The organism is Citrobacter sp. Awk 4, assembly GCF_028069725.1.
Lineage (GTDB): Bacteria > Pseudomonadota > Gammaproteobacteria > Enterobacterales > Enterobacteriaceae > Citrobacter_D.
On sequence record NZ_JANEWG010000026.1, the window covers coordinates 1 to 57,671 of the forward strand.

General features: G+C 53.0%; 48 protein-coding genes, 1 tRNA gene and 1 pseudogene (1 of these 50 running past the window's edge). 28 read left to right on the forward strand and 22 right to left on the reverse strand.

Going from position 1 to position 57,671, the window contains the following annotated elements; genetic code table 11:
- Window positions 1–253 precede the first annotated feature (253 nt).
- The 4 genes from focA to NNO04_RS12620 all read left to right on the forward strand — a co-directional run bounded on the left by focA (window position 254) and on the right by NNO04_RS12620 (window position 5,255).
- Window positions 254–1,111 carry a formate transporter FocA gene (gene focA / locus NNO04_RS12605; protein ID WP_271444942.1) on the forward strand — a complete coding sequence of 286 codons (858 nt, stop codon included), beginning with the start codon at window positions 254–256 and terminating at the stop codon, window positions 1,109–1,111.
- Window positions 1,112–1,169: 58 nt separating this feature from the next.
- On the forward strand, window positions 1,170–3,452 hold the full coding sequence (gene pflB / locus NNO04_RS12610; RefSeq protein WP_271444943.1) for a formate C-acetyltransferase: 2,283 nt from the start codon (window positions 1,170–1,172) through the stop codon (window positions 3,450–3,452).
- A gap of 203 nt (window positions 3,453–3,655) precedes the next feature.
- Window positions 3,656–4,396, forward strand: coding sequence for a pyruvate formate lyase 1-activating protein (gene pflA, locus NNO04_RS12615; protein WP_271444944.1), 741 nt, complete (start codon window positions 3,656–3,658; stop codon window positions 4,394–4,396).
- Between the two features lie 64 nt (window positions 4,397–4,460).
- Window positions 4,461–5,255, forward strand: coding sequence for a hypothetical protein (locus tag NNO04_RS12620; RefSeq protein ID WP_271444945.1), 795 nt, complete (start codon window positions 4,461–4,463; stop codon window positions 5,253–5,255).
- A gap of 160 nt (window positions 5,256–5,415) precedes the next feature.
- Here the strand turns inward: NNO04_RS12620 and NNO04_RS12625 are convergent, their stop codons facing one another.
- The 10 genes from NNO04_RS12625 to lrp all read right to left on the reverse strand — a co-directional run bounded on the left by NNO04_RS12625 (window position 5,416) and on the right by lrp (window position 19,674).
- A complete protein-coding gene (locus tag NNO04_RS12625) occupies window positions 5,416–5,898 on the reverse strand; it encodes an anti-virulence regulator CigR family protein (protein ID WP_271444946.1) in 483 nt (160 codons plus the stop codon).
- 123 nt (window positions 5,899–6,021) lie between these two features.
- Entirely contained in the window at window positions 6,022–7,170 is a 1,149-nt protein-coding gene (locus tag NNO04_RS12630) for an MFS transporter (RefSeq protein WP_271444947.1), read from the reverse strand.
- A gap of 309 nt (window positions 7,171–7,479) precedes the next feature.
- A complete protein-coding gene (locus NNO04_RS12635; RefSeq protein WP_271444948.1) occupies window positions 7,480–8,343 on the reverse strand; it encodes a dimethyl sulfoxide reductase anchor subunit family protein in 864 nt (287 codons plus the stop codon).
- Window position 8,344: 1 nt separating this feature from the next.
- On the reverse strand, window positions 8,345–8,962 hold the full coding sequence (gene dmsB / locus NNO04_RS12640; RefSeq protein ID WP_271444949.1) for a dimethylsulfoxide reductase iron-sulfur subunit DmsB: 618 nt from the start codon (window positions 8,960–8,962) through the stop codon (window positions 8,345–8,347).
- Between the two features lie 10 nt (window positions 8,963–8,972).
- On the reverse strand, window positions 8,973–11,417 hold the full coding sequence (dmsA, locus tag NNO04_RS12645; protein ID WP_271444950.1) for a dimethylsulfoxide reductase subunit A: 2,445 nt from the start codon (window positions 11,415–11,417) through the stop codon (window positions 8,973–8,975).
- Window positions 11,418–11,652: 235 nt separating this feature from the next.
- Window positions 11,653–12,945, reverse strand: a complete 1,293-nt coding sequence (serS, locus tag NNO04_RS12650; protein ID WP_271444951.1) for a serine--tRNA ligase — start codon at window positions 12,943–12,945, stop codon at window positions 11,653–11,655.
- Between the two features lie 91 nt (window positions 12,946–13,036).
- A complete protein-coding gene (rarA, locus tag NNO04_RS12655) occupies window positions 13,037–14,380 on the reverse strand; it encodes a replication-associated recombination protein RarA (RefSeq protein ID WP_271444952.1) in 1,344 nt (447 codons plus the stop codon).
- Window positions 14,381–14,390: 10 nt separating this feature from the next.
- Window positions 14,391–15,002, reverse strand: a complete 612-nt coding sequence (gene lolA, locus NNO04_RS12660) for an outer membrane lipoprotein chaperone LolA (RefSeq protein ID WP_271444953.1) — start codon at window positions 15,000–15,002, stop codon at window positions 14,391–14,393.
- Between the two features lie 122 nt (window positions 15,003–15,124).
- Complete coding sequence (gene ftsK, locus NNO04_RS12665) at window positions 15,125–19,045, reverse strand: DNA translocase FtsK (RefSeq protein ID WP_271444954.1); 3,921 nt, start codon at window positions 19,043–19,045, stop codon at window positions 15,125–15,127.
- A 134-nt stretch (window positions 19,046–19,179) separates the two neighbouring features.
- Window positions 19,180–19,674: a leucine-responsive transcriptional regulator Lrp gene (lrp, locus tag NNO04_RS12670; RefSeq protein WP_000228473.1), complete on the reverse strand. Its 495-nt coding sequence runs from the start codon at window positions 19,672–19,674 to the stop codon at window positions 19,180–19,182.
- A gap of 546 nt (window positions 19,675–20,220) precedes the next feature.
- Here lrp and trxB point away from each other — a divergent pair.
- The 5 genes from trxB (at window position 20,221) to infA (ending at window position 26,043) form a co-directional block, all read left to right on the forward strand.
- Window positions 20,221–21,189 (forward strand): thioredoxin-disulfide reductase, encoded by a 969-nt coding sequence (trxB, locus tag NNO04_RS12675; protein ID WP_271444955.1) that lies wholly within the window; start codon window positions 20,221–20,223, stop codon window positions 21,187–21,189.
- 112 nt (window positions 21,190–21,301) lie between these two features.
- Complete coding sequence (gene cydD / locus NNO04_RS12680) at window positions 21,302–23,068, forward strand: heme ABC transporter permease/ATP-binding protein CydD (RefSeq protein ID WP_271444956.1); 1,767 nt, start codon at window positions 21,302–21,304, stop codon at window positions 23,066–23,068.
- Window positions 23,069–24,790: a heme ABC transporter ATP-binding protein/permease CydC gene (gene cydC, locus NNO04_RS12685; protein WP_271444957.1), complete on the forward strand. Its 1,722-nt coding sequence runs from the start codon at window positions 23,069–23,071 to the stop codon at window positions 24,788–24,790. It abuts the gene before it with no gap.
- Between the two features lie 44 nt (window positions 24,791–24,834).
- Complete coding sequence (gene aat / locus NNO04_RS12690) at window positions 24,835–25,539, forward strand: leucyl/phenylalanyl-tRNA--protein transferase (protein WP_271444958.1); 705 nt, start codon at window positions 24,835–24,837, stop codon at window positions 25,537–25,539.
- A 285-nt stretch (window positions 25,540–25,824) separates the two neighbouring features.
- Window positions 25,825–26,043, forward strand: a complete 219-nt coding sequence (infA, locus tag NNO04_RS12700) for a translation initiation factor IF-1 (protein WP_001040187.1) — start codon at window positions 25,825–25,827, stop codon at window positions 26,041–26,043.
- Window positions 26,044–26,121: 78 nt separating this feature from the next.
- Here infA and NNO04_RS12705 read toward each other — a convergent pair whose 3' ends face one another.
- Window positions 26,122–27,030: a LysR family transcriptional regulator gene (locus NNO04_RS12705; protein WP_271444959.1), complete on the reverse strand. Its 909-nt coding sequence runs from the start codon at window positions 27,028–27,030 to the stop codon at window positions 26,122–26,124.
- A gap of 109 nt (window positions 27,031–27,139) precedes the next feature.
- Between NNO04_RS12705 and NNO04_RS12710 the strand changes: the two genes are divergently transcribed.
- The 3 genes and pseudogenes from NNO04_RS12710 to NNO04_RS12720 all read left to right on the forward strand — a co-directional run bounded on the left by NNO04_RS12710 (window position 27,140) and on the right by NNO04_RS12720 (window position 28,377).
- Window positions 27,140–28,000, forward strand: coding sequence for a pirin family protein (locus NNO04_RS12710; RefSeq protein ID WP_271444960.1), 861 nt, complete (start codon window positions 27,140–27,142; stop codon window positions 27,998–28,000).
- 18 nt (window positions 28,001–28,018) lie between these two features.
- Window positions 28,019–28,156 (forward strand): annotated as a pseudogene (locus NNO04_RS12715) (hydrolase); the annotation flags it as partial.
- A 133-nt stretch (window positions 28,157–28,289) separates the two neighbouring features.
- Window positions 28,290–28,377 (forward strand) — tRNA-Ser (locus NNO04_RS12720).
- 512 nt (window positions 28,378–28,889) lie between these two features.
- Here NNO04_RS12720 and clpA read toward each other — a convergent pair.
- Both clpA and clpS read right to left on the reverse strand, forming a co-directional pair.
- A complete protein-coding gene (gene clpA, locus NNO04_RS12725; RefSeq protein ID WP_271444961.1) occupies window positions 28,890–31,166 on the reverse strand; it encodes an ATP-dependent Clp protease ATP-binding subunit ClpA in 2,277 nt (758 codons plus the stop codon).
- A 30-nt stretch (window positions 31,167–31,196) separates the two neighbouring features.
- Window positions 31,197–31,517: an ATP-dependent Clp protease adapter ClpS gene (gene clpS, locus NNO04_RS12730; protein ID WP_271444962.1), complete on the reverse strand. Its 321-nt coding sequence runs from the start codon at window positions 31,515–31,517 to the stop codon at window positions 31,197–31,199.
- 323 nt (window positions 31,518–31,840) lie between these two features.
- Between clpS and cspD the strand changes: the two genes are divergently transcribed.
- Window positions 31,841–32,065 (forward strand): cold shock-like protein CspD, encoded by a 225-nt coding sequence (gene cspD, locus NNO04_RS12735; RefSeq protein ID WP_162379603.1) that lies wholly within the window; start codon window positions 31,841–31,843, stop codon window positions 32,063–32,065.
- Between the two features lie 84 nt (window positions 32,066–32,149).
- Here cspD and macB read toward each other — a convergent pair whose 3' ends face one another.
- Both macB and macA read right to left on the reverse strand, forming a co-directional pair.
- On the reverse strand, window positions 32,150–34,096 hold the full coding sequence (gene macB / locus NNO04_RS12740) for a macrolide ABC transporter ATP-binding protein/permease MacB (RefSeq protein ID WP_271444963.1): 1,947 nt from the start codon (window positions 34,094–34,096) through the stop codon (window positions 32,150–32,152).
- Window positions 34,093–35,208 (reverse strand): macrolide transporter subunit MacA, encoded by a 1,116-nt coding sequence (macA, locus tag NNO04_RS12745; protein WP_271444964.1) that lies wholly within the window; start codon window positions 35,206–35,208, stop codon window positions 34,093–34,095. The genes macB and macA overlap by 4 nt, the downstream gene beginning before the upstream one ends.
- A gap of 162 nt (window positions 35,209–35,370) precedes the next feature.
- On the opposite strand from macA, the gene NNO04_RS12750 reads away from it, so the two are divergent.
- Window positions 35,371–36,321: a VirK/YbjX family protein gene (locus NNO04_RS12750; RefSeq protein WP_271444994.1), complete on the forward strand. Its 951-nt coding sequence runs from the start codon at window positions 35,371–35,373 to the stop codon at window positions 36,319–36,321.
- On the opposite strand, the gene NNO04_RS12755 is transcribed toward NNO04_RS12750, so the two are convergent.
- The gene (locus NNO04_RS12755) at window positions 36,318–37,976 is read right to left on the reverse strand and encodes an ATP-dependent endonuclease (RefSeq protein ID WP_271444965.1); all 1,659 of its coding nucleotides are present in this window, start codon (window positions 37,974–37,976) and stop codon (window positions 36,318–36,320) included. The genes NNO04_RS12750 and NNO04_RS12755 overlap by 4 nt on opposite strands.
- Before the next feature lie 425 nt (window positions 37,977–38,401).
- Between NNO04_RS12755 and aqpZ the strand changes: the two genes are divergently transcribed.
- The 8 genes from aqpZ to NNO04_RS12795 all read left to right on the forward strand — a co-directional run bounded on the left by aqpZ (window position 38,402) and on the right by NNO04_RS12795 (window position 48,459).
- Window positions 38,402–39,148, forward strand: coding sequence for an aquaporin Z (aqpZ, locus tag NNO04_RS12760; RefSeq protein WP_271444966.1), 747 nt, complete (start codon window positions 38,402–38,404; stop codon window positions 39,146–39,148).
- 145 nt (window positions 39,149–39,293) lie between these two features.
- Complete coding sequence (locus tag NNO04_RS12765; RefSeq protein WP_271444967.1) at window positions 39,294–40,193, forward strand: lysine exporter LysO family protein; 900 nt, start codon at window positions 39,294–39,296, stop codon at window positions 40,191–40,193.
- A 143-nt stretch (window positions 40,194–40,336) separates the two neighbouring features.
- Window positions 40,337–41,989 carry a hydroxylamine reductase gene (gene hcp, locus NNO04_RS12770; protein WP_271444968.1) on the forward strand — a complete coding sequence of 551 codons (1,653 nt, stop codon included), beginning with the start codon at window positions 40,337–40,339 and terminating at the stop codon, window positions 41,987–41,989.
- A gap of 11 nt (window positions 41,990–42,000) precedes the next feature.
- The gene (gene hcr / locus NNO04_RS12775; protein ID WP_271444969.1) at window positions 42,001–42,969 is read left to right on the forward strand and encodes an NADH oxidoreductase; all 969 of its coding nucleotides are present in this window, start codon (window positions 42,001–42,003) and stop codon (window positions 42,967–42,969) included.
- A gap of 178 nt (window positions 42,970–43,147) precedes the next feature.
- Window positions 43,148–44,866 (forward strand): ubiquinone-dependent pyruvate dehydrogenase, encoded by a 1,719-nt coding sequence (poxB, locus tag NNO04_RS12780; RefSeq protein WP_271444970.1) that lies wholly within the window; start codon window positions 43,148–43,150, stop codon window positions 44,864–44,866.
- A gap of 38 nt (window positions 44,867–44,904) precedes the next feature.
- On the forward strand, window positions 44,905–45,906 hold the full coding sequence (gene ltaE, locus NNO04_RS12785) for a low-specificity L-threonine aldolase (protein ID WP_271444971.1): 1,002 nt from the start codon (window positions 44,905–44,907) through the stop codon (window positions 45,904–45,906).
- A gap of 10 nt (window positions 45,907–45,916) precedes the next feature.
- Window positions 45,917–47,347 (forward strand): SDR family oxidoreductase, encoded by a 1,431-nt coding sequence (locus NNO04_RS12790; protein WP_271444972.1) that lies wholly within the window; start codon window positions 45,917–45,919, stop codon window positions 47,345–47,347.
- Window positions 47,348–47,445: 98 nt separating this feature from the next.
- Window positions 47,446–48,459, forward strand: a complete 1,014-nt coding sequence (locus tag NNO04_RS12795) for an NAD-dependent epimerase/dehydratase family protein (protein WP_271444973.1) — start codon at window positions 47,446–47,448, stop codon at window positions 48,457–48,459.
- Here NNO04_RS12795 and NNO04_RS12800 read toward each other — a convergent pair.
- Together NNO04_RS12800 and NNO04_RS12805 are read right to left on the reverse strand one after the other, a co-directional pair.
- Window positions 48,456–49,286 carry an N-acetylmuramoyl-L-alanine amidase gene (locus NNO04_RS12800; RefSeq protein WP_271444974.1) on the reverse strand — a complete coding sequence of 277 codons (831 nt, stop codon included), beginning with the start codon at window positions 49,284–49,286 and terminating at the stop codon, window positions 48,456–48,458. The two genes, NNO04_RS12795 and NNO04_RS12800, sit on opposite strands and share 4 nt — an antisense overlap.
- Window positions 49,283–49,606 carry a heavy metal-binding domain-containing protein gene (locus tag NNO04_RS12805; protein ID WP_135321344.1) on the reverse strand — a complete coding sequence of 108 codons (324 nt, stop codon included), beginning with the start codon at window positions 49,604–49,606 and terminating at the stop codon, window positions 49,283–49,285. The genes NNO04_RS12800 and NNO04_RS12805 overlap by 4 nt, the downstream gene beginning before the upstream one ends.
- A gap of 127 nt (window positions 49,607–49,733) precedes the next feature.
- On the opposite strand from NNO04_RS12805, the gene NNO04_RS12810 reads away from it, so the two are divergent.
- The 6 genes from NNO04_RS12810 to artJ all read left to right on the forward strand — a co-directional run bounded on the left by NNO04_RS12810 (window position 49,734) and on the right by artJ (window position 54,337).
- Entirely contained in the window at window positions 49,734–50,252 is a 519-nt protein-coding gene (locus tag NNO04_RS12810; protein ID WP_271444975.1) for a lipoprotein, read from the forward strand.
- 306 nt (window positions 50,253–50,558) lie between these two features.
- Complete coding sequence (gene artP, locus NNO04_RS12815; protein WP_271444976.1) at window positions 50,559–51,287, forward strand: arginine ABC transporter ATP-binding protein ArtP; 729 nt, start codon at window positions 50,559–50,561, stop codon at window positions 51,285–51,287.
- 17 nt (window positions 51,288–51,304) lie between these two features.
- The gene (artI, locus tag NNO04_RS12820; protein WP_271444977.1) at window positions 51,305–52,036 is read left to right on the forward strand and encodes an arginine ABC transporter substrate-binding protein ArtI; all 732 of its coding nucleotides are present in this window, start codon (window positions 51,305–51,307) and stop codon (window positions 52,034–52,036) included.
- 6 nt (window positions 52,037–52,042) lie between these two features.
- Window positions 52,043–52,759, forward strand: a complete 717-nt coding sequence (gene artQ / locus NNO04_RS12825; RefSeq protein ID WP_271444978.1) for an arginine ABC transporter permease ArtQ — start codon at window positions 52,043–52,045, stop codon at window positions 52,757–52,759.
- Window positions 52,759–53,427, forward strand: coding sequence for an arginine ABC transporter permease ArtM (artM, locus tag NNO04_RS12830; RefSeq protein ID WP_271444979.1), 669 nt, complete (start codon window positions 52,759–52,761; stop codon window positions 53,425–53,427). The genes artQ and artM overlap by 1 nt, the downstream gene beginning before the upstream one ends.
- A 178-nt stretch (window positions 53,428–53,605) precedes the next feature.
- A complete protein-coding gene (gene artJ, locus NNO04_RS12835) occupies window positions 53,606–54,337 on the forward strand; it encodes an arginine ABC transporter substrate-binding protein ArtJ (RefSeq protein WP_271444980.1) in 732 nt (243 codons plus the stop codon).
- A 152-nt stretch (window positions 54,338–54,489) separates the two neighbouring features.
- Here the strand turns inward: artJ and rlmC are convergent, their stop codons facing one another.
- The 4 genes from rlmC to potH all read right to left on the reverse strand — a co-directional run.
- Complete coding sequence (gene rlmC / locus NNO04_RS12840; RefSeq protein ID WP_271444981.1) at window positions 54,490–55,620, reverse strand: 23S rRNA (uracil(747)-C(5))-methyltransferase RlmC; 1,131 nt, start codon at window positions 55,618–55,620, stop codon at window positions 54,490–54,492.
- A 39-nt stretch (window positions 55,621–55,659) separates the two neighbouring features.
- Entirely contained in the window at window positions 55,660–56,133 is a 474-nt protein-coding gene (locus NNO04_RS12845) for a YbjO family protein (RefSeq protein ID WP_271444982.1), read from the reverse strand.
- A 74-nt stretch (window positions 56,134–56,207) separates the two neighbouring features.
- Window positions 56,208–57,053 (reverse strand): putrescine ABC transporter permease PotI, encoded by an 846-nt coding sequence (gene potI / locus NNO04_RS12850; protein WP_271444983.1) that lies wholly within the window; start codon window positions 57,051–57,053, stop codon window positions 56,208–56,210.
- A protein-coding gene (gene potH / locus NNO04_RS12855; protein ID WP_271444984.1) for a putrescine ABC transporter permease PotH crosses the window boundary here: on the reverse strand, window positions 57,050–57,671 show its 3' portion. It continues 332 nt past the right edge of the window; 622 of the gene's 954 nt are visible here — the last part of the coding sequence; its start codon lies off the right edge, out of view; it ends in the stop codon at window positions 57,050–57,052. Before potH ends, potI begins: the two co-directional genes overlap by 4 nt.

The window sequence follows — 57,671 nt, forward strand, 5'->3', positions numbered from 1 at the left end:
GTAAGTGTTGCTGTATATGCCAATTACTCCATTTTAATTAACTGCATTCCCAGAGGTTCAGAGAAAAAATTCAACTCACATTATAACTTTTAAAATTTATTTTTATTTTATAAATCAATAAATTACATCGCAATCGTGCAAAAACCATGCGACTTGAAGGCCTATAAGCCAGGTGAGATATGATCTATATCAAATTCTCATCTATAATGCTTTGTTAGTATCTCGTCGCCGACTTAATAAAGAGAGAGTTAGTGTGAAAGCTGACAACCCTTTTGATCTTTTACTCCCTGCAGCAATGGCCAAAGTGGCCGAAGAAGCAGGTGTCTATAAAGCAACGAAACATCCGCTGAAGACTTTCTATCTGGCGATTACTGCCGGTGTATTCATCTCAATCGCCTTTGTTTTCTATATTACCGCCACAACCGGTACCGGAACGATGCCGTTCGGTATGGCTAAACTGGTGGGGGGGATTTGCTTCTCTCTGGGGCTGATTCTTTGTGTTATCTGCGGCGCAGACCTCTTTACATCAACCGTACTGATCGTCGTCGCCAAGGCCAGTGGCCGTATCACCTGGGGTCAACTGGCTAAAAATTGGCTTAACGTTTATGTTGGCAACCTGATCGGCGCATTGCTGTTTGTATTACTTATGTGGCTATCTGGCGAGTATATGACCGCCAATGGCGCATGGGGACTCAACGTTCTGCAAACCGCCAACCACAAAATGCACCATACTTTTGTTGAAGCTGTCTGCCTCGGTATTCTTGCTAACCTGATGGTTTGCCTGGCCGTGTGGATGAGCTACTCGGGTCGCAGCCTGATGGACAAAGCGTTCATCATGGTATTACCGGTCGCGATGTTTGTGGCCAGCGGTTTTGAGCACAGTATCGCAAACATGTTTATGATCCCTCTGGGTATTGTAATCCGCGACTTCGCAACACCGGAATTTTGGGCCGCTGTCGGTTCCGCTCCGGAGAATTTTACTCACCTGACTGTGATGAATTTCATCACCGATAACCTGATTCCGGTTACGATCGGTAACATTATCGGCGGCGGTTTGTTGGTCGGGTTGACATACTGGGTCATTTACCTGCGTGGCGACGATCATCACTAGTCTTTGATGTTTGTTATACGCAGTAAATAAAAAATCCACTTAAGAAGGTAGGTGTTACATGTCCGAGCTTAATGAAAAGTTAGCCACAGCCTGGGAAGGTTTTACCAAAGGTGACTGGCAGAATGAAGTAAACGTCCGTGACTTCATTCAGAAAAACTACACTCCGTATGAGGGTGACGAGTCCTTCCTGGCTGGCGCGACCGATGCGACCACTGCTCTGTGGGACAGCGTGATGGAAGGCGTTAAACAGGAAAACCGCACTCACGCGCCTGTTGACTTTGACACCTCCGTTGCATCCACCATCACTTCTCACGACGCTGGTTACATCAACAAAGCGCTCGAGAAAATTGTTGGTCTGCAGACTGAAGCTCCGCTGAAACGTGCGATCATCCCGTTTGGCGGTATCAAAATGGTTGAAGGTTCCTGCAAAGCGTACGATCGCGAACTGGACCCGATGCTGAAAAAAATCTTCACCGAATACCGCAAAACCCACAACCAGGGCGTATTCGATGTTTACACCAAAGACATTCTGAACTGCCGTAAGTCTGGCGTTCTGACTGGTCTGCCGGATGCGTATGGCCGTGGCCGTATCATCGGTGACTACCGTCGCGTTGCGCTGTACGGTATCGACTTCCTGATGAAAGACAAATACGCTCAGTTCGTCTCTCTGCAGTCCGATCTGGAAAACGGCGTAAACCTGGAAGCGACTATCCGTCTGCGTGAAGAAATCGCTGAACAGCACCGCGCGCTGGGTCAGATCAAAGAAATGGCAGCGAAATACGGTTGCGATATCTCTGGTCCGGCTACCAACGCTCAGGAAGCTATCCAGTGGACCTACTTCGGCTACCTGGCCGCTGTTAAGTCTCAGAACGGTGCAGCAATGTCCTTCGGTCGCGTATCCACCTTCCTGGATGCTTACATCGAACGTGATATCAAAGCGGGCAAAATCACCGAGCAAGACGCTCAGGAAATGATTGACCACCTGGTCATGAAACTGCGTATGGTTCGTTTCCTGCGTACTCCTGAATATGATGAACTGTTCTCCGGTGACCCGATTTGGGCAACTGAATCTATCGGTGGTATGGGCGTTGACGGCCGTACTCTGGTAACCAAAAACAGCTTCCGCTTCCTGAACACCCTGTACACCATGGGTCCTTCTCCGGAGCCGAACATCACCGTTCTGTGGTCTGAAAAACTGCCTCTGAACTTCAAGAAATTCGCCGCTAAAGTGTCCATCGACACCTCTTCTCTGCAGTACGAGAACGATGACCTGATGCGTCCGGACTTCAACAACGACGATTACGCTATCGCTTGCTGCGTAAGCCCGATGGTTGTTGGTAAACAAATGCAGTTCTTCGGTGCGCGTGCAAACCTGGCGAAAACCATGCTGTACGCAATCAACGGCGGCGTTGATGAAAAACTGAAAATCCAGGTTGGTCCGAAATCTGAACCGATCAAAGGCGACCTTCTGAACTTCGACGAAGTGATGGATCGCATGGATCACTTCATGGACTGGCTGGCTAAGCAGTACGTCACCGCGCTGAACGTGATTCACTACATGCACGACAAGTACAGCTACGAAGCCTCTCTGATGGCGCTGCACGACCGTGACGTTATCCGCACCATGGCGTGTGGTATCGCTGGTCTGTCCGTTGCTGCTGACTCCCTGTCTGCAATCAAATATGCGAAAGTTAAACCGATTCGTGACGAAGACGGCCTGGCTGTTGACTTCGAAATCGAAGGCGAATACCCGCAGTTTGGTAACAACGACTCTCGCGTTGATGATATGGCGGTTGACCTGGTAGAACGTTTCATGAAGAAAATTCAGAAGCTGACTACTTACCGTAACGCTATCCCGACTCAGTCTGTTCTGACCATCACCTCTAACGTTGTTTATGGTAAGAAAACCGGTAACACCCCTGATGGTCGTCGTGCTGGCGCGCCGTTCGGACCGGGTGCTAACCCAATGCACGGCCGTGACCAGAAAGGTGCTGTTGCCTCTCTGACCTCCGTTGCAAAACTGCCGTTTGCTTACGCGAAAGATGGTATCTCTTACACCTTCTCTATCGTTCCGAACGCACTGGGTAAAGACGACGAAGTTCGTAAGACCAACCTGGCAGGCCTGATGGATGGTTACTTCCATCACGAGTCTTCCATTGAAGGCGGTCAGCACCTGAACGTGAACGTCATGAACCGTGAAATGCTGCTGGACGCGATGGAACACCCGGAAAAATATCCGCAGTTGACCATCCGTGTATCTGGTTACGCAGTACGTTTTAACTCCCTGACTAAAGAACAGCAGCAGGACGTTATTACCCGTACCTTCACTCAGACCATGTAATTGGTTTTGACTGAAATCACGCGTTAAATGACGTACAATAAAGGCTCCACGTAAGTGGGGCCTTTTTAACTGGTATCTCCCCTACCCGCAGCCTGCTTTGTCAGCTATCTATACTTATGGATGACTGCCAAAACAGACTCGACACAGTGAACAACTGTGCACTCACACGGCCCCGGATGGGCCACATCTGGAGAAACACCGCAATGTCAGTTATTGGTCGTATTCACTCCTTTGAATCCTGTGGCACCGTTGACGGCCCAGGTATCCGTTTTATTACCTTTTTCCAGGGCTGCCTGATGCGCTGCCTGTACTGCCATAACCGTGATACGTGGGACACGCACGGCGGTAAAGAAGTGACCGTTGGAGAGTTGATGAAAGAAGTCGTCACCTATCGTCACTTTATGAACGCCTCCGGCGGCGGCGTTACCGCATCCGGCGGTGAGGCGATTCTGCAGGCGGAGTTCGTTCGCGACTGGTTCCGCGCCTGTAAAAAAGAGGGAATTCACACCTGCCTCGACACGAACGGTTTTGTCCGTCGTTACGATCCGGTGATCGATGAGCTACTGGAAGTGACTGACCTGGTCATGCTTGACCTGAAGCAAATGAATGACGAAATTCACCAGAATCTGGTGGGCGTCTCTAACCATCGCACGCTGGAATTCGCCCGCTACCTGTCAACGAAAAATATTAACGTGTGGATCCGCTACGTCGTTGTACCAGGTTGGTCAGACGATGATGACTCTGCACATCGCCTGGGCGAGTTTACCCGTGATATGGGCAACGTCGAGAAAATTGAGCTGCTGCCGTATCACGAGTTAGGTAAACACAAATGGGTGGCGATGGGTGAAGAGTACAAACTTGATGGTGTCCATCCACCGAAGAAAGAGACCATGGATCGCGTAAAAGGTATTCTCGAGCAGTATGGTCATAAAGTGATGTACTAATCGTTTAAACAAAGCGGCTACCTGAGAGGGTAGCCGCTTTGCTATCTACTCAGGAAAGGAAGCGATGCGTTTATTCATTTCAGGGATTTTACTGCTGTCAGCTCAGTGCGCCAATGCCGCCAACAGCTGTGACATCCACGCCATCGTCCAGCATGCCTGGCCGGAAGCGAAACCGGCAGCGGAAGGTACGATGATCACCCCTGGTAATCAGGTTATCGATATCACAGGCAACTCACCGCAAAGTGCGATTTGTCGCGTCTGGCCCGCCCATCCTGAGTTGACGCTTGCAGCGGTCCCCCTGATGTCCCAGGAGAAAATCGACTATGGCCACAATGGCGATCTGGAGTTGCTGGTGCTCAACTCCGTCACCCAGGAGGTTAATCAGCGATTACACCTGCCAGAACGGATGAGTGATGATGCTATCCGCATTACGGGTATCGCACTTGATACCGCACGCTGGAAAGTAGCTCCCAGCCAAACCGCTTTTGGTCTGCACATTACCCGTAGCGGCAGCTCGCGCGTTAATCCGATTGGTGAAGATGCGCTGTCGTTGTACGTCATTGAAAATAATCAACTACGCCGGGTATTAGAGGGGATCGCGCTGACGGCTAACAGCGGCGAATGGGACGGAAACTGTGCTGGAGAGTTTAACGATATCAAACGTATCCTTGCTATCGACGCCTCTTCCCATAAGGGTTACGCCGATATTCGCGTCAACGAAAAAAGTGTGGCATCTACCGCCTTTATTGATTCAAGTGGCGAATGCACTGCAAAAGATACCCCCGCCAGGGCCAGCTGGGTTCTGCGTTATGACGGAACACAGTATGCGGTCCCGAAAGAACTGGCGCCGCTTGAATAAGCGCTTTAAAACAAAAAATACTCCGAACACTCTTAATCGAGAAAATACGCTTCTGATGCGCTATGCGGTACTCCGCATAGCGCTCATCCAGCGAATTTCGCGCCCGGGCACTTAATCGTCTTTTCCTTTTCAGGATACGTACAGCATGCTGGCTTTGTGCTTATTTAAAGACACCGTTTATCACGGAAGTGACTATCGCGGTACTCAGTGCAATCAACACCAGATCCTCACCGACAATACGCCACTCATAGCCAGGATAAGACGGTAATTGCCCCAACATCGATGAAGGCACCATTTTCTTTGCTATCCCCGGAGGCAGAGGTTTGCCGCGGGCATAGTTTTTCGCAATGCCAGGAGGCAGCGCTTTATATCCGGTTAAACCGTAGTTGAGCGCCAATGACCGTGCGCGATCGTAATTAATCCGGATAGAGACATCATCGTCGACGCTCTTTTTATCCGCTTTTGACTTGCTCTCATTATTTTGTTTATTTCCATGGTTAGCGGAATTTCCATTACCATGATTACCGCTGTTGCCTTTACCACCGCCATTCCCGTTACCTGGATCGGCGATGACCGGAGCAGAAGAGAAGGTTAAAGACAACACCACCGCCAACGCGGTAGTGAGAAAACGACGTGTTGACATGATTGCCGCCTTTTTAAAAGAGGTGCCTGATTGAATTATCGTTTTTATCAGGAAGTAAACAATACGTAAAACTCTTAGATATAGCGGTATTAAAAAAGCCTGTTACTAACAGGCTTTTTTTCGTCAGGCATGCGCCACCGGGGTCGGATGCTCGCCAGCCTTACGCAATAACATAAGCAGATAAATAAACGATACGCTGGCAATCATAATAAACAGCAGATTGTCTGAATAATGTTGCATCAGCATGGCCGTAAATGAAGGGCCCAGCAAGCTACCTACCGTATAACTCAGCAACAACGCCTGATTCATCGCAACAAGTTGATGCTGTCCGACCTTTTCACAGGCCCACGCCATCGCTACCGGGTAAAGCGTAAAACCGGCCGCACCTAAAATAAACAGCGCTGGCGCCATCGCTGCCTGCATCATCATGGCAAGACTGCCGAGGATCACTACAAAGACCTGGACACGTAAAACCAGTAGTCGGCCAAATTTATCCGCCAGACGGCCAATCGGCCATTGCCCCAGAATACCGGCGCTCACTAATACCGCCATCCAGAAACCGATACTGGCGTTGCTGATCCCCTGGTGCTTGAGATAAAGCGGCATCAGACCGTACAGAGAACCCAGCACAATTCCGGAAATAATGCAGCCATTCACGCCCAGTCGCGCCTGGCGTAGCTTAAGCATAGAGACAATCGGCGTCGTGCTTTGGCCTTCAGACTGCTGATTCATAATACGGGTAAAGAGCAGCGGTAAAATCCCCGCCAGAATCATACCAGTTACCCAGGGCAGCACGTTCATCAGATCCGTCGGCACTTTACTGACCAGCACCTGGCCAAGAAATGTCCCCACGTAATAGACCATCATATAAGCCGCAAGCAACCGGCCCCGGTTTCGCGACGTGCCGCTACACATCAGCGCGCTTTCGACGACGACCCAAATCATGGCGCAACCGACGCCAGCGATAAAGCGCCAGGTCATCCAGCTCCAGAATCCAACCATCACGCCCAGCCCTACGCAGCCGACGGCAAAAATCAGCGAGGCGATGTAATAGCTGCGATTAAACCCAAGATGTTTAATTAAATATCCGGTGAGTAATGTCCCGACCAGGTTCCCGGTAAAGTAGGACGAACTGACAATCCCGACCTGCCAGGTCGGCAGTTCTTCCTGGGCGAGCCAGAGCGGAACGAGCGTATTTAATACCGCTATCGCCAGAGTCAACAAAAGCAGGCCACACAGCAATAGCATGACAGGCCGGGTATAGGTGGACATGGATAAAAACCGTGAGGTAGTTCAAATTTCATGCGCATCATGCCACCGGTAAAAACATTGTCAATCGGCGAAATCTGCGGCATGGCGGGGTTTCAGGGCTATCGATTTGAAATACTGATTCTTAACATGAATGAATAGGAAGTGAAAAATATCATGTTATTGTTTTAATTGATCTAAAACAAAATTGTCGCGTTTCGTTCAGTCGAAAAATTTCATGGTTCAAAATGCCCTATTTTTCATTGAGTCCCGGCGGTTAAAAAAGAAAAACCGGGGCAAAAGCCCCGGTTCAGATGATTAACACTTTTACGCTTAGCTCGCGACCGCCATACCGACCGTCATGTGCAAGCCATAGAACACGCCACGGCCAATCAACTCCCCAACTAACAGCAGGATAAACGCAACTGACAGCAACGGTACTGCGGGTTGATACCCTTTTAATTGCGGCAGGATCCAGCAGCACAGCGCCACAGCCAGCAGTACAATACGCCAGGCCATTAATGAACCGTAATCCGGCACCAGCGCAGTTGCCTGCTGAATCGAGCTATGGATCGTTGCCAGTTCAGCGCCCTGCATCACGGACATCATGGCACTGACAACCAGCGCCAGTACAGAAATCACCGGTAACAGTCGCATTGCCCATCCGTCCACACCGGCCACGCGCAGCAGCAGATAGCCCAATAACGGACCGCCCATTAACAACGTCAGGAAGAAGCCTACCGGAGTCCACACACTGTACCAGGTCGGTACGGTGTCAATGGTGTTATACACGCGCACCATCATCCAGACAAAGACAACACCCAGGACCATTGTCGTAACCAGCCACAGATTACGCAGTGCCGGAGAGAGTTTCCTGAGCACAGCCAGCAACCAACCGATCCCGCCAATGGCAAAGAAGATCGAGCCGCTGGCGATTTCGTTACTGAGCGCTGAAGATCCCACACGATTAAGTGAGTTGAAGGCGCGCATCGGTGAGCCCAGATGGAGCATAGACGCAATAAAACCGATACCCATCAGCACCCACAGGCCAAACATACAGGTAATCACCCGCTGCTGTGATTCAGCACGCAGGTCCCCTTTCATCAGCGCTAATGCCATTACGATAAAACCGCCAGCCACACATTGTCCGAAGACCGTGAAGATCATTAGCGGCCATTCATGCCATCCACTTCCCATCTTACACCTCCTTCGGATTTGCCAGATAACCGGTGGTATCTCCGGTCGGACGACTATTGGCGTTAGGTTTGATCACAATACTGGGCTTCGTAAAATGCGCGCCCGGTAAAGGAGCGACAGCGGCCAGATCGCCATGTTTTTTACGCAACTCTTCAATCGGGCCGAAGTCCAGCGCGCGCAGCGGGCAGGACTCCACGCAGATCGGTTTTTTACCGTCGGCGACACGGTCATGGCAACCATCGCACTTGGTCATGTGACCTTTGGCGGCGTTGTATTGCGGTGCGCCGTACGGGCAGGCCATATGGCAATAACGGCAACCGATGCAGACATCTTCGTCTACCACCACAAAACCGTCTTCACGTTTATGCATCGCCCCGCTTGGGCAGACCTTGGTACAGGCCGGATCTTCACAGTGGTTACATGCAATAGAGAGGTAATAGGCAAAGACATTCTGGTGCCATACACCGTTATCTTCCTGCCAGTCGCCGCCGGCATACTCGTAAATACGACGGAAACTGACATCCGGGGTTAAATCTTTGTAGTCTTTGCAAGCCAGTTCGCAGGTTTTGCAACCGGTGCAACGGCTGGAATCAATAAAAAATCCATACTGAGTTGTCATCGGTTACTCCTTAGACCTTTTCAACCTGAACGAGGTTGGTATGTGACGGATTCCCCTTCGCCAGAGGAGACGGGCGTTGGGTTGTCAGAACGTTAATACATCCGCCCTGATCCACACGTTTCGCATCCGGGTCATACCAGGCCCCTTCACCTAGGGCGACAACGCCAGGCATCATGCGGGGCGTGACCTTCGCCTCAATGTGCAGCTCGCCACGGCCGTTGAAGATACGAACCTTGTCTCCGTTATTGATGCCACGTTTTTGCGCATCCATCGGGTTAATCCACATCTCCTGACGGCAGGCGGCTTTCAGCACATCGACGTTTCCATAGGTGGAGTGAGTACGTGCCTTATAGTGAAAACCTGTCAACTGGAGCGGATAGTCTTTGGTCAACGGATCGTTGTAGCTTTCAAAACCTGGCGTGTAGATCGGCAGCGGATCGATCACATCACCTTCAGGCAATTCCCAGGTCGCGGCAATCTCTGCCAGCGCCTGCGAGTAGATCTCGATTTTACCGGACGGTGTCGTCAGTGGATTAGCCTGCGGGTCTTCACGGAACGCTTTGTAAGCCACGTGATGTCCTTCAGGATCGCGTTGCTTGTACATGCCTTGTTGGCGGAACTCCTCAAACGATGGCAGTCCTGGGATAGACTTGCGAGACTGCTCGTACAGATGGCGCATCCACTCTTCCTGGCTACGACCCTCGGTAAATTGCTGTTCTACGCCCATGCGCTTCGCCAGTTCTGTGGTCATCTCATAGATGGTTTTGCATTCGAAACGAGGTTTGATAGCCTGGTCTGCAAAAATCACATACGACATATTCCCGCAGGATGCATCCAGCGCAAAGTCCATCTGTTCGGATGCCGTACAGTCAGGCAGCAAAATATCGGCATATTTCGCTGAAGAGGTCATATGGCAATCGATGACGACAATCATTTCGCACTTCTTGTCATCCTGGAGAATTTCATGCGTGCGGTTGATTTCTGAATGCTGGTTGATCAGGCAGTTACCTGCATAGTTCCAGATCATTTTGATCGGCACATCGAGCTTCTCTTTGCCCTGCACGCCGTCACGCAGTGCGGTCATTTCCGGACCACGTTCAATCGCATCTGTCCACATAAACATCGAGATACTGGTCTGAACCGGGTTATCCAGCGTCGGCATACGCTCAAATGGCAGACCGTAGGAGCCTTCACGAGCCCCGGAGTTACCCCCGTTAACACCCACATTACCCGTAAGGATCGCCAGCATCGCTATCGCACGTGACACCACTTCACCATTTGCATGGCGCTGCGGCCCCCAGCCCTGGCTGATAAATGCGCGTTTCGCGTTACCGATTTCACGGGCGAGTTTTATAATACGTTCGGCAGGAATACCTGTGATGGTTGAAGCCCACTGTGGTGTTTTCTCAATACCGTCATTACCCTGACCCAGGATATACGCCTTATAGTGCCCATTGGCTGGTGCACCCGATGGCATCGTTTTCTCGTCAAAGCCTACGCAATACTTGTCGAGGAACGGTTGATCGACCAGGTTTTCTTTAATCATTACCCAGGCAAGGGCGGAGATCAGAGCCGCATCAGTGCCCGGACGAATCGGGACCCACTCATCTTCACGCCCTGCACCGGTATCGGTGTAACGAGGATCGATGATGATCATGCGAGCATTGGATTTTTGACGAGCCTGTTCGAGGTAGTACGTCACCCCGCCACCGCTCATGCGTGTTTCGCCCGGGTTATTGCCGAACAGGACAACCAGGTCGCTGTTCTCAATATCTGACGGACTGTTACCATCTGCCCAGCCGCCGTAGGTATAGTTCAGCCCCATCGCTATCTGAGCGGTCGAGTAGTCGCCATAGTGATTCAGATAACCACCGCAGCAGTTCATCAGACGAGCAATCAGGGTTTTTCCTGGTGGCCAGGAACGCGTCATCGTACCGCCGAGCGTACCAGTACCATAGTTCAGATAGATGGATTCGTTGCCGTAATCTTTGATCAGGCGCTGCATGTTGTTGGCGATAGTGTCATACGCCTCTTCCCAACTAATGCGCTCGAACTTACCTTCACCACGTTTGCCTACACGCTTCATGGGATACTTCAGGCGGTCCGGGTTATAGACGCGGCGGCGCATGGAACGACCGCGCAGGCAGGCGCGTACCTGATGTAATCCTTCGTAATCATCACCACCGGTATTATCGGTTTCAACGTATTTGATTTCCCCATCCACGACATGCATACGCAGTGGACAGCGGCTACCACAGTTTACCGTACAGGCGCTCCAGACAATTTTTTCGTTGGACTGAGCCGGACTGATAGCTTCAGCGGCATTCGCGATTCGGGTAAATGGCAGGGTGAACGCGCTACTGGCAAGTGCCAGTCCGCCAATCGCCGTCGTTTTTACCAAACCACGACGACTCACCTCAGTTGCCAGTACGACATCGGGGATCTTAGTTTTCATAATGGCTCACTCTGCTGCTCACATAACAAAAGTAAAACTTCGTTGTGTAGTTATTTACATAGCGATATTATCGATATATAGATTTGTATATAATGAGTGTGATGCCACTCAGCGCAATCTGCTGAGTTTCATACGAAGCCAGTATTACCCCTAAGGGGGTATGGATTATTGTTCGGTGTCAAACAGGCATAAAAAAAGCGCCCTAAGGCGCTTTTTATGATCAAAGAAACCAGTATTAGCCGATATATTCCAGTCCGTTCATATACGGACGCAACACTTCCGGCACCGCAATGCGACCATCAGCCTGCTGATAGTTTTCCATTACCGCCACCAGAGTACGACCCACAGCCAGACCAGAACCGTTCAGAGTATGCACCAGACGGGTCTTTTTGTCGGACTTGCTGCGGCAACGCGCCTGCATACGGCGAGCCTGGAAATCCCAGACGTTAGAGCAGGAAGAGATCTCGCGGTAGGTATTCTGTGCCGGGATCCACACTTCCAGATCGTAGGTCTTGCATGCACCGAAGCCCATGTCACCAGTACACAGAACAATTTTGCGATACGGCAGACCCAGCAACTGAAGCACTTTCTCAGCATGACCGGTCATCTCTTCCAGTGCGTCCATGGAATCTTCCGGACGAACGATCTGTACCATTTCAACTTTGTCGAACTGGTGCATACGGATAAGACCACGCGTGTCACGACCGTAAGAACCGGCTTCGGAACGGAAGCACGGTGTATGCGCCGTCATTTTGATCGGAAGCTGGTCTTCGTCGATGATTTCATCACGCACCAGGTTGGTCAGTGGCACTTCAGCGGTCGGGATCAACGCATAGTTGCTGCTGTCTGCTTCTTCTTCCAGCGGACGGGTATGGAACAGGTCGCCGGCAAATTTCGGCAACTGACCCGTACCATACAGCGTGTCGTGGTTCACCAGATACGGTACATAGTTTTCGCTGTAACCGTGCTGTTCGGTGTGCAGATCCAGCATAAACTGCGACAGTGCGCGGTGCATACGGGCGATCTGACCTTTCATCACCACAAAGCGAGAGCCGGTCAGTTTAACCGCAGCAGCAAAATCGAGACCGCTGTGCATTTCGCCCAGGGTAACGTGGTCGCGAACGTCGAAATCAAATTGACGCGGGGTGCCCCAGCGGCTGACTTCAACGTTGTCGTTTTCGTCTTTACCGACCGGTACGTCATCGTGAGGGATGTTCGGGATAGTCAGCGCGATATCGCGGATTTCCGCCAGCAGCACATCCAGCTCAGATTTCGCGGCATCAAGCTGCTCACCGAGTTTGTTCACTTCCAGGCGTAATGGCTCGATATCTTCCCCGCGCGCTTTCGCCTGGCCAATGGATTTCGATCGCGAGTTGCGCTCTGCCTGCAGGTTTTCGGTTTCGACCTGCAGTACTTTACGACGCTCTTCAAGAGCGCGAAGTTTATCTACATCCAGCTTAAAGCCCCGGCGTGCCAGTTTTTCTGCGACTGCGTCTGGCTCGGTACGCAGCAGATTGGGATCGAGCATGCTTATCCTGTGCTTATCGAATTAAAAAAGGGAATGCAACCGCAGCCTGCGGTTGCAAAGATACATTGCCAACATTACCGCAACGCCTGCGCTAGCGGTAGCGTTTTGTGCGGCTATTTTGATCCTGTTCAGCGAGCCAGGCGAGCTTTTCGCCAATCTTACCTTCAAGACCCCGTTTAGTCGGATGGTAATAGCGCGTTTGTGCCATTTCAGCCGGGAAATACTCTTCACCTGCAGCGTACGCGTTAGGCTCATCATGGGCGTAACGATACTCCTGCCCATACCCCATTTCTTTCATCAATTTGGTTGGCGCATTGCGCAGGTGAACCGGTACGTCGTAATCGGGGCGCTCACGCGCATCAGTCATCGCAGCTTTGAAGGCGGTATAAACAGCATTACTTTTTGGCGCACAGGCCAGGTAAACAATCGCCTGCGCAATCGCACGTTCACCTTCCGCGGGACCAACGCGGGTGAAACAGTCCCATGCGGAGATCGCGACCTGCATAGCGCGCGGGTCGGCATTACCCACATCTTCAGACGCAATAGCCAGAAGGCGACGCGCAACGTACAGCGGATCGCCTCCGGCGGTAATGATCCGGGCGTACCAGTAGAGCGCCGCATCCGGGGCGCTGCCGCGAACGGATTTATGCAATGCGGAGATGAGATCGTAAAAACGGTCGCCTTTGTTATCAAAGCGCGCACTGCGCTCCCCGGCAATCTCTGTCAGTAATGCAGGCTGAAGAACACGTTTTCCACTGGCATCGACTTCCGCCATGTCCGCCATCATTTCAAGCGTATTCAACGCACGACGCGCATCGCCGTTAACCAGTTCGGCTATTGCCCGGCGTGTTTCATCCGGCAGGACGATATCCTGGCCGCCATAGCCACGCGCGCTGTCTTCCATCGCCTGGCTCAGCACCCGCTCAATATCGTCGGTAGTCAGCGATTTCAACAGATAGACACGCGCTCGCGATAACAACGCGGAGTTCAGCTCAAAGGAGGGGTTTTCGGTCGTCGCGCCGATAAAGGTGATGGTGCCGTCTTCAATATGCGGCAGAAACGCATCCTGCTGACTTTTATTGAAGCGGTGAACTTCGTCAACAAACAGGATAGTACGGCGGCCCGCGTTACGGTTCTGGCGAGCACGTTCAATGGCCTCACGGATCTCTTTCACACCGGAGGTGACAGCAGAAATACGTTCAACATCCGCATTGGCATAACGGGCGATCACTTCAGCAAGGGTGGTTTTTCCCGTGCCAGGCGGCCCCCACAGGATCATTGAGTGCAGATGACCCGCCTCGATGGCGCGAGGTAATGGCTTACCCGCAGCCAGCAGATGCTGCTGACCAATATACTGCGCTAAATTTTCTGGCCGCATACGCGCGGCCAGTGGCTGAAAGGTATTATCAGAAAAATCGAGCGACAAATTGCTCACTCACAGACCTCTACTTACGTTGGTCGTCTACCGTTACGCCTTGCGGAGGGGTAAAGGTAAATTTCGATGCTTCTACAGCGCCATTCTGCTGAGACCTCAGCTGATAATTGCTGCGCTGACCATCTTGCTCTACCGCACTAAACTGATGAATGGTGCCGTCACGTCCGACATTGATGGTGAACTGCTTCAGGTTCCCGTTGCTGGTTTTCGGTGTCAGGACAAAGTCATCACCGTTTTGTTTAATGTTGTATTGCTGCCAGTCGCTGGACTGGTTGCGGGCAATCAGCATAAACGGCGTATTGCCTGTCGCATCCTTCAACCAGGTCGCCGTTGCTTGCTCGACAAAGGGGTTAAAGAACCAGAGCGTTTTACCGTCAGAGACCAGAATGCTCTCGTCGGGCTGCGTCATATGCCAGTTAAACAGGTTCGGACGCTTAACCCATAAGTCACCCTGACCTTCCTGAACCGCTGCACCGCTACCGTCGGTCACTTTCTGAGTGAAACTGGCGTGGAAGCTGCTGACTTTATCCAGACGACTTTTCAGATCGCTGGCTGCATCGGCCCATACGCTGCTCACGACAAAGCTTGAGAGTAATGCACAGGTGATTGCGATTTTTTTCATTGTTATTCCTCAAAATACGTCACTCCCGATGGGGAGATCCCTCTGCTATCCATTCCAGGCCAAAAATCAGCATGAGGAAAGAAGAAAATACTGAATTCTTATTTATTTACCGATCTTTGCAATCAATCAAAGGGAGGCGGAGCCAACACTTCACGATTGCCGTTATGACCTTGCTCGCTGACAATCCCCTGAGCCTCCATCTGCTCGATGATGCGCGCCGCACGGTTATAGCCAATGCGGAACTGACGCTGTACGCCGGAGATCGAGGCTTTACGTTTTTGAGTCACAAAGTTCACAGCCTGATCGAATAAAGGATCCAGCTCTTCGCCACCGTCTAAGCCGCCAGCGCCACCTTCACTTTCGCTATCAGAGGTGATGCCGTCGACGTATTGCGGACGACCGCGCGCTTTCCAGTCCTGCACGACGGCATGAACTTCTTCATCGCGAACGAACGCGCCGTGAACACGAACAGGCGTGCTGGAGTTCGGGCCGGAGTAGAGCATATCCCCCATCCCGAGCAGCGACTCCGCGCCGCCCTGGTCGAGAATGGTACGGGAGTCAATTTTACTCGACACAGTAAAGGCGATACGCGTGGGTATGTTCGCTTTAATCAGGCCAGTAATTACATCAACCGACGGGCGCTGCGTAGCCAGCACCAGGTGGATACCCGCAGCACGCGCTTTCTGCGCCAGTCGCGCGATCAGCTCTTCCACTTTTTTGCCGACGGTCATCATCAAATCAGCAAATTCATCGACCAGCACAACAATATACGGCAGTTTTTCCAACACTGGATGCGTAGCATCCATACTGTCGCCCGGTTTCCAGTACGGGTCCGGAATCGGACGACCCATGCGTTTCGCCTCGGCAATTTTCTCGTTGTAACCCGCCAGGTTACGCACGCCCAACGCTGACATCAGCTTGTAGCGACGCTCCATCTCGTTGACGCTCCAGCGCAGAGCGTTGGCGGCGTCTTTCATGTCGGTAACCACTTCCGTTAACAGATGCGGTATACCTTCATAAACCGAGAGCTCCAGCATTTTCGGGTCGATCATGATAAAGCGAACGTCTTCCGGCTGGGCTTTGTAGAGCATACTGAGGATCATGGCGTTTACGCCGACCGACTTACCGGAACCGGTGGTACCGGCAACCAGAAGGTGCGGCATTTTCGCCAGGTCAGCCACCACGGGCTCACCGGCGATGTCTTTACCCAACACCACAGAGAGCGGTGACGGGTTATCACGGAAGCGCGCGCAGTCGAGCACTTCACGCAGATAAACGGTCTGACGTTTTTTATTCGGCAATTCCAGACCTACGTACGGTTTACCTGGGATCACTTCCACAACGCGCACCGCAACGGTAGAAAGCGAACGGGCCAAATCACGCGACAGGTTGGAAATACGCGCAGCTTTCACGCCCGGAGCCAGATTCAGCTCGAAGCGGGTGATAACCGGACCCGGCGAGTAGTTCACCACGTCCGCTTTAATGCGGAAATCCGCCAGTCGAGCTTCGACCAGGCGCGCCATTTGCTCAAGCGCGAAGGTATCTACCGGCTCAACTTCCGTTGGCGGCGGCGTCAGCAGATCTAATGACGGCAGCGGCGTGGTCGGTTTAAGCGCCGGGCGACTGTCGCCGTTACGCATCAGCAACGGGTGAATCAGGCTTTCCTTTGGCTGCGGAGCAGGTTGATGCGGCTGCTGATACTGCGGCGGCTGTGCAACAGGCTGTTGTGGCTGCTGGTACTGCGGCGGTTGTGCAACAGGCTGTTGTGGCTGCTGGTACTGCGGCGGCTGTGCAACAGGCTGTTGTGGTTGCTGATACTGCTGCTGTTGTACAACAGGTTGCTGATACTGCGGTTGTTGAACAGGCGCAGACTCCGGCATCACACCCGGGGTAAACAACGGCTCATGCGGTCCTTCATCCACCAATGTTTTCATGGGTGAAAATTCAAAATCATCCAGTGAGAATGGATTCGCGCCTGAAGGTTGTTCACCGGAATAACGCTGTTGCTGTGAAGAGGCAAACTGGCGCGCCAGCTCAGCTTCAGCGCGAGCATCTTCGTCTTCCGGTTGAGAAACATCGTGCTGATACTCTTCGCCATAACGATGCTGCTGCGATTGCGCAAACTGGCGAGCCAGTTCATCTTGCTGCATCGCCTCGATTTCGTCTTCAGAGTACTGCGTATCAGAATCGAGACGCTCCGCCTCACGCGCTTTCTCTTCCGCCATGCGTTGAGACGGTAATTTGATGCCATACGATGCCAGTTCACGGCGCGTTGGAACACGCACACGATTGGGTCGCGGTAACTGCGGTCCAATCCCTTCTTTAACTTGCGGGCGTGGCGCACCGTCCCCCGCGAGACTAAATACTGGCGCGCCCACAGCGGCTGCCGCCCCTGCCGCCAACGTCGCGTCTTTCACGCCAGCCGCTAATGGCGCAACTGCGGCAATGGACTCTACTGGCGGTATAGCAGCCGTCACGGGTGAAGAATACTTCACTGGCTCAGGTTCATTCACTGGCTCAGGAATGGGTTGATACCATGCCGCAAGTTGCTCACGCTCACGCGCACGCTTCTCTTCCACTTCTTCAAAATAGTAAAGCGGTGGGCGCGCAGGTTTAGATTCTTCAATCTCTGGCTCTGGCTCAACGGCAATGGGTTCCGGTTGATGAACAGACTCAGAGGAATGCACCAGCTCTTGTGAGTAAACCGGCTCAGATTGCCAGCTTTGCTCCGCAACCGCTTCTTGTGGCGGCCATGGCGTTTGCGGTTGCGGCGCTACAGGCTGTTCGTAGCCAGGTTCCGACACCGGTGGCGCATAATAGTGCGGCTGAGATTCAACTGGCACAGGTTGCTGCCAGGGTTCCTGAACGGGAACCTGAGGCTGAACATATTGCGACGGTTGCGGATACCCTTCCGGCGCTGGGGCGATAACAGGGTCGGTATATTCTGGCCCGGATACAGGCTGCCATTGCACTTCAGGTACAACAGGCACAGGTTCAGCACCGGGAATAGACGGTGTTTGTAATGCGGGATCGACAGGCGCGGCCCAGGTTTGTGTCGCCGCTGTCGCTGCTGCGGCGGCTACGACCGGCTCGGTGACCGAGTGACCATTGAGCAACGGATCGTATTCATCATACTCAGGCTGAGTCGCACGATGCCCGGAGAACAGCACGTCGTTAGGATCGGCTGGTACGCCACGTGCGCTGTATTCAATTTCCTCTTCATCATCCATGCGTTTACCGGAAAACAGCGCCGCATCGGTATGACGACCGCGTGGGTTGGTAAACTTCTCTGCCAGACGTTTGCGGCGCGCCAGTGCGCCCCGGAGAATACGTGCGCGTCGGGACTCTCGTTTTACGCCGTCAGCTTCATCGGCAAACTCGTCGTCATCTTCATATTCTTCATCATCGACCCACGTATCATCACGACGGGTACGATTGCTCGCGAATGTCAGAATATTGAGCAGCCAGCCGCCTAATTTTTCTGCAATGCTGACCCACGACCAGCCCGTAAACAGCGTCAGACCAGCGGCCCAAATGCACAATAACGCGATAGTTCCCCCACTGCTGTGCAGCAAAGGTTGAAGCGTCGTGCTCAGCAGACTGCCAATCACGCCGCCAGACGCGAAATACCAGATGTCATCAGCATTAATTGCCGCAAGACCGCAGGAAGTCAGAATGAGCGCCAGTACGCCGATCACACGCAGCGACACGGCAAAATAATCGATATATTCGTCGCTGGCCTGATGTCGCCAGGCAAACCAGCATCCCCCCACCATAATGACCGGGATGGTGTAAGCCATTACGCCGAAAATGAAGAACAAGGTGTCAGCCAGCCAGGCTCCCGGCATGCCACCCAGATTATGGATAGGTTCGTGCCACGCCGTCTGCGACCAACTGGGATCTGAGGGATTAAAACTCAGTAAGGCAGCCATCAACCAGACGGCAAAAAGGGCAATAAGGATCAGCAACGCTTCCAGAAGTCGGCGCCCGCTGCTTAACTTTGTCAATGTGACTTCTTTGTCTTCAGTGTATTCCTGGCTCAAAAAAGGCTCTCCAGGTTTCAGGCTTTTCCTGCCCGATGCTAAAACGGACAACAGCACCGGGTTTCCCCGGCACTGTTGCTGTATGGATTAACAGGAGTGTAATCAAACTGCGTCGATTTTGCACCTGTTCCGTGTTAGCGCGTCTTAATTACCAGACGATTGCTCTGTTTTACTTCTTCCATCACCACGTAGGTACGTGTGTCATTCACGCCAGGCAGACGCAGCAGGGTTTCCCCCAGCAGCTTACGATAGGCAGACATATCCGGCACGCGTGTTTTCAACAGGTAGTCGAAATCACCAGAAACTAAATGACACTCTTGAATTTCTTCAAGTTTTTGTACTGCAGTGTTAAATTGCTCAAACACATCCGGCGCACCACGATTCAGAGTAATCTCAACAAAAACCAGAAGTGATGCATCCAGATAATGTGGGTTTAACAGTGCTGTATAGCCCTGAATAAACCCCTGTCTTTCCAGACGACGCACACGCTCAAGGCAGGGCGTCGGTGAAAGTCCAACTCGTTTAGAAAGCTCGACGTTAGAAATACGTCCATCCTTTTGCAACTCATTAAGAATGTTGCGATCGATGCGGTCGAGATCTTTGCCAGGGCGCTTCTTGCTATCTACCATTATTATTGTCTCTCTGTATTCCTTCCCTACACCTGCCTGACTCTTTGCACATCACTGTTTAGAGCCTATGCCCATCACAATAGACCGAAACCCAGAGGGATTAACGGCGCGCAATGCCTGGTCTATAGTGAGAAGACCGTTGCCTGATGGCCGCTATCGATATCACGAATGGCGTCTGTCCACACCATGCGTAGATTTCGCTAGCCCGGTAAACATGGTATTTACATGCATGGTTATGCATCACACACATATCACTGTTTTGTTCTTCAATGACTGTTTTCGCAAAACAGCAGGGGATTGTCAAAGCAAAACATCGATTTTTAGTACAACATGCCAATTATTCATTGGGAGCGGTCGTTAATCGTCATTTAATCACCTTATAACGGCGCTATTTTAAGTAGAAATCATTCTAATCGCGTCTTCACCGTGGCCTCTCATTGGTTCTTGCTATTACACGAATTGTTAACAAAATCGCTATACTCTTTTTTTACGCCTACAAATTCCCTACAATCCTGCCCATTGCCTGCCAACAACTATGGGGATCTCATGGGCACGACCAAACACAGTAAACTGCTTATTCTTGGTTCAGGGCCAGCGGGATATACCGCTGCGGTCTACGCTGCGCGTGCAAACCTGCAACCGGTACTGATCACCGGTATGGAAAAAGGCGGTCAATTGACCACTACGACCGAAGTGGAAAACTGGCCTGGCGATCCAAACGAGCTGACAGGGCCGCTGTTGATGGAACGTATGCATGAGCATGCGACAAAATTTGATACTGAGATAATCTTTGATCACATCAATAAGGTGGATTTGCAGAACCGTCCGTTCCGTCTGACTGGCGACAATGGCGAATACACCTGTGATGCGCTGATCATCGCCACCGGAGCTTCCGCTCGCTATCTCGGTTTACCATCAGAAGAAGCGTTCAAGGGGCGTGGCGTTTCTGCCTGCGCCACCTGTGACGGTTTCTTCTATCGCAATCAAAAAGTCGCGGTCATCGGCGGCGGCAACACGGCTGTTGAAGAAGCATTGTACCTGGCGAATATCGCCTCAGAGGTCCATCTGATTCACCGTCGCGACAGCTTCCGTGCAGAAAAAATCCTGATCAAACGTCTGATGGATAAAGTCGAAAACGGCAATATCGTGCTGCATACCCACCGTACGCTTGAAGAGGTCACTGGCGATCAGATGGGCGTCACCGGCCTGCGCCTGCGCGATACGCATAACACCGACAACATTGAATCGCTTGAGGTCGCAGGTCTGTTCGTTGCCATCGGCCACAGCCCGAACACCGCTATTTTCGACGGCCAACTTGAGCTGGAAAATGGTTACATCAAAGTTCAGTCAGGCATTCACGGTAATGCCACGCAAACCAGCATTCCGGGGGTCTTTGCGGCGGGTGACGTGATGGATCACATATACCGCCAGGCGATTACGTCCGCGGGAACAGGTTGCATGGCGGCGCTGGATGCAGAGCGTTATCTCGACGGGTTAGCCGACGCCTGTAAATAAGTTTACAAATCAGCAACAAAAGTAAAAAAGGCGACTATAAGTCGCCTTTATTTTTGCCCCGTTGTAACATTGCCCTGCCTAAAATTCTGATAACTCACCTGCTAAGCGTGCAATGAATAAAACCCGTCAAAAAGAGTTAACTCGCTGGTTAAAACAGCAAAGCGTCCTCTCCCAGCGCTGGCTGAACATTTCTCGTCTGTTGGGATTCGTCAGCGGCTTATTGATTGTCGCTCAAGCCTGGGTCATGGCGCGTATTCTGCAGCATATGATTATGGAGAACATTCCTCGTGAAGCCCTCCTCCTCCCTTTCATCGTTCTGGCACTGATTTTTATCCTGCGCGCCTGGGTCGTCTGGCTGCGTGAACGGGTCGGTTTTCACGCCGGGCAGCATATCCGCTTCGAAATACGTCGCCAGGTGCTGGACCGTCTGCAACAGGCGGGACCGGCGTGGATTCAGGGAAAGCCAGCAGGAAGTTGGGCGACGCTGGTGCTCGAACAGATTGACGATATGCACGATTATTATGCGCGCTATCTTCCGCAAATGGCGCTGGCCGTCAGCGTACCGCTGCTGATCGTTGCGGCAATTTTTCCGATAAACTGGGCCGCCGCGCTGATCCTGCTCGGCACGGCTCCGCTAATTCCGTTATTTATGGCGATGGTTGGCATGGGGGCCGCAGATGCCAACCGGCGTAATTTCCAGGCGCTTGCGCGTTTGAGTGGTCATTTCCTCGATCGCTTGCGCGGCATGGAAACCTTACGCATTTTTGGTCGTGGGGATGCTGAAACCGAAAGCATTCGCGCCGCGTCGCAGGATTTTCGCCAGCGCACCATGGAAGTCCTGCGCCTCGCCTTTTTATCCTCGGGCGTCCTGGAGTTCTTTACCTCGCTTTCCATCGCACTGGTCGCCGTCTACTTCGGCTTTTCTTATCTTGGCGAACTTAACTTCGGCCATTATGGCACCAGCGTTACACTTGCCGCCGGTTTCCTGGCGCTGATTCTTGCCCCCGAGTTCTTTCAGCCTTTACGCGACCTTGGCACGTTTTATCACGCCAAAGCCCAGGCCGTAGGCGCGGCTGACAGCCTGAAAACGTTTATGGAAACGCCCCTCGCCCATCCGGAACGTGGTGATATTGAGCTCGCGACGAAAGACCCTGTCTCGATTGAAGCCCGGGACCTCATAATCACCTCCCCGGAAGGAAAAATACTCGCCGGTCCGTTGAATTTCTCACTGCCAGCAGGCCACCGCGCGGTGCTGGTCGGGCGCAGTGGTTCAGGAAAAAGCTCTCTGTTGAATGCGCTATCCGGGTTTCTCTCATACCAGGGCTCATTGCGTGTTAACGACATTGAACTGCGCGATTTGTCTCCCGAATCCTGGCGTAAGCAGCTTTCCTGGGTCGGACAAAACCCGCAACTCCCTGCGGCAACATTGCGGGAAAATGTACTGCTAGCGCGCCCGAATGCCAGTGATGAAGAGCTCAAAGCCGCGCTCGACAACGCCTGGGTCAGTGAGTTTCTGCCGATGCTGCCGCAAGGACTGGACACGCCAACGGGCGATCAGGCTGGCCGGCTTTCCGTCGGCCAGGCGCAGCGCGTTGCGGTTGCTCGCGCGTTGTTGAACCCGTGCAGACTGCTGTTGCTTGATGAGCCAGCAGCCAGCCTGGACGCGCACAGCGAACAGCGCGTTATGCAGGCATTGAACGCCGCTTCCCGGCGCCAGACCACGTTGATGGTCACCCACCAACTCGAAGATCTGGCCGACTGGGATGCCATCTGGGTGATGCAGGACGGGCAAATTGTCGAACACGGTCATTATACCCAACTCAGTACCGCCAACGGGCCGTTTGCCACGTTATTGGCTCACCGTCAGGAGGACATCTGAATGCGCGCCTTGCTACCTTATTTAGCGCTCTACAAGCGCCATAAATGGATGTTAACGCTCGGGATCGTACTGGCGATCGTCACACTGCTGGCCAGTATTGGGCTGTTGACGCTGTCCGGCTGGTTCTTGTCAGCGTCCGCCGTCGTGGGTGTTACCGGCATTTACAGTTTTAACTATATGCTGCCTGCAGCAGGCGTACGTGGCGCAGCGATTACCCGTACTGCGGGTCGCTATTTTGAACGGTTAGTCAGCCACGATGCGACGTTTCGCGTCTTACAGCATCTGAGAATTTATACCTTCAGCAAACTATTACCGCTCTCTCCGGCGGGGCTTGCCCGTTATCGCCAGGGGGAGTTGCTTAACCGCGTGGTTGCCGACGTCGATACGCTCGATCATCTCTATTTGCGCGTCATCTCCCCAATAGTCGGTGCCTTTGTGGTGATTATGGTCGTCACCCTGGGTCTGAGCTTTCTCGATGTCACCCTCGCGATAACGCTGGGGGGAGTTATGCTGCTTACCTTGTTCATTCTGCCTCCGCTGTTTTACCGCGCGGGGAAGAACACCGGACAGAGCCTGACCCACCTGCGAGGACAATATCGCCAACAACTCACCGCATGGCTGCAAGGACAAGCGGAATTGACGATCTTTGGCGCCAGCGATCGCTACCGGGCGCAGATGGAAAGCACAGAATTGCAGTGGCATGAAGCCCAACGCCATCAGTCTGAACTGACCGCGCTGTCTCAGGCCGTCATGCTGTTGATTGGCGCGATAGCGGTCATGTTAATGCTGTGGATGGCTTCCGGCGGCGTTGGCGGCAACGACAAACCCGGCGCCTTGATCGCACTCTTCGTCTTTTGCGCGCTGGCGGCATTTGAGGCACTGGCCCCCGTGACGGGCGCATTCCAGCATCTTGGTCAGGTTATCGCCTCCGCGCTACGTATTACCGATCTCACCGAACAGAAGCCCGAGGTGGAATTTCCCGATACGGATTCAGCGGTGCCAGAGCAGGTGACACTGACGATGCGTGATATTTCGTTCAGCTACCCTGAGCAAGCGCAAAACGCGCTGGAGTCCCTTTCGCTGCACGCGAAGCCTGGCGAGCATATTGCCATTCTTGGGCGTACAGGTTGTGGTAAATCGACGCTGTTACAGTTACTGACCCGGGCGTGGGACCCGCAGCAGGGCGAGATCCTCATCAACAATCAGCCGATTTCAGCGCTTAACGAAGCCGCGCTGCGTGGCACCATCAGCGTCGTACCGCAGCGCGTCCATCTGTTCAGCGCCACGCTGCGTGACAACCTTCTGCTGGCGGCACCTGACGCCAGTGACGAAGCGCTGTCAGAAATTCTGTGCCGTGTCGGTCTGGAGAAACTACTCGAAGATGGCGGGCTTAATAGCTGGTTAGGTGAAGGAGGCCGTCAATTATCCGGCGGCGAACTCCGCCGTCTGGCTATCGCCCGCGCAGTATTGCATGACGCCCCGCTGATGTTGCTGGATGAACCGACCGAAGGGTTAGACGCCACAACGGAAAGTCAAATGCTTGAATTGCTTGCCGATGTTATGCGAAACAAAACGCTGCTAATGGTCACACATCGCCTGCGCGGGCTGTCGCGTTTTGATCAAATAATAGTGATGGACAACGGGCAAATTATTGAGCAAGGTAATCACACAGATCTGTTAGCCAGGCAGGGTCGTTATTACCAGTTTAAGCAACGTCTGTAAGCTATTATTGAACGATCCGACTTGCGTACTGGAGTTGTGCTGTCATGCGCCTGGTTCAGCTTTCTCGCCACTCAATAGCCTTCCCTTCCCCGGAAGGCGCTTTGCGCGAGCCCAATGGGTTATTAGCTCTTGGGGGCGATCTTAGCCCTGCCCGCTTATTAATGGCATACCAGCGGGGCATATTTCCGTGGTTTTCGCCTGGCGATCCTATTCTCTGGTGGTCACCCGATCCTCGTGCTGTTTTATGGCCGGAGCATTTTCATCTCAGTCGTAGCATGAAGCGTTTTCACAAACACTCGCCCTATCGGGTGACGCTGAATTATGCTTTTGATCAGGTTATTGAAGGCTGTGCCAATGATCGCGAAGAAGGGACATGGATAACACGCGATGTGGTGGAGGCTTATCATCGTTTGCATGAATTAGGCCATGCGCACTCCATTGAAGTATGGCGCGACAATGAATTAGTGGGTGGAATGTACGGCGTATCGCAAGGCACCCTTTTTTGCGGTGAGTCGATGTTCAGCCGCCAGGAAAATGCCTCCAAAACAGCATTGTTTGTTTTTTGCGCTGAATTTCGCCGTCAGGGAGGAGAGCTTATCGACTGCCAGGTGCTAAATAGCCATACAGCGTCACTAGGAGCCGTGGAAATAGCACGCCGTGAGTACCTTGAACACCTCAGCATAATGCGCCCGCAGCGGCTGCCAGCCCTTTTTTGGGTGCCTCGCACGTTATTTTCACCTGAGGAGTGAATGTTTTCGGCACATTTTTTGTTGGGGTGTTATAATTGTGCCGCAGAGCAGGTTATGCCCATTACCCCGCCGCCGTTAAGGAACAGTTCGCGTCAGGTAACGCCCATCGTTTATCTCATCGCTCCCTTATACGTTGCGCTTTTAGTGCGGCTTTGCCGTGTGTGATCGGAGTAATGCGCCAAACCTGATTTGCTGTGTTTTAAACGCGCAAATCTTTACTTATTAAAAGAACTTCGGCATTATCTTGCCGGTTCAAATTACGGTAGTGATACCCCAGAGGATTAGATGGCCAAAGAAGACAATATTGAAATGCAGGGTACCGTTCTTGAAACGTTACCTAATACCATGTTCCGCGTAGAGTTAGAAAACGGTCACGTGGTTACTGCACACATCTCCGGTAAAATGCGTAAAAACTATATCCGCATCCTGACGGGCGACAAAGTGACTGTTGAGCTGACCCCGTACGACCTGAGCAAAGGCCGCATTGTCTTCCGTAGTCGCTGATTGTTTTCACGCCAACATGGCGTAAAGATAATAAAAGGTCGGTCTATCCGGCCTTTTTTGTGGGCGCAATGTCGCGCGTTAATCTTCTATCATCCGCGCATATTCTTCCATTAAGAAGTCCACTAATGCACGTACAGAAGGCAGCAATCCACGACGCGAAGGAAATACTGCGTGGATAACCTCCCTTTTCGGCTCCCAGCCATCCAGTAAAGCCACCAGTTCACCGGTAGCCAGTTGCTCTTTGACCATCAAAATCGGTAACTGTACAATGCCAACACCCGCGACAGCCGCCTCACGTAACGCCAGCATATCGGTGGTAATCAAACGCGGCGTAAAATGCACTTCGGCCCTCGCCCCTTCAGGCCCAAACAATTCCCATCGGTGCGCATGTTTCCCGGCAGCAAGACCCAGCCCCGGCCAATTGTTAAGCCCGGCAGGGGAAGAAAGAGGTCCCATCCGGGCGATCAATCTCGGGCTGGCAAACAGACGATGTCCACGATCGGATAATACGCGCATCACCAGATCGCTATCTTCAAAAGGACGCGGCCTGACGCGAATCGCAATATCAATCCCCTCACCCACCACATCAACACGGCGATTGGTTGCTTCCAGTTGCAGTGAAACATCAGGATAGCGCGCCAAAAATTTTGCCAGCATCGGACCGATATGCGCGTGCAGCAACGTGACGGGACAGGTCAGCTTCACCACACCGCGCGGCTCAACCTGTAGCGCAGCGATAGCATCTTGCGCCGCTTGTGCCTCAACCAGCATCGCTTTGCAATGTTCATAAAACGTCTGCCCGACTTCAGTTACATTGAACTGCCGTGTCGTACGCTGAATCAACCTGACCCCCAGACGCTCCTCAAGTTGTGCAATACGCCGACTGAGTTTTGACTTCGGTTCATCAAGCGCGCGACCCGCTGCGGCAAATCCCCCCTCCTCGACGACATGAACAAACCACGCAAAATCATTGAGATCCGGTTTCATTTTTATTGTCCCATTTATAGAACAGTCAATGCCATTTAAGCCACTACACACATCATTGTCATAAATATAAGCTTATTTGCAATACTAGTCAGCCATCGAGGAGATCAAGATGAAACACATAACAGGTGTCTATACCGCACCACGCCCGCACTGGGTTGGCAATGGATTTCCGGTTCGTTCGCTGTTCTCTTACCAGTCCCATGCGCAGTCGTTGAGCCCGTTCCTGCTTCTGGATTACGCAGGCCCCTACACCTTTGCGCCTGGCGCTGAAAAACGCGGCGTTGGCGAACATCCTCACCGTGGATTCGAAACCGTCACGATTGTTTACAGCGGTGAAGTTGAGCACCGCGATTCAACCGGTCGCGGCGGCATCATCGGTCCAGGTGACGTGCAGTGGATGACGGCGGGCGCAGGCATTCTGCACGAAGAATTTCACTCTTCGGCCTTTACTGAACGCGGGGGAGAGCTGGAGATGGTGCAGTTGTGGGTGAACTTGCCCGCCAAAGACAAAATGACCGCTGCGGGCTACCAGAGTATCAGCAATGCGTTAATTCCCACTGTAGCTTTACCTGGCGAGGCTGGCACGGCGCGGATCATCGCAGGCGACTTCCAGGAAACAAAAGGCCCGGCACACACCTTCTCGCCGATGAATGTCTGGGATATGCGTTTACAGCGAGGCTGCGACATCACGCTTTCCCAGCCTGCGGGCTGGAGCACCGCGCTGATTGTCCTGAAAGGCAGCATTACGGTAAATGGCACCACGCCAGTCAATGAAGCGCAAATGGCGGTGCTCAGCCAGCAGGAAGAAGCCTTCCATCTCGACGCCAACAGCGACGCTACCGTTTTGTTGCTGGCGGGGGAACCGTTAAATGAACCGATTGTCGGTTATGGCCCCTTTGTGATGAACACAAAGCAAGAGATCGCTGAGGCTGTCCGCGATTTTAACGCTGGTCGTTTTGGCCAAATCTGAAACATTGAGGAGAACATCCTGTCCAGTCCTGCTAATTTTAATGGCTTGCGTCCGGTTATTGATGTGAATGATTCCGTGACGCTGTTGATCAACCACCAGAGCGGTTTATGCCAGACCGTAGGCGATATACCAATGCCGGAGATCCACACCAATGCACCGCGTCGGACAGGTAGATGTACACTGCGTAACCAAACGAGAGTGAAAGCGTAAATACTGCTTGACCGTTTTAGCGCAACTCCCTATAGTAGCGCCCCGTTGCCCCCCAAGCGGTCAGGCAGCAAAACAATATGGTGAGGTGTCCGAGTGGCTGAAGGAGCACGCCTGGAAAGTGTGTATACGGCAACGTATCGGGGGTTCGAATCCCCCCCTCACCGCCATATTCGAGAAAGAGCTCGTACGAAAGTACGGGCTTTTTTTTCGCCTGTTGCACACGCCGGGGGGGATGAGAACTCCCGACCGGGGTTCGACAACTGGCGCAGCCTGTTGGACAGACCACGAACGCAGTGAGTGGGCTGCCCGTCAGGGCGAGCGAAGCGAGTCAATCCCCCTCACCGCCATATTCGAGAAAGAGCTCGTACGAAAGTACGGGCTTTTTTTTCGCCTGTTGCACACGCCGGGGGGGATGAGAACTCCCGACCGGGGTTCGACAACTGGCGCAGCCTGTTGGACAGACCACGAACGCAGTGAGTGGGCTGCCCGTCAGGGCGAGCGAAGCGAGTCAATCCCCCTCACCGCCATATTTAAGAAAGAGCTCGTACGAAAGTACGGGCTTTTTTTTCGCCTGTTGCATACGCCTGCAGTATCGTACCTGCGATTATTGCCGGATGGCGGCATAAAAAAGGCATAAAAAAACCGGGCGCAGAGGCCCGGTTCATCAGACGATAAGAGATTAATGCGCGGCTTCTGGCTTGTGCTTTTGCGCACTCTGGAAACCATACGTCAGCTCATTCTTCTCTTTATCCAGGGCGACAGTCACCTGGCCGCCGTCCACCAGCGAGCCAAACAGCAACTCGTTAGCCAGCGGTTTTTTCAGGTTGTCCTGCACCACGCGAGTCATTGGACGTGCGCCCATTGCCCGGTCGTAGCCTTTCTCAGCCAGCCAGTTACGCGCTTCCTGGCTAACTTCCAGGGAGACGCCTTTCTGATCCAGTTGAACCTGCAACTCGACAATAAACTTATCAACAACCTGATGAATCACCTCGGTAGACAAGTGATCGAACCAGATAATATTGTCGAGACGGTTACGGAATTCCGGCGTAAAGACTTTCTTAATCTCCCCCATCGCATCCGTACTGTTGTCCTGATGAATGAGGCCAATGGATTTACGCTCAGTTTCACGCACGCCGGCGTTGGTGGTCATCACCAGCACCACGTTGCGGAAATCCGCTTTACGCCCGTTATTATCGGTCAGCGTACCGTTATCCATCACCTGCAACAGCAGGTTAAAGACATCCGGGTGCGCCTTCTCGATTTCGTCCAGCAGCAACACGGCATGCGGATGTTTAATTACCGCATCCGTCAGCAAACCGCCCTGATCGAAACCGACATATCCCGGAGGCGCACCGATCAAACGGCTGACAGTGTGACGCTCCATATACTCGGACATATCAAAGCGCAGCAGTTCGATCCCCAGCGCTTTGGAGAGCTGTACCGTGACCTCGGTTTTACCCACGCCAGTAGGCCCTGCGAACAGGAATGAACCGACAGGCTTATGCTCGTGTCCCAGTCCCGCGCGGCTCATCTTGATGGCTTCGGTCAGCGCCTCAATGGCTTTATCCTGTCCAAAGACCAACATTTTCAGACGGTCGCCGAGATTTCTCAGCGTATCGCGATCGCTTTGCGAGACGCTCTTCTCAGGGATACGCGCAATACGCGCCACCACGGATTCAATATCCGCCACGTTGACGGTTTTCTTGCGCTTACTGACCGGCATCAGACGCGCACGCGCGCCCGCTTCGTCGATCACGTCAATCGCTTTATCCGGCAGATGACGGTCATTGATATATTTCACCGCCAGTTCTACCGCCGCCCGCACCGCTTTCGCGGTATAGCGAACATCATGGTGTGCTTCATACTTCGGTTTCAGACCGTTAATAATCTGTACGGTCTCTTCCACCGACGGCTCAGTAATATCGATTTTCTGGAAGCGACGCGCCAGAGCACGGTCTTTCTCGAAAATGTTGCTAAATTCCTGATAGGTTGTCGAACCGATCACGCGGATCTTGCCGCTGGAGAGTAACGGTTTGATCAGGTTTGCCGCATCCACCTGGCCGCCCGATGCCGCTCCCGCGCCAATAATGGTGTGGATCTCATCGATGAACAGGATGCTATTGGTGTCCTGTTCCAGCTGTTTCAGCAACGCTTTAAAGCGTTTTTCAAAGTCACCGCGATATTTGGTCCCCGCCAGCAGCGAGCCAATATCCAGTGAGTAGAGGGTGCAATCTGCCATCACTTCCGGCACATCGCCCTGGACAATACGCCAGGCCAGCCCTTCCGCAATCGCCGTTTTACCGACACCGGATTCCCCCACCAGCAGCGGGTTATTTTTACGACGGCGGCACAGAACCTGAATGGCGCGCTCCAGCTCTTTATCGCGGCCAATCAGCGGGTCGATTCCCCCCACGCGCGCAAGCTGGTTAAGGTTAGTCGTGAAGTTCTCCATACGTTCCTCCCCGCCAGCTTGCTCTTCGTTATTGGGTTGGTTGCCGGAATCAGAAGACTGACTCGGCTCATCTTTACGTGTTCCGTGAGAAATAAAGTTCACCACATCAAGACGGCTGACTTCATGCTTACGCAGCAGATAGGCCGCTTGTGATTCCTGTTCGCTGAAAATAGCGACCAGTACGTTAGCGCCGGTAACTTCACTGCGACCGGAGGACTGAACGTGGAAGACGGCGCGTTGCAGCACACGCTGAAAACTCAACGTCGGCTGCGTGTCGCGTTCTTCTTCGCTGGCAGGCAGAACGGGTGTGGTTTGTTCAATGAAGGCTTCGAGTTCCTGACGGAGCGCAACCAGATCCACGGAACACGCTTCCAGCGCTTCGCGGGCTGATGGGTTACTGAGCAACGCCAGTAACAAGTGCTCGACGGTCATAAACTCATGACGGTGCTCGCGCGCTCTGGCGAAAGCCATGTTTAAACTGAGTTCCAGTTCTTGATTGAGCATAGGCACCTCCCCCAATTTTTATGCCTGCATTCAGGCTTTTTCCAGCGTACACAGCAATGGATGCTCGTTCTCCCTCGCATACCTGTTCACCATCGCCACTTTGGTTTCTGCAACCTCGGCGGTAAAGACTCCGCAAATGGCCTTACCCTGGTAGTGAACGGCGAGCATCAATTGAGTTGCACGTTCTACATCATAAGAAAAGAATTTTTGTAACACGTCAATAACAAACTCCATCGGAGTGTAATCATCATTGACTAATATCACTTTATACATAGATGGCGGTTTTAGCGCGTCGCGCACTTTATCTTCCGCAAGCTGGTCAAAATCCAGCCAGTCTTTCGTCTTACCCATTGTCAGTCGTCATCTTCGGTTACGGTTGCCGGCAGTTACTCTGCCGCTGACAAGAGCTTATGCGCACAAGCAATTTACCTCAATTAATAGATAACTATCATCTATTACTGTCATCCGCGACATCTGTCACATTCCCCGGCAATAGCGTTAACTGCTTCAAAATTTTGATTCATTTTTACCCTACCCCCCCCGCCAAATGCTTGACGGCTCGCCTGATTTCTCTAAATTGTACTTTCGAGAGTTGGCGAGGTTTTGAACAGCCTCCACTCTACCACCGGTTCATTCCATCTTACTTATATAAGATTTACGAAGGATGTCGAAGCATGGAAACGGGTACTGTTAAGTGGTTCAACAATGCCAAAGGGTTTGGTTTCATTTGCCCTGAAGGCGGCGGCGAAGATATTTTCGCCCATTACTCTACCATCCAGATGGATGGTTACAGAACGCTAAAAGCCGGACAATCTGTCCAGTTTGATGTTCACCAGGGGCCAAAAGGCAATCACGCCAGTGTCATCGTGCCTATCATTGAAGCAGAAGCTGTCGCATAGCTCTTCTGTCTCATTGTGTACATCCTGCAGTCAAAATGCCAGCCCCCTGGGCTGGCATTTTTCTTTTTGAAGAAATACAACACATTATTCCCTGGCCAGCGCATCGACGGGATCCAGTCGGGCGGCGTTTCGCGCCGGTAACCAACCGAATAAAATCCCGGTAAATGTTGAACACAAAAAAGCGGTAATCAGGGCTATCGGCGAGAAGCCGATTTCCCAACCGGGTAAAAACAGTTGCAGCGTAAAAGCGATCAACATCGACAGGCCAATGCCTAAGGCTCCGCCCACCAGGCACACCAATACCGCTTCAATTAAGAACTGCTGTAACACGTCGCTGGCACGCGCGCCCACCGCCATCCGGATCCCTATCTCCCGCGTACGTTCCGTCACCGAAACCAGCATGATGTTCATGACGCCAATCCCACCAACAACCAGCGAGATCACCGCCACCAGAGTCAGAAACAGTTGCAGGGTACGGGTGGTCTTTTCGGCCGTTTTCAGGACGCCGTCCATGTTCCAGGTGAAGAAATCCTTTTTACCGTGGCGTAACGTCAACAGGCGGGTGAGCTGTTGTTCCGCCTGCTCACTCCCGAAGCCTTCTTTCACGCGAACCGTAATCGAATTCAGCCAGGATTGCCCCATCACCCGCCCTGACATCGTGCTATACGGCAGCCAGACTCTGAGGATTTTGCTGCTACCGAACATCGACTGTTTCTCTTCCGCTACGCCAATCACCGTAGCAGGCATATTGCCGACCAGGATCACTTCGCCCACCACGGTGGTTTTGTTCGGAAATAGCTGGCGCCGGGTGTTGCTGTCCAGAACCACCACCTGCGCCCGCCCGTTTAGCTGTTCACGATTGAAGGTATTTCCTTCGCTGAAACTCATCCCGTAAACGTTAAAATAGTCCCCACTGACGCCATTGGCGCTGGCCGCCACATCGATATTTGCGTAACGTAAGCGCAGATTCTGCGAAACCGCAGGCGTCGCGGAACTGACCCAGGGCTGTTTTTGAATCGCCGTCAAATCGTCGTATTTCAGTGCCTGCTGATACTGCGGATCGTCATCACCAAAATCTTTGCCGGGATAGATATCAATAGTATTGGTCCCGATGGAGCGAATATCCGCCAGCACCAGTTGCTTTGCCGCATCGCCCACCACCACAATCGACACCACCGATGCGATACCAATGATGATCCCCAGCATCGTGAGCAACGTGCGCATTTTGTTGGCCGCCATTGCCAGCCACGCCATGGTCAGCGCCTCGCGAAAACCGCTGACAAACTGATTCCAGCCGGAGGCGGTCTTAACGGCAGATTCGGTGATACTCTCACCGATGTCTGTTTTTTGCGACGGCGGATTACGGACGATCTCGCCATCGCGAATTTCTATCACCCGTTCAGCCTGTGCCGCAACCTGCGGATCGTGAGTGACGATAATGACCGTATGACCGCGATCGCGCAGTTGATGCAAGATCGCCATTACCTCTTCGCCAGAATGGCTGTCCAGCGCCCCCGTGGGCTCATCCGCAAGAATAACCTGTCCGCCGTTCATTAGCGCACGGGCGATACTGACACGCTGCTGTTGCCCGCCTGAAAGCTGAGAGGGATGGTAGTCGACACGATCCCCCAGCCCCAGCCGTTGCAGGAGATCCTGAGCGCGCGCCAGTCGCTGTTTACGCTCGGTTCCGGCATACACCGCAGGCACCTCAACGTTTTGCGTCGCCGTCAAATGTGAAAGCAGATGATAACGCTGGAAAATAAAACCGAAGTGTTCACGCCGTAACTGCGCCAGCGCGTCTCTGTCGAGGGTAGAAACATCCCGCCCCGCCACCCGATAGGTACCGCTGGTCGGTTTATCCAGGCACCCCAGAATATTCATCAGCGTGGATTTACCCGAGCCTGAAGCACCGACAATCGCCACCATTTCACCCGCCTGAATGTGCAGCGAGATGCCTTTCAGCACCTCCACCTGCTCTTCACCCGACGGATAGCTACGGCGAATGTCGTTCAGTTCAAGCAATGCCGTCATTGGGCGACTCCCGGTTTGCCCTCACCGGTAACCACTTCATCTCCCTCTTCCAGGCCTTTGACAATCTCCACATCGGTATCATTACGCGAGCCAATCGACACTTCCCGTTCACGAGTTTCGCCGTTGCGCAGCAGGGTGACTTTGTAGCGATTGTTTCCAATCGGGTCGCCCAGCGCAGAGAGTGGAATGGTCAGGACATTTTTAATGTCGGTAAGCTGAATATGGACCTGAGCCGTCATGTCGAGACGTAAAATGCCATTCGGATTAGGCACTTCAAAACGGGCATAGTAGAAAATGGCATCGTTGACTTTTTCAGGCGTCGGCAGAACATCTTTCAGCGCGCCTTCGTAGCGGGTCTGAGGATCGCCAAGCACGGTAAACCAGGCTTTTTGCCCCGGTTTCAAATGAATGACATCCGCTTCTGACACCTGCGCTTTCACCAGCATCGTGCTCATATCCGCCAGCGTCAGGATGTTCGGCGCCTGTTGGGCGGCGATCACGGTCTGTCCTTGCAGAGTCGTGATTTGCGTCACTTCCCCCGCCATCGGTGCCACAATACGGGTGTAATCCAGGTTGGTTTTCGCGGTATCCAGTGATGCCTGATTGCGCTTAATTTGCGCGTCAATGGTGCCGATTTGCGCCTGCTTAACGGCCAACTCGGTGGTGGCAGTGTCCAGATCCTGCTGCGAGACGGCCTGTGTTTTTGCCAGTTGCTGTTGGCGAGAGAGCGTCACACGCGCCAGTTTCCATTCGGCTTGCGCCTGAAGTCGCTGAGCGCGCAATTCCATCAACGTGGCTTCGACTTCTTTAATCTGGTTTTGCGCCTGTTCAGGATCGATAACGCCGAGTAGCTGATCTTTTTTAACTTTATCGCCAATGGCCACCGACAGCGTCTTCAATTGCCCGCTAACCTGCGCCCCGACATCCACTTTACGCAACGCATCCAGTTTCCCGGTAGCGAGTACGCTTTGCTGAAGGTCACCGGGACGAACGATCAGCGTCTGATAATTAGGCAGCGGCGCATTCAGTGTTCTCCAGGCAGCAATCCCCCCCACGATAATGACCACTATCGCCAGCAGATACCGCTTTTTAAGCTTTCCCTTGTTGTTCATAAAAATCCTGAATTCCCCGTCTATTGCGCCAGAGTGATTGAGCCAACATCAACCAATAATAAACAAGTATTGAAAGGCAATGAGAGTAACAGAGTTATTGATATTTGGTTAAGTTTGCTGATGGTGAAATCCATGCGACACCCTTTTATTGGATGGTTGAATATGTCGCAGCTCACCGAAAATGCCTTCTCTCCTTCTCGCCCCATGACGAGCCTGGGGTTATTTTTCAGTCTGACCCGCGGCCTGTGGCGCCCGGGGAAATTCTGGCATCAACGCAGTTTCCGGCGGAAATTTATGTTGCGCTCCCTGTTGATGCCCCGTTTGAGTCGCGAATGGATGACTGAACTTTCACAGTGGCCGGATCTGAACGTCTTACTAACGCGACAGCCGCGACTCCCGGTTCGCCTTCATCGCCCCTACCTTGCGGCAAATATGGGCCGGAAACAATTACTGGAAGCATTGCGTTATCATTACGCCCTGCTACATACGTTTATGACGCCCGAAGAATTAAGAACATATATGAATACATCCGGGCTGCAACTGGCGCAACTGGAAGGTAAAAATGGGGAACTCTTTACCCTTGAGCTGACCATGATGATCTCTCTCGATAAAGAGGGTGACAGCACCCTACTGGTGCGTAACGGTGACGGGGATACGCTGGCGGAAATAACGTTCACGCTATGTGAATATCAGGGGAAACGGACTCTGTTTATTGGCGGGTTACAGGGCGGCAAGCGCGAACTCCCCCATGAAGCCATTCAAAGCGCGACCAAATCGTGTCATGGATTATTTCCCAAACGCCTGGTGATGGAGGCCGTATGCCGATTCGCCGAACGTTTACAGGTCCAACAAATTCTTGCGGTCAGCAACGAGACGCACATCTACCGTAGCCTGCGCTATCGCGATAAAGAGGACAACATCCACGCAGACTACAATGCCTTTTGGACGGCCTGCGGAGGGGAATGCGATGAGAAAGGGTATTACCACCTTCCCTGTACGCTCACGCGTAAGGAGATAGCGGAAATCGCCAGCAAGAAACGCGCTGAATACCGTCGTCGCTATCAAATGCTGGACGCTATTCAGGCGCAAATGGCCGGGTTATTCCGCCGTTAATCAGCCCGGCCACGCGCCAGCCAGAGCACGCGTGAGAACATCTTTTTGAACAGGGTCGGTACCGCATCTACGCCGCGCCGCCCCGCTTCCATAGCCACTTCAATGGCGAGATCCGGTTTCGATGAGCGATGGATCGCTTTCGAAATAATCTTGCGCATGTTCATCGGAATATTTTCCGGGATCTGCGCCACCCGGTGAAAGACATCTGAAAATCCCTGCCGGTACATAAAGTGTTCCATATCCAGCGCAGGCAGTGCGGTGAGATGCTCACGCTCCGCTTCCCGATCGTTATCGAGCAAGCCACGCACCGTCGCGGCATATTTTTTCCCTGCTTCATCGCCGTCTACCAGCACATGCCACTCAATCCCCATACGTCGGGCGAATTTCACCAGTGGCTTTAAACCAGACTGGGCAAACTCAATCACTTTAATCCCTTCAGCATCAAAGTGATGTCCGCATTGACGCGCCAGTTCGTTGATAACCCAGGTTTCGGTTTCACCCTCGACCAGCAACCAACAGCGCGCAAATAATGAAGAGGAGCGATTGAAACGAATATGAAACGCAATGCGTCGTCCATCTTCCGCACTCAACCCACCGGGCCCCAGGCGCCACGCCGCCACGCGCGATGACTCACGCACCAGGCGAACAACATGTTCCACCGGCGTGAGTGACAGCAGCTCACCAGAATTGGTGGTGGCTACACGTTGCAGCGGCAGAAGATTCAACAGTTGCCAGGCGACCGACAACATAATGGGATGTAACCGCGTTTCCGGGTCTTCTACCAGCAACAGCGGCCGCGCATCTTTATCTAACCTCAGGGTACCTTTTGCCTGTAATAACGTCGAAAACAGCCCCAGCAGAATCACCCGATGGGTACGCCCGCCGGGTTTGTCGATCATCCGGTTGATGATGTCCAGATACCGCCAGCTTCGCTGTTCATTGTTCGAACGCCGACGCATCAGCCGATAGCGTGATTGCCCGGCACCTTGCTCAGAGAAGTAATGTTCCAGCAATTGCACCATCGCCGACAGCCCCTGGCGTATCTGACCATCGGTCAGATTCTGGGGGCGCATTGCCAGTTCCCGGGCCAGAAAATCCAGCTGTCTTGCGGTCACTTCCACATCGGGCATATCGGGCACCGTACCGTTACGGATCCGGCGCATAAAACGCGCATCGCGCAGACGCAGTACCGGCATCAGGCGAATAAGATGTCGAGCCTGGTCGTTAATATCGTCAACGGGTAATGGATGCCCATCGCCATCCAGGAAACTGCGCAGAGTCATGACACTGTCGTCTTCACCGCATTCACCTTCCAGACGATAAAAAATGCGGTGATAGTCGTCCCGGCAAGGTGTCCAGCAGTCGGCCAGCGGGCGGTAACGACGCACCCGGTGGCGACCAGGTTGCGATTCGCGAAACGTGAGAATGATATGCAGATGGTGTTCCCGATCCTGGATATCGCCGGGAGGAAACCAGAAATCTTCGCGAACGAAATGATAAAGATCGGATTCCGGCGACAGCAACAGGGTCAGCGCGTCCAGCAAACTGGATTTACCCCAGGCGTTCTCCCCAATCAGTACGTTGTTTTGCTCCAGCATCAACGACAGTCGATTGATCCCGCGAAAACCTACAATCTCAACGCGTTCGAGAATCATGTTTCCTCCAGAAAAGAGTCACTAATCCATTAAGCTATCCGCAGTATAACGGTAAAATCTCACGGCTGATGTGATGCCCGTACGTTCGCAACAGGCAACTGATTGAATAGTGTACGAATCACACAGAATACTTCGTTATGAAATATTTCAAGAATAATAGAACAATATAATAGTTAAGTTAGTGAATTATATCGATTTCACTAAAACTATCTTTGGGTGGAAATGCACTACACTGTGTCTATGGAAAATTGGCGTAAGGAATAACTGCACATTGCCCTAAATCAAATTTCGTAGATTTATTTAACTGGTGATTGGGTGGCGATCGTTTTTAAAATACCGGTTCATGCATTCTATCGTCACCCTTTTATGGCGATAAATACGGTTGGTATGAGAAATCATGACCAATTTTTTAAATTGAGGTGGATATGTTCAGAAAATTAGCGGCCGAATGTTTTGGTACATTCTGGCTTGTTTTTGGTGGTTGCGGGAGTGCCGTTCTGGCAGCAGCATTTCCTGAATTAGGTATTGGATTTGCCGGTGTTGCGCTGGCATTTGGTCTGACTGTGTTAACTATGGCATTTGCTGTTGGTCATATTTCGGGTGGCCATTTTAACCCGGCTGTGACATTAGGTTTATGGGCCGGCGGTCGTTTTCCGACAAAAGACGTTATCGGTTATATCATCGCTCAGGTGGTCGGCGGCATTATTGCGGCGGCGGTACTTTATCTTATTGCCAGCGGTAAAGCGGGCTTTGATGCGACCGCAAGTGGATTTGCCTCAAACGGCTATGGTGAACATTCACCAGGCGGCTACTCTATGCTTTCCGCCATTGTCATTGAAATTGTCCTGACCGCCGGTTTCTTATTAGTGATTCACGGTACAACAGATAAACTCGCTCCGGCAGGCTTTGCCCCAATTGCGATTGGTCTTGCGCTTACCCTGATTCACTTAATCAGTATTCCGGTGACCAATACGTCCGTCAACCCGGCGCGTAGCACCGCTGTCGCTATCTTCCAGGGCGGTTGGGCGCTGGAACAGCTGTGGTTGTTCTGGGTGATGCCAATCATCGGCGGCATCCTCGGCGGTCTTATCTACCGCACACTGCTGGAAAAACGCGACACGGATACTGATAGTGCGCGCGCTGTGGCATCAGATGGCGATTCGCTTATCTGACCTACAGGTCCACAAATTGCATAAGAATGTAAGCCGGGTAAGGCGTAACCGCCTCCCGGCTTTTATTTTGCTCTTTGACTGCCAGACCTTTATTGGGTAGTGTCACTGGCGCTAAACAGATACTCATTAAAGGACCCCGCTGTTCATGTTTTCAGGACTCTTAATTATTCTGCTGCCGCTGATGATGGGCTACTTCGTTCCCCTTCGGCATAAACCCGCATTAATCCTGATCAATCGCTTGTTGAGCTGGATGGTTTATCTCATCCTTTTCTTTATGGGTATTAGTCTGGCGTTTTTGGATAATCTCGCCAGTAATCTGCTCTCTATTTTTTATTACTCTGCCGTCAGTATTACCGTTATTTTGCTGTGTAATATTGCCGCCTTACTGTGGCTGGAACGCTCTTTACCGTGGCGGCACAACCACCAGCAGGAAAAACTACCGTCGCGTATTGCCATGGCGCTGGAGTCACTTAAATTATGCGGCGTGGTGGTGCTTGGCTTTGCGCTTGGGCTCAGCGGGCTGGCCTTTTTGCAACACGCGACCGAAGCCAGCGAATATACGCTGATCTTTTTATTGTTCCTGGTGGGGATTCAATTACGCAACAGCGGCATGACCCTGAAACAAATTGTGCTCAATCGTCGGGGAATGATTGTCGCGGTGGTGGTGGTCGCCAGTTCCCTGGTGGGTGGCCTGATCAATGCATTTATTCTCGACCTGCCTCTCAACACCGCGCTGGCCATGGCGTCGGGTTTCGGCTGGTATTCCCTTTCCGGTATCCTGCTCACCGAATCCTTCGGCCCGGTTATTGGCAGTTCCGCCTTCTTTAACGATCTGGCGCGAGAGCTTATCGCCATTATGTTGATCCCTGGTTTAGTTCGTCGTAGCCGTTCTACCGCCTTAGGCTTGTGCGGCGCCACGTCGATGGACTTTACCCTGCCCGTTTTACAGCGTACAGGCGGTCTGGAGATGGTCCCAGCCGCGATTGTGCACGGCTTTATTCTGAGTTTGCTGGTTCCCATACTGATGGCGTTTTTCTCCGCCTGATTGTTGCCCGGCGGCAGACTCCTGCCGCCAAAATTGCGCTAAATCAATCTCCCTGCAAGTTGTATCAGAAATCCCTTTTATCCCCTCGCGCACAAGCATAATCTTAAAGGTGTATATTAAATATAACTTTAAAAGGTGTGACCATGTTTTGTGTGCAATGTGAACAAACCATCCGTACTCCGGCAGGAAACGGCTGCTCTTACGCGCAGGGTATGTGCGGTAAAACGGCTGAAACCTCCGATCTGCAGGATCTGCTGATTGCCTCCCTACAAGGTCTGTCTGCATGGGCCGTTAAAGCCCGTGAATACGGCATCATTGACCACGAGATTGATAACTTTGCACCGCGTGCGTTTTTCTCCACGCTGACCAACGTTAACTTCGATTCCCCCCGCATTGTCGGCTACGCCCGCGAAGCCATCGCGATGCGTGAAGCGCTGAAAGCGCAGTGTCTGAACATCGATGCCAACGCCTCCGTCAGCAATTCGATGGCTGATCTGCAACTGGCGAGCGACGATCTGGGCGCACTGCAACGTCAGGCCGCTGAATTTACCCCGAATAAAGACAAAGCCGCCATTGGCGAGAACATTCTCGGCCTGCGTCTGCTTTGCCTGTACGGCCTGAAAGGTGCCGCTGCTTACATGGAGCACGCGCACGTTCTCGGTCAGTACGATAACGAAATCTATGCGCAGTACCACAAAATCATGGCGTGGCTGGGCACCTGGCCTGCCGATATGAACGCTCTGCTGGAGTGTTCGATGGAAATTGGCCAGATGAACTTCAAAGTGATGAGCATTCTGGATACCGGTGAAACCACCAAATACGGTCACCCAACCCCGACTCAGGTCAACGTTAAAGCCACCGAAGGTAAATGTATTCTGATCTCCGGTCACGACCTGAAAGATCTCTACAACCTGCTTGAGCAAACTGAAGGCACCGGCGTTAACGTCTATACCCACGGCGAAATGCTACCTGCGCACGGTTATCCGGAACTGCGTAAATTCAAACACCTGATCGGTAACTACGGTAGCGGCTGGCAGAACCAGCAGGTTGAATTCGCCCGCTTCCCAGGCCCTATCGTGATGACATCTAACTGCATCATCGACCCGACTGTGGGCGCGTATGACGACCGTATCTGGACCCGCAGCATCGTCGGTTGGCCGGGCGTTAGCCACCTTGAAGGCGACAATTTCGCTCCGATCATCGCGCAGGCGCAACAGATGGCAGGCTTCCCGTACAGTGAGATCCCACACCTGATCACCGTTGGTTTCGGTCGTCAGACCCTGCTGGGCGCTGCGGATACGCTTATCGATCTGGTGAGCCGTGAAAAACTGCGTCACATCTTCCTGGTCGGCGGCTGCGACGGCGCGCGCGGTGAACGTAACTACTTCACCGATTTCGCCACCAGCGTACCGGACGACTGTCTGATCCTGACCCTGGCCTGTGGCAAATACCGCTTCAACAAACTGGACTTCGGCGATATCGAAGGTCTGCCGCGTCTGGTGGATGCCGGTCAGTGTAATGACGCTTACTCAGCCATTATTCTGGCGGTCACGCTGGCGGAAAAACTGGGCTGTGGCGTGAACGATCTGCCGCTGTCTCTGGTCCTGTCCTGGTTCGAACAAAAAGCAATTGTGATCCTGCTGACTCTGCTGTCATTGGGTGTGAAAAACATCGTCACCGGCCCTACAGCGCCAGGCTTCTTCACCCCGGATCTGCTGGCCGTACTCAATGAGAAATTTGGTCTGCGTTCCGTCACCACCGTTGAAGAAGATATGAAGCAACTGCTGAGCGCGTAAGGAGTTACATCATGACAATGCCAACCCATCAGTGCCCATGGCGGATGCAGGTTCATCACATTCATCAGGAAACCCCGGATGTATGGACGATTTCGTTGCTGTGCCACGACTATTATCCGTACCGCGCCGGACAGTATGCGCTGGTCAGCGTACGCAACTCGGCAGAGACACTGCGTGCATACACCCTCTCTTCCACACCGGGCGTCAGTGAGTACATTACGCTGACCGTTCGCCGTATTGATGACGGCGCGGGCTCACAGTGGTTAACCCGTGATGTCAAACGCGGCGACTATCTGTGGCTATCCGATGCGATGGGCGACTTTACCTGCGAAGATAAAGCCGAAGAGAAATTCCTGATGCTGGCGGCGGGATGCGGTGTGACGCCTGTCATGTCGATGCGCCGTTGGTTGGCAAAGTATCGCCCGCAGGCCGATGTGCAGGTCATCTATAACGTGCGCTCGCCGCAGGATGTCATTTTTGCGCAGGAGTGGCGTCAGTATCCGGTGACGCTGGTCGCTGAAAACGATGCCACCGACGGTTTTGTCTCAGGCCGCCTGACCACTGAACTGCTGCAACGCGTCCCTGATCTGACGTCTCGTACCGTCATGACCTGTGGTCCGGCGCCGTATATGGATCTGGTTGAGCAGGAAGTGAAAGCGCTCGGCGTCACCCGCTTCTTTAAAGAGAAGTTCTTCACGCCTGTCGCTGAAGCCGCAACCGAGGGTCTGAAGTTCACAAAGCTACAACCCGCGAAAGCGTTTTATGCGCCGGTCGGCACCACGCTGCTGGAAGCAATGGAAAGCAATAACATACCACTCACCGTCGCCTGCCGTGCCGGTGTATGCGGTTGCTGCAAAACCAAAGTGGTGGACGGTAACTACACTGTCACCAGCACCATGACGCTGACCGATGCAGAGATCGCCGAAGGGTATGTACTGGCGTGTTCCTGCCATCCACAAGGTGATTTAGTCCTCGCGTAAGACTTGCCTTATCCCGCTCACAACGGAAACGGTCATCGGAAACGGTGGCCGTTTTTTTATGTATTGCACAGCGGTACAAGGTGTTAAACCCATACAAAATAAAGGGAAAATAAAAAGCACAACCGCCATCTTCGACTAGACTTGTAACCGGTATCACATTTACAGGAGATGGAAAACCATGAAACAAACCGTTGCGGCTTTTATTGCCAAAACCCTTGAACAGGCTGGCGTGAAACGTATCTGGGGTGTGACGGGCGATTCACTGAACGGTCTGAGTGACAGCCTTAATCGTATGGGAACAATCGAATGGATGTCGACCCGCCATGAGGAAGTGGCGGCCTTTGCCGCCGGTGCAGAGGCGCAACTGACGGGCGAACTGGCGGTGTGTGCGGGCTCCTGTGGGCCAGGCAACCTGCATCTGATTAACGGTCTGTTCGATTGTCATCGCAATCACGTTCCCGTGCTGGCCATTGCTGCCCATATCCCCTCCAGCGAAATAGGAAGCGGTTATTTCCAGGAGACCCACCCGCAAGAGTTGTTCCGTGAATGTAGCCACTATTGCGAGCTGGTTTCCAGTCCAGAACAGATCCCGCAAGTTCTGGCGATTGCAATGCGTAAGGCGGTGCTGAATCGCGGCGTTTCGGTTATCGTGCTGCCGGGCGACGTCGCCCTGAAACCAGCACCAGAAGGCGCCAGTACGCACTGGTACCACGTACCGCAACCTGTTGTCACGCCCACCGCCGAAGAGCTCAAAAAACTGGCGCAGTTGTTACGTTATTCCAGCAATATTGCGCTGATGTGCGGCAGCGGTTGCGCGGGCGCCCATCAAGAACTGGTCGAGTTTGCCGCCAAAATCAAAGCCCCGATTGTTCACGCCCTGCGCGGGAAAGAACATGTCGAATACGACAACCCCTACGATGTAGGCATGACGGGGCTTATCGGTTTTTCTTCTGGATTTCATACCATGATGAATGCCGACACGCTGGTTCTGCTCGGTACCCAATTCCCCTATCGCGCCTTCTATCCCGCTGACGCCAAAATTATTCAGGTAGATATCAACCCCGCCAGCATCGGTGCCCACAGCAAGGTCGATATGGCGCTGGTTGGCGATATCAAATCGACGCTTCGCGCGCTGCTGCCGCTGGTGGAAGAAAAAACCGATCGCGCCTTCCTCGATAAAGCACTGGAGCATTATCGCAACGCGCGTAAAGGGCTGGACGACCTGGCAAAACCGAGTGACAAAGCCATTCACCCGCAGTATCTGGCGCAGCAAATCAGCCATTTCGCCGCCGATGACGCCATCTTCACCTGCGATGTCGGCACGCCAACCGTCTGGGCAGCACGCTACCTGAAAATGAACGGCAAACGCCGCCTGCTCGGATCGTTTAATCACGGTTCAATGGCCAATGCGATGCCGCAGGCGCTGGGCGCACAGGCAACCGCGCCGGGGCGTCAGGTGGTGGCGATGTGCGGCGACGGCGGCTTCAGTATGCTAATGGGGGATTTTCTCTCAGTCGTGCAGATGAAACTGCCGGTAAAAATTGTCGTCTTCAATAACAGCGTGCTGGGATTTGTGGCGATGGAAATGAAAGCCGGTGGCTATCTCACTGACGGCACCGAACTGCATGACACCAACTTCGCCCGCATCGCCGAAGCCTGCGGCATTCCCGGTATTCGTGTGGAAAAAGCCGCTGACGTCGATGAAGCCCTGCAAAAGGCGATGTCCATCGACGGTCCGGTGCTGGTCGACGTGGTTGTCGCGAAAGAAGAACTGGCCATTCCACCGCAAATTAAACTGGAGCAGGCCAAAGGTTTTAGTCTGTACATGCTGCGCGCAATCATCAGCGGACGCGGCGACGAGGTGATCGAACTGGCAAAAACCAACTGGCTCAGGTAAAACAATGCACATCGCCATTTAAACACCAGGAATGTGCCATGATCGATTTACGCAGTGATACCGTTACCCGTCCGAGTCGCGCGATGCTTGAAGCGATGATGACCGCCCCGGTCGGGGACGATGTGTATGGAGATGACCCCACCGTTAATGCGTTGCAAAAGTACGCCGCTGAGCTTTCCGGCAAAGAAGCGGCGCTCTTTTTACCTACCGGCACCCAGGCAAATCTGGTGGCGCTACTGAGCCACTGCGAGCGCGGCGAAGAGTATATCGCTGGTCAGGGAGCGCATAATTATCTGTATGAGGCCGGTGGCGCTGCCGTGCTGGGCAGCATTCAGCCTCAACCTATCGATGCCGCCGCCGACGGCACGCTACCGCTGGATAAAGTGGCGGCAAAGATCAAAGCGGACGATATCCATTTTGCCCGTACCCGCCTGCTCAGCCTTGAAAACACCCACAACGGGAAAGTACTGCCGCGCGAATATCTTAAAGAGGCGTGGACGTTCACCCGTGAGCGCGGTCTGGCGCTGCACGTTGACGGCGCGCGTATTTTCAACGCGGTGGTCGCTTATGGTTGCGAGCTCAAAGAGATCACGCAGTATTGCGATTCATTCACCATCTGTCTGTCAAAAGGTCTGGGGACGCCGGTAGGTTCTTTATTGGTCGGCAGCCATGACTATATTAAACGCGCAACCCGCTGGCGTAAGATGACCGGCGGCGGTATGCGTCAGGCCGGAATTCTGGCAGCCGCCGGGCTGTATGCGTTGAAAAATAACGTCGCTCGTTTACAGGACGATCACGACAATGCCGCCTGGATGGCAGAGCAACTGCGCGAAGCCGGGGCGGATGTGATGCGCCACGACACCAACATGCTGTTTGTCCGCGTTGGCGAAGAGAATGCCGCCGCATTAGGCGACTATATGCGCGCACGAGACGTGCTCATTAACGCCTCGCCGATTGTGCGTCTGGTCACGCATCTGGACGTATCGCGTGAGCAGCTTGCTGATGTTGTCGCCCACTGGCGCGCTTTTTTACATCGCTAAGGAGACAGACGTGCCGCAACGAATTTTGGTGCTTGGCGCCAGTGGTTATATTGGTCAACATCTGGTGCAGGAACTCAGCCAACAGGGGCATCAGGTGCTGGCGGCGGCACGTCGTATTGAACGGCTGGAAAAGCAGCACCTGGCGAATGTCAGTTGCCATAAGGTTGATCTGAACTGGCCGGATAATCTCGCGCCTCTACTGGCCGGAATCGATACGGTTTACTATCTGGTTCACGGCATGGGCGAAAAAGGTGACTTTATCGCCCATGAACGTCAGGTGGCGCTGAACGTCCGCGATGCGCTGCGAAATACTCCAGTAAAACAGCTGATTTTTCTCAGTTCGCTGCAGGCTCCCGTGCATGAACAGTCTGAACATTTGCGCGCGCGGCAGCTCACGGCGGAAACCCTGCGTGATTCCGGCGTACCGGTCACTGAATTACGCGCCGGAATCATTGTCGGGGCCGGTTCCGCCGCCTTCGAAGTCATGCGCGACATGGTCTATAACCTGCCAGTGCTGACGCCGCCGCGCTGGGTACGATCACGCACCACGCCCATTGCGCTGGAAAACTTGCTCCACTATCTGGTGGCGCTGCTGGATCATCCTGCCAGCGAACATCGTATTCTCGAAGCGGCCGGACCGCAGGTACTGAGCTATCAGGAACAGTTTGAGCACTTTATGGCCGTCAGCGGCAAACACCGACTGCTGATTCCCATCCCTTTTCCGACCCGCTGGATATCAATCTGGTTCTTAAATGTTATTACCTCGGTGCCTCCCACCACAGCAAAAGCCTTGATACAGGGGCTGAAACACGATCTGCTGGCCGATGACACCGCACTGCGCGCGCTGATACCGCAAACGCTCATCACCTTTGACGATGCCGTTCGCAGTACGCTGAAGGAAGAGGAAAAGCTGGTGAACTCCAGCGACTGGGGATATGACGCCCTGGCGTTTGCCCGCTGGCGTCCGGAATACGGTTATTTTGCCAAACAAGCTGGCTTTACTGTGAAGACTCCCGCCAGTCTGAAAGCGTTATGGCAGGTGGTGAACCGTCTCGGCGGGAAAGAACGTTACTTCTTCGGCAATATTTTGTGGCAGACCCGGGCACTGATGGACAGGTTGATCGGTCATAAACTGGCAAAAGGCCGACCCGCACGCGAACTTTTGCAGGTGGGCGATACGGTAGACAGCTGGAAAGTGATCATCGTCGAGCCAGAAAAACAGCTCACGTTACTGTTCGGCATGAAAGCCCCAGGTCTGGGTCGTCTGAGCTTTACGCTCGAAGACAAAGGCGATCACCGACAGATAGATGTGCGTGCCTGGTGGCACCCGCATGGGATGCCCGGACTTATCTACTGGCTGCTGATGATCCCCGCACATCTGTTTATTTTTCGCGGCATGGCAAAACGTATTGCCAGACTTGCAGAACAAATCACAGATTAATAATAAAAACATACTGTATTGTTTCATGTTTCCCATTGCATACAGACGTAATTCACGGAAGAATGCGCACGACGTTTTATTAAACACAGTGGATTGATATGAAGGTACTGGTTACCGGCGCCACCAGCGGCTTAGGTCGAAACGCGGTTGAGTTTTTGCGCAACAAAGGCATCAGCGTCAGAGCCACCGGTCGCAATGAAGCGATGGGTAAGCTGCTGGAAAAGATGGGAGCGGAATTCGTGCATGCGGATTTAACCGAACTGGTCTCTTCGCAGGCCAAGGTGATGCTCGCAGGTATCGACACGCTATGGCATTGCTCCAGTTTTACCTCACCGTGGGGAACACAGGAAGCCTTCGATCTGGCCAATGTTCGTGCGACCCGTCGTCTGGGTGAATGGGCTGTTGCCTGGGGCGTGCGCAACTTTATTCATATCTCTTCCCCCTCACTGTATTTCGATTATCACCACCATCGCGACATCAAAGAGGACTTCCGACCTCACCGATTCGCAAACGAATTCGCACGCAGTAAAGCCGCTGGCGAAGACGTTGTCAGCCTGTTAGCGCAAGCCAACCCGCAAACGCGATTTACCGTGCTGCGTCCGCAAAGTCTGTTCGGCCCTCACGATAAGGTGTTTATCCCGCGCCTGGCGCACATGATGTACCACTACGGCAGCATCTTGTTGCCGCACGGGGGCAGCGCGCTGGTAGACATGACCTATTACGAAAACGCCATCCATGCCATGTGGCTGGCCAGTCAGGAAGCCTGTGATTCATTGCCGTCGGGTCGCATCTATAACATCACCAACGGTGAACACCGTACATTACGCAGCATCGTGCAGAAGCTCATTGATGAGTTAAATATTGATTGCCGTATTCGCTCCGTGCCCTACCCGATGCTGGATATGATCGCGCGCAGCATGGAACGCTTCGGCAATAAATCAGCAAAAGAGCCCAAATTAACGCACTACGGCGTGTCGAAGCTGAACTTCGACTTTACGCTGGATACCTCCCGCGCGCAGGAAGAACTGGGTTATCAGCCCGTCGTTACTCTGGATGAAGGGATTGAACGCACCGCCGCCTGGCTTCGCGACCACGGTAAGTTACCGCGTTAATCTTGCCCATACTTCTCCAGCAGCGCTTCAGCAATCGCCTGCGTTTCTGCATCCGCCACGCCGTTCCATAACGCCGGGCGGAAGTGCATCTGGAACGCGGTAATCACCCGTTGCTGTTCGCGCGGCGTCATCGTGGGTTTCACCTCATAGCCGTAGCGCGCCAGTAAATCCAGCAGTACGGCGGTATCCACAGGCATGTGCGGCGCTCGACCCGCCAGATAAAACGTCACCCGTGCGGCATCGGGCCACGCGCCAATGCCCTGGGCCGCCAGCTCACGCCACGGAAAGAGCGGCCCCGGATCGTCTTTGCGCTGCGGGGCGACATCCGCATGCGCCACCACATTCTGCGGTTTGATGTCATAGCGGGCGACAATCTCTTTCGCGAGCGGGATCAACGCCTGGATCTGCGCGGGCTCAAAGGGGGCGAAATACTTTGTCCCCGCAGACTGTTGCCATCCGCGATTCTCAAGTTCAATGCCGATTGAGGTGTCGTTGATACGCGTTGCGCCTCGCCAGTAACTGATCCCCGCATGCCAGGCCAGATCGTGCTCAGGCACCAGCTGCCAGATCCGCGGCTTGCCGCCATAAAGCGGAGGGACGGCAGGAATTAGGTAGTGCGAGCTGACGTTTTTATCCGTCAGCGTCGCCAGGGAAGAATCAAAATCATCTGCGGTGTAATGGATGACCAGCACTTTAATACGCGGATACGCCGCCTGCGCCTGTCGACGGGTATCCAGTTGATACCCGGCTTTATCGACAATGCCTTTCTCACCCGCGCATCCCGCTAAGAGCAGCGTGAGCGCGATGAGCCACAACCCACGTTTCATCGGCGCGTTTTCACCGCCGTACCGCTGACGCTCACCATCAGCATACTGCTGTCTTTGCCGACAGTTTCGTAATCGATATCGATGCCCACCACCGCGTCTGCGCCCAGCGCTTTCGCCTGTTCGCCCAGTTCCTGAAAGGCGATTTCGCGGGCTTTACGTAACTCTTTTTCATAGGCACCGGAACGACCGCCGACAATATCGCGAATACCAGCAAAGAAATCGCGGAAAATGTTAGCACCGAGAATTGCCTCACCGGTCACCACACCGCAGTATTCCACGATGTTCTGGCCTTCCAGCGTTGGGGTTGTCGAAAACTGCATGTTGGTCTCCTTGTTTACCTAAGCACTCGATCTCAAAAGCATTATCGGACCGATACGCTATCATTGAAAAGATATTATTGAATATCGTAGATCGCTTTTATGCAGAAAGCTTAATAAGGAAATCACTATGCGCTACCGCAAACTCTCCCTGCTTGTTCCCTGCGCGCTGCTTCTCAGCGCCTGTACAACGACCGTAACCCCCGCATACAAGGACAATGGTTCGCGTAGCGGCTCCTGCGTAGAAGGCGGCCCGGACAGCGTGGCTCAACAGTTTTATGATTACCGCATCCAGCACCGTAGCAATGACATTACCGCCCTTCGCCCTTACCTGAGTGATAATCTGGCGAAATTACTGACCGATGCCAGCCGTGATCAGAACCATAGTCAGCTGATGGGTAGCGATCCGTTCTCAAGCCGCGCTGCGCTGCCGGATAGCGCCAGCGTTGCCAGCGCATCGACCATTCCGAATAGTGATGCACGCAATATTCCGCTACGCGTGGAGCTAAAACAGGGAACGCAAAGCTGGCGTGATGAAGTGTTGATGATTCATGAAGGTCAGTGCTGGGTGATTGACGATGTCCGCTATTTGGGCGGTAGCGTTGATGCGCCAGCCGGTACGTTACGCCAGTCGATTGAGAACCGTTAACGCCCGGTTTGCCGGATAAGGCGTTGTAAACTGTAGCGCCATCGCGCTGCAAGGCAACATGATAGCCAGAGGGCTCTCTGTTTATCCTCCCGGAGGGTTAAATCATAACCCCCATTAATTGTCTGGCATTCTGCATAGAATGCCGACAATTATTCTTGTCGCCCACCCACTCCGCTATTTTGTGCTATGTTTAGTGAAGAATGCGGTTTGCATTTAACTTTTAACGCATAAATATTGCATAACTATTCTGTCAAAGGTAGTATCTGCGGCTTCAATAGCTATCAGACTGCCAGTATACGAGTGTCAATGAGTATTCAATTAAACGGCATTAACTGCTTCTACGGCGCGCATCAGGCGCTGTTCGATATCACGCTGGATTGCCCTCAGGGCGAAACACTGGTGTTACTTGGCCCAAGCGGGGCGGGTAAAAGCTCGCTGCTGCGTGTACTCAATCTGCTTGAGATGCCGCGTTCCGGCACGCTCACTATCGCAGGTAACCATTTCGACTTCACAAAATCGCCTTCCGATAAGGCGATTCGTGAGCTGCGCCAGAATGTGGGCATGGTCTTTCAGCAATACAACCTGTGGCCCCATCTCACGGTACAACAAAACCTGATTGAAGCGCCCTGCCGCGTGCTGGGTCTGAGTAAAGACCAGGCGCTGGCGCGCGCGGAAAAACTGCTGGAACGTCTGCGTCTGAAGCCGTACAGCGATCGTTACCCGTTGCACCTTTCCGGTGGTCAACAACAGCGTGTGGCCATTGCGCGCGCGCTGATGATGGAACCTCAGGTCCTGTTGTTTGATGAACCGACAGCCGCGCTGGACCCGGAAATCACTGCCCAAATCGTCAGTATCATTCGTGAACTGGCAGAAACCAACATTACCCAGGTGATCGTCACTCACGAAGTGGAAGTGGCGCGTAAAACCGCCAGCCGCGTGGTGTATATGGAAAACGGTCACATCGTCGAGCAGGGGGATGCGAGCTGCTTTGCGGATCCGCAGACCGATGCTTTTAAAAACTATCTCTCTCACTAAGTTTCGGGACAATGACAATGAAAAAAGTTCTGATTGCCGCGCTAATTGCCAGTTTTAGCCTTTCTGCTACAGCAGCCCAGACCATTCGTTTTGCGACTGAAGCGTCGTATCCTCCGTTTGAATCCATGGACGCTAATAACAAGATCGTCGGCTTTGACGTTGATCTGGCGAATGCGCTGTGTAAAGAGATCGATGCAACCTGTACATTCACTAACCAGGCGTTTGACAGCCTGATCCCAAGCCTCAAATTCCGTCGTTTCGACGCGGTCATGGCGGGGATGGATATCACCCCGGAGCGTGAAAAACAGGTGCTGTTCACCACCCCGTACTACGACAACTCCGCGTTGTTCATTGGTCAGCAAGGCAAATTCACCGGTGTTGACCAGTTGAAAGGCAAAAAAGTCGGTGTACAAAACGGCACCACTCACCAGAAGTTCATCATGGATAAGCATCCGGAAATCACTACTGTTCCGTACGACAGCTACCAGAATGCCAAACTGGACCTGCAAAACGGCCGTATTGATGGCGTCTTCGGCGACACCGCCGTGGTGACCGAATGGCTGAAAGACAATCCGAAGCTGGCAGCGGTGGGCGACAAAGTCACCGATAAAGACTACTTCGGCACAGGTCTGGGCATTGCGGTCCGTCAGGGCAATAGCGAGCTGCAGCAGAAGTTCAACACTGCGCTGGAAAAAGTGAAGAAAGATGGAACGTACGAAACCATCTATAACAAATGGTTCCAGAAGTAATCCTTGATGAATGAATTTTTTCCTTTAGCAAGCGCCGCCGGGATGACCGTCGGCCTTGCCGTTTGTGCACTGATCATTGGCCTGGCGCTCGCCATGTTCTTTGCAGTCTGGGAGTCAGCAAAATGGCGTCCGGTTGCATGGGCAGGTTCGGCGCTGGTCACGATTTTGCGCGGACTGCCAGAAATTCTGGTCGTGCTGTTTATCTATTTCGGCTCCTCTCAGCTTCTGTTAATGCTGTCGGACGGATTCAGTATTAACCTCGGCGTCGTGCAGATTCCGCTGCAAATGCAGATCGAAAACTTCGACGTCAGTCCGTTTCTCTGCGGTGTGATTGCATTGTCGCTGCTGTATGCGGCCTATGCCTCGCAGACTCTGCGTGGTGCGTTGAAAGCCGTTCCGCTCGGGCAATGGGAATCGGGTCAGGCGTTGGGTCTGTCAAAAGCGGCGATTTTCTTTCGCCTGGTGATGCCGCAAATGTGGCGCCATGCCCTGCCGGGACTGGGTAACCAGTGGTTGGTCTTGCTGAAAGATACCGCTTTAGTCAGTCTTATCAGCGTCAACGACCTGATGCTGCAAACGAAAAGTATCGCCACCCGAACCCAGGAACCGTTCACATGGTACATCGTGGCGGCGGCTATCTATCTGGTCATTACCCTGGTCAGTCAGTACATTCTCAAACGCATTGACCTGCGCGCGACACGTTTTGAACGGAGACCGGGCTGATGCTTGAGTATTTACCTGAATTAATGAAAGGGCTGCATACCAGCCTGACGCTGACCGTGGCGTCGATTGTGGTCGCCCTGATCCTGGCGCTGATTTTCACCATCATCCTGACGCTGAAAACACCCGTGCTGGTCTGGGTGGTTCGCGCCTATATCACGCTCTTTACCGGAACACCGCTGCTGGTGCAGATCTTCCTGATCTACTACGGACCAGGGCAGTTCCCGTCCTTGCAGGAGTATCCGGTTCTGTGGCATCTGCTCTCGGAGCCGTGGCTGTGCGCGTTAATTGCGTTGTCTCTGAACAGTGCAGCGTATACCACGCAGCTGTTCTATGGCGCTATCCGCGCCATTCCAGAAGGCCAATGGCAGTCCTGCGGCGCGCTGGGGATGAGCAAAAAAGATACGCTGGCGATTCTGTTGCCGTACGCCTTTAAACGCGCTCTCTCCTCTTACTCTAACGAAGTGGTACTGGTCTTCAAAAGTACCTCGCTGGCGTACACCATTACGCTGATGGAAGTGATGGGGCATGGTCAATTGCTGTACGGTCGCACCTATGATGTGATGGTCTTCGGCGCGGCAGGCGTCATTTACCTGATCGTTAACGGCCTGCTGACGCTACTGATGCGTTTGGTCGAGCGTAAAGCCCTGGCGTTTGAGCGTAGAAATTAAACCGCAAACTGCATAACGGTGAATCAACAAGACGGACAAGTCTCACAACTGTCCGTCTTTTTTTATCCAAACAAAAATAATTAATCGTTTTTATTGCATATAAATTCATTAAATGGCATTGTGAATTCGTACCGCAGACACGGTAAAAATCATAAGATTGACAGACGGGAGTTTCACAATGAAAAAGTTAGTTCTGGCTGCATTACTCGCAACGTTTGCAACTGGCGCCGCAGCGGCTGAAAAGATCAATTTTGGCGTTTCCGCCACTTACCCCCCTTTTGAATCAATGGATGCGAACAACAAAATTGTCGGTTTTGATATCGACCTGGCGACCGCATTATGCAAGCAAATGCAGGCTGAATGTACTTTTACCAATCATGCTTTTGACAGCCTGATCCCCGCCTTAAAATTCAAAAAATATGACGCGGTGATTTCGGGTATGGACATTACGCCGGAACGCAGCAAGCAGGTTTCATTTACCACGCCTTACTACGCTAACTCTGCGCTGGTGATTGCGAAAAAAGAGACCTACAAAACCTTCGCCGACCTGAAAGGTAAGCGTATCGGTATGGAAAACGGTACCACCCACCAGAAGTACCTGCAGGACAAACACCCTGAGGTAAAAACCGTGGCTTATGACAGCTATCAAAATGCGATTATCGATCTGAAGAATGGCCGTATCGATGGCGTATTCGGTGATACCGCCGTGGTGAATGAATGGCTGAAAACCAACCCACAATTGGGTGCTGCCACAGAAAAAGTGACCGATCCGCAATACTTCGGCACCGGTCTTGGCATTGCCGTGCGCCCGGATAATAAAGCCCTGCTGGAAAAACTGAACGGTGCGCTGGCCGCCATTAAAGCCGACGGCACGTATCAGAAAATCAGCGATCAATGGTTCCCGCAGTAAGAGCAGCGATATAAAGCCGCGATACGCTAACACTGTTCACTTAAGCCAATGATTGAGGGGAAACTCCGGGATTTGGTTCCCGGAGGGACGCCAAACCCGGTGGTCGCCCCGGATATCTCGGTCTTAAACTAACGGTGTAGTGATAAGCGGCTTTATGATTGCCTGACCAGCAACGTCAGCACTTCATAATGGGCGGTATGCGGGAACATATCGAAAAGCTGGACGCGTTCAATGCGATACCCCGGTAATTCACTGATATCTTTCGCCATTGTCTGCGCATTACAGCTGGAATAGATAATGTATTCCGGCGCCATCTGGCTTAAATAGTCACACAGCGCCTTCCCAATACCGCGACGCGGTGGATTAACCAGCACCAGTTCAGGTACGCCCCCCTGAGCGGTCGCGAATTGGGTGGAGTCCAGCGCCTGAAAATGCAGATTCTGTAACCCTAATTCACTGGCGGATTGCTTTGCGCAGGCGATTGCCTCCGGCGCGATTTCAATTCCGGTCAGCGTCATCTCCGGCGTCGCGCAATGCAGACCAAACCCGCCAACGCCACAGAACAGATCCCACATATGGTTGACCGGAAGCTGTCGCACCCAGTCACGCGCCGTCGCATATAATTGGCTTGCCACCACGGGGTTAGTCTGGAAAAAACTCTGTGGGCGGATCCACAGCGGTACGCCGTTAAACCGTTCGCCCAGCGCTTGCTGCTCAGTCAGAAAGATTTCCGTCTCCCCTTCCATGATAGCCATATGCACAGGCTGAATATTCGCGGTAATGACCTTCAGTTGGGGTAATTGCGCCAGTAACCACGGCAACGCCGCACGCAATTGCTCAAGTTTAGCCTCTGAACGCAATACAAAACGCAGCATCATGCCGCCATCTTGCTGGCTTTGTGTCAGCAGGATGTATTTCAGTTCGCCACGCTTGCGCGCCACATTGTAGGGCGTCAGCCCGGCACGCGCGATAAACGGTTTCAGCGTCGCAAAAATGGGGGCAAAAGAGGCAGGATACAGCGGACAATCGCAGAGATCTTCCGGTGTGCCGTCACGATGAAGCATACCCAGCAGCGGTTTCTCCACGCTGCCGCTGACCACCATTTTCGCCTTATTGCGAAATCCCTGTTCAGGACCGCAGACAGGCGCACACCACTCGGTGACCGGGCGTTCGGCCAACAACGTGTGCAGATCGGCTGTTTTTGCGGCGAGTTGATCGCTTATCGGCGCTGTTATCCACTGACAAGAGCGGCAGCGACCTGCGTCATAGAGTGCGCAGTGCATAAGAAAACCTTCAAATTACCAGGGCGGTGATTATACACATTATTGCAGGCGGAAGAATCGACGGCTGGCGGGGGGAATAAACAGCAGCAGTAAAACCAGCATATCGGGCAGTTTTTGCATCACAAGAGTACGCAGGATCTCGCGTTTTGACTCGCCTGCAATGCTAAACAGTTCAGGATAACCGTATCCCAGCGATGCCGCCCACAGATAACCGGTCGCAATCACCTGAGTCAGCAGATAGATCCAACGAGCCCAGTTGCGTCCTTTAACTAACGAAAACGCACAGTAAATTTCGACAAAAACCAGTACCAGACTCCCCAAAAAGACCAGGGTCAGGTTCCATGTCTGCACGCTGCGATGAATAAATTCAGCAATTCCCGGCACGCCAAGCGTGTTAAAAATCATCAGCAAGTCAAGGCCGCGGATCATAATAATGGCGAGCGCCGCCACCTGCACCAAAGCAGGGACATTTAAGCGTGCATGTGATGAGGCTGATTTTTTTAAAAATCCCAACGTGTTCTCTTCCGTGAAAGCAATGCCGCGACGAGCGCGGCAGAGTGTAGCCAGTTGGGCAGATTTTAGTTTCTTCAGCCGCGTCTTGCACGCTGGATATCGCGGATCCGTTGTTTTTCCATACGCGCCATCAGATACCAGGCGATAAATCCGACAATTCCGACCACCCCAAGGATCAGGGTCGCTAGAGCGTTTATTTCCGGGTTAACCCCCATGCGCACGCTGGAGAAAACCAGCATCGGTAAGGTTGTCGCACCGGGCCCAGAGACAAAGCTGGCAATGACCAGATCGTCAAGCGAGAGCGTGAAGGCCAACAGCCAGCCGGAAATCACCGCCGGCATAATCATCGGCAAAGTGATCACGAAGAACACTTTCACCGGCGTGGCCCCAAGATCCATCGCCGCCTCTTCAATCGATTGATCCAGTTCGCGCAATCTGGACGAAATCACCACCGCCACATACGCGGTACAGAAGGTGACGTGCGCCAGCCAGATGGTCAACATGCCACGATCCGCCGGCCAGCCGATTGCGTGTCCCAACGCCACAAACAGCAACAGCAACGACAGCCCGGTAATGACGTCTGGCATCACCAACGGCGCCGTTATCATAAACGCAAATCCGGTCGAGCCGCGAAAACGCCCAAAGCGAACCATCACTACGGCAGCGATGGTGCCAAGAATCACCGCCATGGTGGCCGCACAGGCGGCAATGGTCAGACTCAGGGCGACCGCACTCATCATCGCTTCATCGTGAAAAAGTTCGCCGTACCAGCGCGTAGACCAGCCCGCCCAGACGGTCACCAGTTTGGAACTGTTAAAGGAGTAAATCACCAGCATCAGCATTGGCGCATAGAGGAAGGTAAAGCCAAGCACCAGAATGAAGATTCGCCAGGGCGAACGGACTACCGGTAAGTTATTCATCCGTGTTCCCCCACGCTTTTTTGCTGATGTTTATGGAACCACATGATCGGGACGATCAGCAGTAACAGCATGATAATGGCTACAGCAGAAGCGACCGGCCAGTCACGGTTGTTGAAGAATTCCTGCCACAGCACGCGGCCAATCATGATGCTGTCCGGACCACCGAGCAATTCAGGGATCACGAACTCCCCGACCGCCGGGATAAACACCAGCATCGACCCGGCAATAATGCCGCCCTTTGTCAGCGGTACGATGACACTGAAAAAGGTTTTCAGCGGTTTTGCCCCTAAATCCAGCGAGGCCTCCACCAGCGAATAATCAATGCGCGTTAGCGCAGTATAAATCGGCAGCACCATAAACGGCAGATAGGCATACACAATCCCAATGTACACCGCCAGATTGGTGTGCAGAATCGTCAACGGCTGATCAATGACCCCTAGCCACATCAAGAAGTTGTTCAGCACCCCGTTGTTTTTCAGGATCCCCATCCAGGCGTAAACACGGATCAAAAACGAGGTCCATGACGGTAAAATCACCAGCAGCAACAGGATGTTGCGCGTCGAGGATTTGCTGTGCGCCACCGCCCACGCCAACGGATACCCCAGCAGTAAACAGCAG

Bases quoted from the DNA above. Each gene is read 5' to 3' on its own strand.
- poxB (WP_271444970.1), top strand. From the start codon at position 43,148: ATGAAACAAACCGTTGCGGCTTTTATTGCCAAAACCCTTGAACAGGCT.
- NNO04_RS12810 (WP_271444975.1), top strand. From the start codon at position 49,734: ATGCGCTACCGCAAACTCTCCCTGCTTGTTCCCTGCGCGCTGCTTCTC.
- cydD (WP_271444956.1), top strand. From the start codon at position 21,302: ATGAATAAAACCCGTCAAAAAGAGTTAACTCGCTGGTTAAAACAGCAA.
- rlmC (WP_271444981.1), bottom strand. From the start codon at position 55,620: ATGCACTGCGCACTCTATGACGCAGGTCGCTGCCGCTCTTGTCAGTGG.
- cspD (WP_162379603.1), top strand. From the start codon at position 31,841: ATGGAAACGGGTACTGTTAAGTGGTTCAACAATGCCAAAGGGTTTGGT.
- hcp (WP_271444968.1), top strand. From the start codon at position 40,337: ATGTTTTGTGTGCAATGTGAACAAACCATCCGTACTCCGGCAGGAAAC.
- artP (WP_271444976.1), top strand. From the start codon at position 50,559: ATGAGTATTCAATTAAACGGCATTAACTGCTTCTACGGCGCGCATCAG.
- serS (WP_271444951.1), bottom strand. From the start codon at position 12,945: ATGCTCGATCCCAATCTGCTGCGTACCGAGCCAGACGCAGTCGCAGAA.
- potI (WP_271444983.1), bottom strand. From the start codon at position 57,053: ATGAATAACTTACCGGTAGTCCGTTCGCCCTGGCGAATCTTCATTCTG.
- dmsB (WP_271444949.1), bottom strand. From the start codon at position 8,962: ATGACAACTCAGTATGGATTTTTTATTGATTCCAGCCGTTGCACCGGT.
- NNO04_RS12795 (WP_271444973.1), top strand. From the start codon at position 47,446: ATGAAGGTACTGGTTACCGGCGCCACCAGCGGCTTAGGTCGAAACGCG.
- lrp (WP_000228473.1), bottom strand. From the start codon at position 19,674: ATGGTAGATAGCAAGAAGCGCCCTGGCAAAGATCTCGACCGCATCGAT.
- NNO04_RS12630 (WP_271444947.1), bottom strand. From the start codon at position 7,170: ATGTCCACCTATACCCGGCCTGTCATGCTATTGCTGTGTGGCCTGCTT.
- pflB (WP_271444943.1), top strand. From the start codon at position 1,170: ATGTCCGAGCTTAATGAAAAGTTAGCCACAGCCTGGGAAGGTTTTACC.
- artJ (WP_271444980.1), top strand. From the start codon at position 53,606: ATGAAAAAGTTAGTTCTGGCTGCATTACTCGCAACGTTTGCAACTGGC.
- macA (WP_271444964.1), bottom strand. From the start codon at position 35,208: ATGAACAACAAGGGAAAGCTTAAAAAGCGGTATCTGCTGGCGATAGTG.
- NNO04_RS12620 (WP_271444945.1), top strand. From the start codon at position 4,461: ATGCGTTTATTCATTTCAGGGATTTTACTGCTGTCAGCTCAGTGCGCC.
- NNO04_RS12805 (WP_135321344.1), bottom strand. From the start codon at position 49,606: ATGCAGTTTTCGACAACCCCAACGCTGGAAGGCCAGAACATCGTGGAA.
- hcr (WP_271444969.1), top strand. From the start codon at position 42,001: ATGACAATGCCAACCCATCAGTGCCCATGGCGGATGCAGGTTCATCAC.
- cydC (WP_271444957.1), top strand. From the start codon at position 23,069: ATGCGCGCCTTGCTACCTTATTTAGCGCTCTACAAGCGCCATAAATGG.
- artM (WP_271444979.1), top strand. From the start codon at position 52,759: ATGCTTGAGTATTTACCTGAATTAATGAAAGGGCTGCATACCAGCCTG.
- NNO04_RS12800 (WP_271444974.1), bottom strand. From the start codon at position 49,286: ATGAAACGTGGGTTGTGGCTCATCGCGCTCACGCTGCTCTTAGCGGGA.
- macB (WP_271444963.1), bottom strand. From the start codon at position 34,096: ATGACGGCATTGCTTGAACTGAACGACATTCGCCGTAGCTATCCGTCG.
- pflA (WP_271444944.1), top strand. From the start codon at position 3,656: ATGTCAGTTATTGGTCGTATTCACTCCTTTGAATCCTGTGGCACCGTT.
- ltaE (WP_271444971.1), top strand. From the start codon at position 44,905: ATGATCGATTTACGCAGTGATACCGTTACCCGTCCGAGTCGCGCGATG.
- lolA (WP_271444953.1), bottom strand. From the start codon at position 15,002: ATGAAAAAAATCGCAATCACCTGTGCATTACTCTCAAGCTTTGTCGTG.
- NNO04_RS12750 (WP_271444994.1), top strand. From the start codon at position 35,371: ATGTCGCAGCTCACCGAAAATGCCTTCTCTCCTTCTCGCCCCATGACG.
- artQ (WP_271444978.1), top strand. From the start codon at position 52,043: ATGAATGAATTTTTTCCTTTAGCAAGCGCCGCCGGGATGACCGTCGGC.
- NNO04_RS12625 (WP_271444946.1), bottom strand. From the start codon at position 5,898: ATGTCAACACGTCGTTTTCTCACTACCGCGTTGGCGGTGGTGTTGTCT.
- clpA (WP_271444961.1), bottom strand. From the start codon at position 31,166: ATGCTCAATCAAGAACTGGAACTCAGTTTAAACATGGCTTTCGCCAGA.
- aqpZ (WP_271444966.1), top strand. From the start codon at position 38,402: ATGTTCAGAAAATTAGCGGCCGAATGTTTTGGTACATTCTGGCTTGTT.
- NNO04_RS12765 (WP_271444967.1), top strand. From the start codon at position 39,294: ATGTTTTCAGGACTCTTAATTATTCTGCTGCCGCTGATGATGGGCTAC.
- infA (WP_001040187.1), top strand. From the start codon at position 25,825: ATGGCCAAAGAAGACAATATTGAAATGCAGGGTACCGTTCTTGAAACG.
- aat (WP_271444958.1), top strand. From the start codon at position 24,835: ATGCGCCTGGTTCAGCTTTCTCGCCACTCAATAGCCTTCCCTTCCCCG.
- NNO04_RS12710 (WP_271444960.1), top strand. From the start codon at position 27,140: ATGAAACACATAACAGGTGTCTATACCGCACCACGCCCGCACTGGGTT.
- trxB (WP_271444955.1), top strand. From the start codon at position 20,221: ATGGGCACGACCAAACACAGTAAACTGCTTATTCTTGGTTCAGGGCCA.
- NNO04_RS12755 (WP_271444965.1), bottom strand. From the start codon at position 37,976: ATGATTCTCGAACGCGTTGAGATTGTAGGTTTTCGCGGGATCAATCGA.
- NNO04_RS12705 (WP_271444959.1), bottom strand. From the start codon at position 27,030: ATGAAACCGGATCTCAATGATTTTGCGTGGTTTGTTCATGTCGTCGAG.
- dmsA (WP_271444950.1), bottom strand. From the start codon at position 11,417: ATGAAAACTAAGATCCCCGATGTCGTACTGGCAACTGAGGTGAGTCGT.
- artI (WP_271444977.1), top strand. From the start codon at position 51,305: ATGAAAAAAGTTCTGATTGCCGCGCTAATTGCCAGTTTTAGCCTTTCT.
- NNO04_RS12635 (WP_271444948.1), bottom strand. From the start codon at position 8,343: ATGGGAAGTGGATGGCATGAATGGCCGCTAATGATCTTCACGGTCTTC.
- clpS (WP_271444962.1), bottom strand. From the start codon at position 31,517: ATGGGTAAGACGAAAGACTGGCTGGATTTTGACCAGCTTGCGGAAGAT.